The organism is Kribbella sp. NPDC050281, assembly GCF_040655855.1.
Lineage (GTDB): Bacteria > Actinomycetota > Actinomycetes > Propionibacteriales > Kribbellaceae > Kribbella.
Window position 1 is genome coordinate 56,156 of sequence record NZ_JBFAKS010000026.1, and the last position, 56,735, is coordinate 112,890.

General features: G+C 69.2%; 50 protein-coding genes and 1 pseudogene (2 of these 51 running past the window's edge). 27 read left to right on the top strand and 24 right to left on the bottom strand.

The window, feature by feature from the left end:
• Positions 1-712 carry the 3' portion of a hypothetical protein gene (locus AB0I34_RS26340; RefSeq protein ID WP_360449745.1) on the top strand. It extends 29 nt beyond the left edge of the window, so 712 of the gene's 741 nt are visible here — the last part of the coding sequence; its start codon lies off the left edge, out of view; it ends in the stop codon at positions 710-712.
• Here AB0I34_RS26340 and AB0I34_RS26345 read toward each other — a convergent pair.
• On the bottom strand, positions 705-1,655 hold the full coding sequence (locus AB0I34_RS26345) for an NAD(P)-dependent oxidoreductase (protein ID WP_360449747.1): 951 nt from the start codon (positions 1,653-1,655) through the stop codon (positions 705-707). The genes AB0I34_RS26340 and AB0I34_RS26345 overlap by 8 nt on opposite strands.
• 75 nt (positions 1,656-1,730) lie before the next feature.
• On the opposite strand from AB0I34_RS26345, the gene AB0I34_RS26350 reads away from it, so the two are divergent.
• From AB0I34_RS26350 to AB0I34_RS26360, 3 genes are read left to right on the top strand one after another with little or no spacing between them, the layout of a single operon-like run.
• Complete coding sequence (locus AB0I34_RS26350) at positions 1,731-2,363, top strand: VOC family protein (protein ID WP_360449749.1); 633 nt, start codon at positions 1,731-1,733, stop codon at positions 2,361-2,363.
• A gap of 58 nt (positions 2,364-2,421) precedes the next feature.
• The gene (locus AB0I34_RS26355) at positions 2,422-2,769 is read left to right on the top strand and encodes a metalloregulator ArsR/SmtB family transcription factor (RefSeq protein ID WP_360449751.1); all 348 of its coding nucleotides are present in this window, start codon (positions 2,422-2,424) and stop codon (positions 2,767-2,769) included.
• Complete coding sequence (locus tag AB0I34_RS26360) at positions 2,766-3,245, top strand: SRPBCC domain-containing protein (protein WP_360449753.1); 480 nt, start codon at positions 2,766-2,768, stop codon at positions 3,243-3,245. The genes AB0I34_RS26355 and AB0I34_RS26360 overlap by 4 nt, the downstream gene beginning before the upstream one ends.
• Here the strand turns inward: AB0I34_RS26360 and AB0I34_RS26365 are convergent.
• Entirely contained in the window at positions 3,242-4,648 is a 1,407-nt protein-coding gene (locus AB0I34_RS26365; protein ID WP_360449756.1) for a wax ester/triacylglycerol synthase family O-acyltransferase, read from the bottom strand. The two genes, AB0I34_RS26360 and AB0I34_RS26365, sit on opposite strands and share 4 nt — an antisense overlap.
• Before the next feature lie 135 nt (positions 4,649-4,783).
• Positions 4,784-6,208 carry a beta-N-acetylhexosaminidase gene (locus AB0I34_RS26370; RefSeq protein WP_360449758.1) on the bottom strand — a complete coding sequence of 475 codons (1,425 nt, stop codon included), beginning with the start codon at positions 6,206-6,208 and terminating at the stop codon, positions 4,784-4,786.
• Positions 6,209-6,306: 98 nt separating this feature from the next.
• On the opposite strand from AB0I34_RS26370, the gene AB0I34_RS26375 reads away from it, so the two are divergent.
• From AB0I34_RS26375 to AB0I34_RS26425, 11 genes are all read left to right on the top strand, one after another.
• Positions 6,307-7,536 (top strand): MFS transporter, encoded by a 1,230-nt coding sequence (locus tag AB0I34_RS26375; RefSeq protein WP_360449760.1) that lies wholly within the window; start codon positions 6,307-6,309, stop codon positions 7,534-7,536.
• Between the two features lie 4 nt (positions 7,537-7,540).
• Entirely contained in the window at positions 7,541-8,236 is a 696-nt protein-coding gene (locus AB0I34_RS26380) for a methyltransferase domain-containing protein (RefSeq protein WP_360449763.1), read from the top strand.
• Positions 8,237-8,339: 103 nt separating this feature from the next.
• Positions 8,340-8,903: a hypothetical protein gene (locus AB0I34_RS26385; protein WP_360449765.1), complete on the top strand. Its 564-nt coding sequence runs from the start codon at positions 8,340-8,342 to the stop codon at positions 8,901-8,903.
• Complete coding sequence (locus AB0I34_RS26390; protein ID WP_360449768.1) at positions 8,896-10,152, top strand: ABC transporter substrate-binding protein; 1,257 nt, start codon at positions 8,896-8,898, stop codon at positions 10,150-10,152. The genes AB0I34_RS26385 and AB0I34_RS26390 overlap by 8 nt, the downstream gene beginning before the upstream one ends.
• Positions 10,152-11,924, top strand: a complete 1,773-nt coding sequence (locus AB0I34_RS26395) for a sugar ABC transporter permease (RefSeq protein WP_360449771.1) — start codon at positions 10,152-10,154, stop codon at positions 11,922-11,924. Before AB0I34_RS26390 ends, AB0I34_RS26395 begins: the two co-directional genes overlap by 1 nt.
• Positions 11,921-13,267, top strand: coding sequence for a hypothetical protein (locus tag AB0I34_RS26400; RefSeq protein ID WP_360449773.1), 1,347 nt, complete (start codon positions 11,921-11,923; stop codon positions 13,265-13,267). Before AB0I34_RS26395 ends, AB0I34_RS26400 begins: the two co-directional genes overlap by 4 nt.
• Before the next feature lie 34 nt (positions 13,268-13,301).
• Positions 13,302-14,702: a DNA repair protein RadA gene (radA, locus tag AB0I34_RS26405; RefSeq protein WP_360449775.1), complete on the top strand. Its 1,401-nt coding sequence runs from the start codon at positions 13,302-13,304 to the stop codon at positions 14,700-14,702.
• A 470-nt stretch (positions 14,703-15,172) separates the two neighbouring features.
• Positions 15,173-16,111, top strand: a complete 939-nt coding sequence (locus tag AB0I34_RS26410; protein WP_360449778.1) for a beta-ketoacyl-ACP synthase III — start codon at positions 15,173-15,175, stop codon at positions 16,109-16,111.
• Positions 16,112-16,291: 180 nt separating this feature from the next.
• Positions 16,292-17,386, top strand: coding sequence for a DNA integrity scanning diadenylate cyclase DisA (gene disA / locus AB0I34_RS26415; RefSeq protein WP_360449781.1), 1,095 nt, complete (start codon positions 16,292-16,294; stop codon positions 17,384-17,386).
• A 119-nt stretch (positions 17,387-17,505) separates the two neighbouring features.
• Positions 17,506-18,078, top strand: coding sequence for a PadR family transcriptional regulator (locus tag AB0I34_RS26420; protein ID WP_360449783.1), 573 nt, complete (start codon positions 17,506-17,508; stop codon positions 18,076-18,078).
• Entirely contained in the window at positions 18,054-19,580 is a 1,527-nt protein-coding gene (locus tag AB0I34_RS26425; RefSeq protein ID WP_360449786.1) for a DHA2 family efflux MFS transporter permease subunit, read from the top strand. Before AB0I34_RS26420 ends, AB0I34_RS26425 begins: the two co-directional genes overlap by 25 nt.
• Here AB0I34_RS26425 and AB0I34_RS26430 read toward each other — a convergent pair.
• Complete coding sequence (locus AB0I34_RS26430; protein WP_360449788.1) at positions 19,551-20,198, bottom strand: hypothetical protein; 648 nt, start codon at positions 20,196-20,198, stop codon at positions 19,551-19,553. The genes AB0I34_RS26425 and AB0I34_RS26430 overlap by 30 nt on opposite strands.
• A gap of 23 nt (positions 20,199-20,221) precedes the next feature.
• Between AB0I34_RS26430 and AB0I34_RS26435 the strand changes: the two genes are divergently transcribed.
• Positions 20,222-21,127, top strand: coding sequence for an A/G-specific adenine glycosylase (locus tag AB0I34_RS26435; protein ID WP_360449791.1), 906 nt, complete (start codon positions 20,222-20,224; stop codon positions 21,125-21,127).
• Positions 21,128-21,184: 57 nt separating this feature from the next.
• Here the strand turns inward: AB0I34_RS26435 and AB0I34_RS26440 are convergent, their stop codons facing one another.
• Entirely contained in the window at positions 21,185-22,135 is a 951-nt protein-coding gene (locus tag AB0I34_RS26440) for a DivIVA domain-containing protein (protein ID WP_131360044.1), read from the bottom strand.
• Between the two features lie 72 nt (positions 22,136-22,207).
• Positions 22,208-24,190 (bottom strand): kinetoplast-associated-like protein, encoded by a 1,983-nt coding sequence (locus AB0I34_RS26445; protein WP_360449794.1) that lies wholly within the window; start codon positions 24,188-24,190, stop codon positions 22,208-22,210.
• Positions 24,191-24,421: 231 nt separating this feature from the next.
• On the opposite strand from AB0I34_RS26445, the gene AB0I34_RS26450 reads away from it, so the two are divergent.
• Both AB0I34_RS26450 and AB0I34_RS26455 read left to right on the top strand, forming a co-directional pair.
• Entirely contained in the window at positions 24,422-27,127 is a 2,706-nt protein-coding gene (locus AB0I34_RS26450; RefSeq protein WP_360449797.1) for a hypothetical protein, read from the top strand.
• Complete coding sequence (locus AB0I34_RS26455; protein WP_360449800.1) at positions 27,124-27,633, top strand: hypothetical protein; 510 nt, start codon at positions 27,124-27,126, stop codon at positions 27,631-27,633. Before AB0I34_RS26450 ends, AB0I34_RS26455 begins: the two co-directional genes overlap by 4 nt.
• A 6-nt stretch (positions 27,634-27,639) precedes the next feature.
• Here the strand turns inward: AB0I34_RS26455 and AB0I34_RS26460 are convergent, their stop codons facing one another.
• The 5 genes from AB0I34_RS26460 to AB0I34_RS26480 all read right to left on the bottom strand — a co-directional run bounded on the left by AB0I34_RS26460 (position 27,640) and on the right by AB0I34_RS26480 (position 35,285).
• A complete protein-coding gene (locus AB0I34_RS26460) occupies positions 27,640-28,890 on the bottom strand; it encodes an MFS transporter (protein WP_360449801.1) in 1,251 nt (416 codons plus the stop codon).
• A 115-nt stretch (positions 28,891-29,005) separates the two neighbouring features.
• A complete protein-coding gene (locus tag AB0I34_RS26465; RefSeq protein ID WP_360449803.1) occupies positions 29,006-31,546 on the bottom strand; it encodes an ATP-dependent Clp protease ATP-binding subunit in 2,541 nt (846 codons plus the stop codon).
• Positions 31,547-31,895: 349 nt separating this feature from the next.
• On the bottom strand, positions 31,896-32,225 hold the full coding sequence (locus AB0I34_RS26470; protein WP_360449805.1) for an Lsr2 family protein: 330 nt from the start codon (positions 32,223-32,225) through the stop codon (positions 31,896-31,898).
• 318 nt (positions 32,226-32,543) lie between these two features.
• Positions 32,544-34,064 carry a lysine--tRNA ligase gene (lysS, locus tag AB0I34_RS26475; protein ID WP_360449808.1) on the bottom strand — a complete coding sequence of 507 codons (1,521 nt, stop codon included), beginning with the start codon at positions 34,062-34,064 and terminating at the stop codon, positions 32,544-32,546.
• Between the two features lie 9 nt (positions 34,065-34,073).
• The gene (locus AB0I34_RS26480; protein WP_360449811.1) at positions 34,074-35,285 is read right to left on the bottom strand and encodes an MFS transporter; all 1,212 of its coding nucleotides are present in this window, start codon (positions 35,283-35,285) and stop codon (positions 34,074-34,076) included.
• A 58-nt stretch (positions 35,286-35,343) separates the two neighbouring features.
• Between AB0I34_RS26480 and AB0I34_RS26485 the strand changes: the two genes are divergently transcribed.
• From AB0I34_RS26485 to AB0I34_RS26500, 4 genes are all read left to right on the top strand, one after another.
• Positions 35,344-35,910 (top strand): helix-turn-helix domain-containing protein, encoded by a 567-nt coding sequence (locus tag AB0I34_RS26485; RefSeq protein ID WP_360449814.1) that lies wholly within the window; start codon positions 35,344-35,346, stop codon positions 35,908-35,910.
• A gap of 72 nt (positions 35,911-35,982) precedes the next feature.
• Positions 35,983-36,429, top strand: coding sequence for an NfeD family protein (locus AB0I34_RS26490; RefSeq protein ID WP_360449816.1), 447 nt, complete (start codon positions 35,983-35,985; stop codon positions 36,427-36,429).
• Complete coding sequence (locus AB0I34_RS26495; RefSeq protein WP_360449818.1) at positions 36,417-37,304, top strand: SPFH domain-containing protein; 888 nt, start codon at positions 36,417-36,419, stop codon at positions 37,302-37,304. The genes AB0I34_RS26490 and AB0I34_RS26495 overlap by 13 nt, the downstream gene beginning before the upstream one ends.
• Before the next feature lie 46 nt (positions 37,305-37,350).
• A complete protein-coding gene (locus AB0I34_RS26500; protein ID WP_360449820.1) occupies positions 37,351-38,004 on the top strand; it encodes a DedA family protein in 654 nt (217 codons plus the stop codon).
• Here the strand turns inward: AB0I34_RS26500 and AB0I34_RS26505 are convergent.
• Complete coding sequence (locus tag AB0I34_RS26505; protein ID WP_360449908.1) at positions 37,990-39,282, bottom strand: hypothetical protein; 1,293 nt, start codon at positions 39,280-39,282, stop codon at positions 37,990-37,992. The genes AB0I34_RS26500 and AB0I34_RS26505 overlap by 15 nt on opposite strands.
• 110 nt (positions 39,283-39,392) lie before the next feature.
• Positions 39,393-40,070 (bottom strand): hemerythrin domain-containing protein, encoded by a 678-nt coding sequence (locus tag AB0I34_RS26510; protein WP_360449822.1) that lies wholly within the window; start codon positions 40,068-40,070, stop codon positions 39,393-39,395.
• Between the two features lie 105 nt (positions 40,071-40,175).
• Here AB0I34_RS26510 and AB0I34_RS26515 point away from each other — a divergent pair, with 105 nt between their 5' ends.
• Together AB0I34_RS26515 and AB0I34_RS26520 are read left to right on the top strand one after the other, a co-directional pair.
• On the top strand, positions 40,176-43,442 hold the full coding sequence (locus tag AB0I34_RS26515; RefSeq protein WP_360449825.1) for a BTAD domain-containing putative transcriptional regulator: 3,267 nt from the start codon (positions 40,176-40,178) through the stop codon (positions 43,440-43,442).
• Between the two features lie 66 nt (positions 43,443-43,508).
• A complete protein-coding gene (locus AB0I34_RS26520; RefSeq protein ID WP_360449828.1) occupies positions 43,509-44,069 on the top strand; it encodes a carboxymuconolactone decarboxylase family protein in 561 nt (186 codons plus the stop codon).
• Here AB0I34_RS26520 and AB0I34_RS26525 read toward each other — a convergent pair.
• From AB0I34_RS26525 to AB0I34_RS26555, 7 genes are all read right to left on the bottom strand, one after another.
• Entirely contained in the window at positions 44,057-45,505 is a 1,449-nt protein-coding gene (locus AB0I34_RS26525) for a multicopper oxidase family protein (protein WP_360449831.1), read from the bottom strand. The two genes, AB0I34_RS26520 and AB0I34_RS26525, sit on opposite strands and share 13 nt — an antisense overlap.
• Positions 45,506-45,940 carry a hypothetical protein gene (locus tag AB0I34_RS26530; RefSeq protein WP_360449833.1) on the bottom strand — a complete coding sequence of 145 codons (435 nt, stop codon included), beginning with the start codon at positions 45,938-45,940 and terminating at the stop codon, positions 45,506-45,508.
• Between the two features lie 85 nt (positions 45,941-46,025).
• Complete coding sequence (locus tag AB0I34_RS26535; RefSeq protein WP_360449836.1) at positions 46,026-46,790, bottom strand: type III pantothenate kinase; 765 nt, start codon at positions 46,788-46,790, stop codon at positions 46,026-46,028.
• Complete coding sequence (gene nadC / locus AB0I34_RS26540) at positions 46,790-47,644, bottom strand: carboxylating nicotinate-nucleotide diphosphorylase (RefSeq protein WP_360449839.1); 855 nt, start codon at positions 47,642-47,644, stop codon at positions 46,790-46,792. Before nadC ends, AB0I34_RS26535 begins: the two co-directional genes overlap by 1 nt.
• Positions 47,637-49,304, bottom strand: coding sequence for an L-aspartate oxidase (locus AB0I34_RS26545; RefSeq protein WP_360449842.1), 1,668 nt, complete (start codon positions 49,302-49,304; stop codon positions 47,637-47,639). The genes nadC and AB0I34_RS26545 overlap by 8 nt, the downstream gene beginning before the upstream one ends.
• Before the next feature lie 22 nt (positions 49,305-49,326).
• A complete protein-coding gene (panC, locus tag AB0I34_RS26550; protein ID WP_360449845.1) occupies positions 49,327-50,154 on the bottom strand; it encodes a pantoate--beta-alanine ligase in 828 nt (275 codons plus the stop codon).
• Positions 50,151-51,032 carry a Rossmann-like and DUF2520 domain-containing protein gene (locus AB0I34_RS26555; protein ID WP_360449848.1) on the bottom strand — a complete coding sequence of 294 codons (882 nt, stop codon included), beginning with the start codon at positions 51,030-51,032 and terminating at the stop codon, positions 50,151-50,153. Before AB0I34_RS26555 ends, panC begins: the two co-directional genes overlap by 4 nt.
• Positions 51,033-51,272: 240 nt before the next feature.
• Here AB0I34_RS26555 and AB0I34_RS26560 point away from each other — a divergent pair, with 240 nt between their 5' ends.
• Complete coding sequence (locus AB0I34_RS26560; RefSeq protein ID WP_360449850.1) at positions 51,273-51,830, top strand: 2'-5' RNA ligase family protein; 558 nt, start codon at positions 51,273-51,275, stop codon at positions 51,828-51,830.
• The gene (locus AB0I34_RS26565) at positions 51,827-52,708 is read left to right on the top strand and encodes an SAM-dependent methyltransferase (RefSeq protein WP_360449853.1); all 882 of its coding nucleotides are present in this window, start codon (positions 51,827-51,829) and stop codon (positions 52,706-52,708) included. The genes AB0I34_RS26560 and AB0I34_RS26565 overlap by 4 nt, the downstream gene beginning before the upstream one ends.
• A gap of 20 nt (positions 52,709-52,728) precedes the next feature.
• Here the strand turns inward: AB0I34_RS26565 and AB0I34_RS26570 are convergent.
• A pseudogene (locus tag AB0I34_RS26570) lies at positions 52,729-54,021 on the bottom strand (PH domain-containing protein); the annotation flags it as partial.
• Positions 54,009-54,497 carry a PH domain-containing protein gene (locus tag AB0I34_RS26575; RefSeq protein ID WP_360449855.1) on the bottom strand — a complete coding sequence of 163 codons (489 nt, stop codon included), beginning with the start codon at positions 54,495-54,497 and terminating at the stop codon, positions 54,009-54,011. The gene AB0I34_RS26575 and the pseudogene AB0I34_RS26570, both read right to left, overlap by 13 nt.
• A gap of 26 nt (positions 54,498-54,523) precedes the next feature.
• Between AB0I34_RS26575 and AB0I34_RS26580 the strand changes: the two genes are divergently transcribed.
• A complete protein-coding gene (locus AB0I34_RS26580; protein WP_360449858.1) occupies positions 54,524-55,729 on the top strand; it encodes an NADH-quinone oxidoreductase subunit D in 1,206 nt (401 codons plus the stop codon).
• 1 nt (position 55,730) lies between these two features.
• Here AB0I34_RS26580 and AB0I34_RS26585 read toward each other — a convergent pair whose 3' ends face one another.
• Both AB0I34_RS26585 and AB0I34_RS26590 read right to left on the bottom strand, forming a co-directional pair.
• Positions 55,731-56,513, bottom strand: coding sequence for an inositol monophosphatase family protein (locus tag AB0I34_RS26585; protein WP_360449861.1), 783 nt, complete (start codon positions 56,511-56,513; stop codon positions 55,731-55,733).
• 59 nt (positions 56,514-56,572) lie between these two features.
• Positions 56,573-56,735 carry the 3' portion of a hypothetical protein gene (locus AB0I34_RS26590; RefSeq protein WP_360449863.1) on the bottom strand. Its footprint extends 233 nt past the window's final position, so 163 of the gene's 396 nt are visible here — the last part of the coding sequence; its start codon lies off the right edge, out of view; the stop codon is at positions 56,573-56,575.

Consider the following 56,735-nt stretch of genomic DNA (forward strand, 5'->3'; position numbering starts at 1 on the left):
TGCCTGGGTCGAGTTCATCGACCCCGACGACCCCGACCAGGTGTTCCGTTGCGACCTGACCTGGCTGACCTCCAACTGGACCTGCATCTTCGGCGGTGGCTGCCGCGGTATCTACAAGGGCCGGCCGAACGACGGCTGCTGCACCCTCGGCGCACACTTCTCCGACGATGACGACGAGAAGCGGGTCAAGCAGTACGCCAAGGAGCTGACCAAGGACGACTGGCAGTTCCGCAAGGAGGGCCGCAAGAACGGCTGGGTCGAGACCGACGACGACGGCGACCGCAAGACCCGCGTCTGGGAGGGTGCCTGCATCTTCCTGAACCGGCCGGGCTTCGCCGGTGGCGGCGGTTGTGCGCTGCACGGCCTGGCGCTGAAGAAGGGCGTGCACTTCGTCGAGACCAAGCCGGACGTCTGCTGGCAGTTGCCGATCCGCCGGACCTTCCGCGAGGTGGAGCGCCCGGACGGTACGACGTACACCGAGGTCGGCATCGGCGAGTACGACCGGCGTGGCTGGGGACCCGGTGGACACGACCTGGACTGGTACTGCACCGGCAACACCGAGGCGCACATCGCCGTCGAGGCGGTCTTCGAGTCCAGCCGGGTCGAGCTCCAGACTTTGATGGGCCACAAGGCCTACGACGTACTCGCGGAGCTGTGCCGGCAGCATCTGGAAGCAGCCCGGCCGTTGCTGCCCCACCCGGCGTCTAAGTGATCTTGCCGTTGTCGACGAGCCACTCGATGCCTGACAGGGCAGCCTCGATCGCCGAGTAGCGCGGGCGGAAGCCGAGCAGTCTGGCGGCCTTCGCCATCGAGCAGTTCGGGCTGTGCGCAACGTGGTCCCACATGGCTCCCGCGTCCCGCTCCGACAGTTGTTCGCGCAGTTGGCCGATCGGCAGGAAGCCGAGCCGGGGCTCCTGGCCGAACCAGTCGGCGACCGCGTGGGCGTAGCCGCGCAGCGTCACCGCATCGCTCGCGACCACGTGGAAGCTCTCGCCGATCGCGGTCGAGCGGCTGGCGATCGCGGCCAGGAAGATGCCGGCCACGTCGTCGGCGTGCACCGGGTTGATCGTCTCCAGGCCGAGATTCGGCAGCAGCAGGTCGTGGCCGTGGGCGAGCTTCTCGTACACTTCGAGGTTGAAGGTGGCGGCCGGTGTGATCGGAGTCCAGCCGGGACCGCAGATGTGGCCGGGGTGGATGATCGTGGCCGGCAGGCCGGTGCGGCGGGACTGGTCGAGCAGGTAGCGCTCGATCGCCGCCTTCTGGATGCCGTAGTCACCGAACGGCCGGCGCGGCGTGTCCTCCGTGGTCGGCACGGTCATGCTCGGCCCGTGCACCCAGATCGTGCCGCAGTGCAGGAGGTGCTGGATCTTCCCGTGTACGGCCTCGACGAGCTGCTTCGCACTGTCTTCGGTGAAGCAGATCAGGTCGATCACGATGTCCGGCTCGAGCCCGGCCACGCGCTCACCGAAGGTGCCTGCGGCATCTTCCGCGGCGCGGTCGACCTGGACCAACTCGACCTGTTTCCAGCGGCCATCGTTCTGGTACGGCGACCGCTCGCCACGACTGAGCACGGTCACCTGATGCCCGAGCCGCACGAGCTCCGGGACCAGGTAAGTACCGATGTGGCCAGTTCCTCCGATGACGACCGTACGCATGGTGCAGAGCTTAGAACGTGGCCCCGACACACCCCGGCGACCACGAGTGTCGGTGGGGGGGACACAATGACTGGCATGCGTCTGGATCATCTGTCGTACGCGTGCGGCCCTGACGGCTGCAAGGCCACGCTCGAGCGGTTGTCCGCGCAACTGGGGGCGGAGTTCGTGGACGGCGGTGTGCACCCGCGCTTCGGCACGGTGAACCACATCCTGCCGTTGGAGAACGATCGGTACATCGAGGTCGTCGACGTGCTCGACCACCCGGCCTCGGACAAGGCGCCGTTCGGCCAGGCGGTCCGTGCCCGCAAGGAGCTGGGCGGCGGCTGGCTCGGCTGGGTGGTGGCGGTCCGCGACATGGCCCGGATGGAGCAGCGCCTCGGCCGCGAGGCCGCGCCCGGCAACCGGCACCGCCCCGACGGCGTGAACCTGACCTGGCGGCAGATCGGCGTGAAGGGCCTGATCGCCGACCCGCAGCTGCCGTTCTTCGTGCACTGGGACGACCTCACCGAGCACCCGTCGGTCGGCGGCAAGGACGTCAGACTCACCGCGCTGGAAATCGCCGGCGACCCCCACCGAGTCACCGACTGGATCGGCCACCCCGCCGACCACCTCCTCGACGACCTGGACGTCGCCTGGGTCGGCCCCAACGGCCAGCCCGGCCTGGTGGCCGCCGTCTTCCAGACCCCCAACGGCGTCGTCCGCATCTAGCACCAGATCCGCGGCGTGTGGTTGACCGGGGTTTGTCGCCGGGCTAACGTACAACCAAATGGTTGTAGATGATGGTGTCGTCGACGGGTTGCTGGCGGCGTTGGCGGATTCGACGCGGCGCGACATCGTCCGGCGGTGTCTGGTGGAAGAGGCGTCCGTGTCGCGGTTGGCCGAGGCGTATCCGATGAGTTTTGCGGCGGTGCAGAAGCACGTCGCGGTACTGGAGCGGGCCGGGCTGGTGACCAAGGAACGCAGGGGGCGCGAGCAACTGGTGCGCAGTGAAATGGACGCCGTACGGCGGGCCCGGGACGCACTCGACCAACTCGAGGCGATCTGGCGTGGCCGCGTGGACCGGATGACGGACCTGCTGACCGAGAGCACACCGGAGCGAAGGGACAACACATGAGTGTCACGAGCGTTGACAAGGACTTCGACGCACTGACCCTGACCCTGATCGCGGACTTCGCCGCGACTGTGGAGCAGGTGTGGGAGCTGTGGGCGGACCCGCGGAAACTCGAGCGGTGGTGGGGCCCACCGACGTACCCGGCGACCGTGATCGAGCACGACCTGACGCCGGGTGGCGAGGTGTTCTACTACATGACCAGCCCGGAAGGCGAGAAGTTCCACGGCCGCTGGCAGATCGTCGCCGTCGACCCGCCCGCGGCGATGGAGTTCGTCGACTCGTTCGCCGACTCCGAGGGCAACCCGGCCGCCGGGATGCCGGCGACCACCACGCACCTGCACCTCGGCGCGTACGACGGCGGCACCCGGATGGAACTGCGGGCTGCCTTCGGCACCCGCGAGCAGATGGACCAACTCATCCAGATGGGGATGGACACCGGATTGGAACAGGGCGTCAGCCAGATGGACGCCCTGCTCTAATGAATGTTCTCGAGGTCGGCGAGTGAGACCTCGAGCTGCGTCAGCAGCCGTTGCAGGTGCGGGACTGTCCGGCGGCAGCCGGTCAGACCGAAGTGCAACTGGTGGTCGTAGCTGGTGACGCTGATGTTCAACGCCTGGCCGTTGAGCACGATGCTGACCGGATACATGCCGAGCAGGCGCGACCGGTTCCAGTACAGCGGGCTCTCGGCCGGGCCGGGCACGTTCGAGATGACGACGTTGTACGGCGGCGTCGTACGGCCGGCCACGCCGGGGAGAACCGCTGCGGGACCGGCGACGCCGAACCCGAGAGCGCCGACCAGCAGTCGCTGCAACGGACTGAGCTCGGACAGCACGCCTTTGGCATACCTGGTGGAGGCCATGATGCGGCGGATCCGCTGCTCGGGGTCCGCCTCGTCGGTGGCGAGGTCGGCAATCAAGGTGCTCAGCGCGTTACCGCCGCCGGGTGCTTCCGCCTCGCCGCGCAGGGAGACCGGGACCATCGCCGTCAGCGCCTTGTCCGGAAGGGCGTTCAGCTCGAGCAGATAGTTGCGCAAGGCACCTGAACACATCGCCAGCATCACGTCGTTCAGCGTCGCCCCGGTGATCGCGCGGACCTTCTCCAACCGTTCGATCGGCCACGACTGCGCCGCGAACCGCCGCGCTCCGGTGATCGGCTGATTGAGGATCGTCCGCGGCGCCTGGAACGCGACCGAGGAATGCTCCGTCTGCACAGTCCGGAGCAAACTCTTCAACCCGACAGGCGTGAGACCGGCAAGATCAGCCAACACCCTGACGGTGTTGCCTGGCAGGCGGCCGGCCGCCGTCAACAACCCGGTTGACGGGATCGGCCCCGGTGCAGACGCCGGGAGGGCGAAGGTGGCCGGCATGTCTGTTGTGTCGGGCTTGGTGGTGAGGGTGTCCTGCATCCAGCGGAGGGCGGTGACTCCGTCCAGGAGCGAGTGGTGGATCTTGCTGTAGAGAGCGAACCGCCGGCCCTCGACGCCCTCGATGAGGTGCATCTCCCACAGCGGCCTATGCCGGTCCAGCAGCGTCCCGTGCAGGCGGCTGGTCAGCTCGAACAGTTCGCGGAACCGCCCTGGTCGCGCCAGTGCGGACAGCCGCACGTGGTACTCGAGGTCGATGTCGTTGTCCTGCTCCCACGACCAGTAGCCGAGGTCGAGCGCCCGGTTCCGCACCCGCCGGGCGAACAACGGATTCACCGCCGGCGCCGCGACCATGTCGTGGTACAGCTGCGACAGATAGTCCCGGGAACCTTCCGGGAACACGTGGTCCCGTCCGGCGCCCTCAGGCAGCTCGAACACCATCAACCCGCCGACGTGCATGGGCTGCTCACGGCTCTCACCGAGCAGGAACATCGCGTCCAGCGGTCCCACCGCGGTCATGGTCCCTCCCGCTCCCGACCTGGGATCCCCGACGCCTCATCGTCGCCATCGGGGCCTGGTCCGTCTACCCCTGCCCACAGCGCTTACGGAGATTTTGTTCTCCCGTCAGCAACTGAAGCAGAAGCACCTGCGACCTCAGTCGAGAGGACGGTAGTTGACGCCGATGGCCTCGATCCGCGTCAGGTGGGGGCGGAGGCGGGTGAGGAATTCGTCGTACGACGTCCGCGGGGAGCCCCAGGCGCGTTCGGCGAAAGCGGACAGCCGCGGCAGGAGCATGTAGCCGACCTGCTGCTCGTCCGGCATGTACTCGGTCCAGATCTGGCACTGGGTGCCGACGATCAGGGCCGCCTCCTCCTCGGTGAGCGAGGCCGGGACGACCTCGAAGTCGTAGACCTTCTCCAGCGGGATGAAGTTGCCGATCGCGAGCGGCTCGGTCTCCGGGTCGCCCTGGTAGTAGTCGAAGTACACCGACTCGCACGGCGCCATCACGGTCTGGTGGCCGGCCTTCACCGCGACCTCGCCGCGCTGCGCGCTCCGCCACGCCATGATGACCGCGTCCTTCGGGCAGTCGGTCTCGACCATCTCGTCCCAGCCGACCAGCCGGCGGCCCTCCTCGGCCAGCACCGACGCGACCTGCTCGGTGAACCAGCCCTGCAACTGCCCCGGCTCGGTCAGCCCGAGCTCGGCCTGCCGCTTCTGCGCCTCCTCCGAGACGCCCCACTGCACCGACGGGCACTCGTCGCCGCCGAGATGGATGTACGGGCTGGGGAAGATCTCCAGCACCTCGCGCAGCACGGTCTTGACGAACTCGACGGTCGCGTCGTTCACGTTCAGCACGTCTTCGCTGATGCCCCAGTACTGACGGACGGTCAGCTGGGTGTCCGGGTTGTTGCCGAGCTCCGGGTACGCCGCGATCGCGGCCTGCATGTGGCCCGGCAGGTCGATCTCCGGGACCACGGTGATGCCGCGCTCGGCGGCGTACGCGACGATCTCGCGCAGGTCGTCCTTGGTGTAGAAGCCGCCGTGCCGCTGCCCGTCGTACTCGAAGTCCTTCTGGCCGCGCGACATCTTGCCGACCATGGTCTCGTCGCGCCACGCGCCGATCTCGGTCAGCCGCGGGTAGGCCTCGATCTCGACCCGCCAGCCCTGGTCGTCGGTGAGGTGGAAGTGCAGCGTGTTCAGCCGGTGCAGGGCGAGCACGTCGATCACCTTGAGCACGAACTCTTTCGGCATGAAGTGCCGGGCGACGTCCAGCATCATGCCCCGCCAGGCGAACCGTGGCGCGTCGGCGATGCGCACCGCCGGCACCGCGACCTTGCCGTCCTCGGCCGGCTCGGCGGCGTCCAGCAGTTGCGCGTACGTTGACTCCGCGTGCCGGAGTGCGTCCTCCGAGCCGGCCGACAGGCGGGCGCCGTCCGCGGTCACATCGATCCGGTACTCGGTCTCGCCGAGGTTCTCGACCACGTCCCGGATGGCTTCGCCGGCGGGATCCCCGCTCACCCACTGGCCTTCGTCGACGGTGAGTTCACGCGGGGCAGGGACGATCGCGATGTCGGGCATCCGGAACTCCAAGGCAGGGGGTGGAATTACGTCAGGACGATTCTATAAGCGAGCATATCGAGCTGCCTTACCGGTCAGCTTGATGAGAAGGTGAGCCCGTGACCGCCGACACCACACCCGCCGACCTGCAACGAACGACGCTGCGGGTGCTGGTGGTGAGCAACGTCGTGGGTGGCGTGGCGGTCGCGAGTGGGTTCGCGGTCGCGGGCTTGCTGGCCGAGAGCATCTCGGGGTCCACGTCGATGGCCGGACTGGCCGCGACGTCGACCACTCTGGGCGCCGCGATGCTCGCCGTACCGCTGGCCGGGCTGGCCAGGTCGCGCGGCCGGAGGGTGTCGTTGACGGTCGGCTACCTGATCGCTACAACCGGAGCACTGCTGAGCATCGTCGCTGCCCAGATCGACTCGCTCGCACTGCTCCTGCTGGCCGGTTGCCTGTTCGGCAGTGGGTCCGCGTCCAACCTGCAGTCCCGGTACGCCGCCACCGACGCGGCGGACCCGGCACACGTCGCCCGCTCACTGTCTATGGTCGTCTGGGCCACGACGATCGGCGTGGTCGTCGGGCCCAACCTCACCGGTGTCGGCGGAGCTGTGGGTACGTCGCTCGGAGTCATGGCACTCGCCGGCCCGTACATCTTTTCGGTCATCGCCTTCGCGATCAGTCTGGCCACGGTGTGGTTCGGGCTGCGGCGGCTGCACCAGAGCACCCCCAGAGCCAAGGTCGAACGGCAGCCACTCGCCGCCACGTTCCGGACCGTGATGTCGATCCCCCATGCCCGGCTGGGGTTGCTCTCCATCGCGGTCGCCCATGCGGTCATGGTCGGAGTCATGTCGATGACGTCGGTGCACCTGCGCCACCACGGCGCTTCACTCACCATCGTCGGCTTCGTCATCAGCGGTCATGTGGCCGGCATGTACGCCCTCTCCCCCGTGATGGGCTGGATGGCGGACCGCCTCGGCCGCATCCCGACCATCGGCATCGGCCTGGCTTTGCTTGCCTCAGCCATGACGGTGGCGGCGCTGGCTCCGGACGGCGCACACGGCCTGACCGCGGCCGCACTGGCCTTGCTGGGGCTCGGTTGGTCGGCCTGTCTGGTCGCAGGCTCCACATTGCTCACCCGCTCGGTGCCGGAGGACATCCGCACGTCGGCTCAGGGCCTGTCCGACCTGACCATGGGTGCGTTCGCCTCGATCGCCGGTACGGCCGCCGGCCCGATCCTCGCCGTACTCGGCTTCCACTGGCTCGCCATCCTCTGCGGGATGCTCCTGATCCCGGTAGCACTCCTGGCCGCCACGACCAGACCCGTGCCGGCAGCAACTAGTGTCTAGCGGTGTGAGCATCGCGGAAGGTGGGATTCCGAGTCCCAACATCTGGCAGCACCCGAAGGTGTACGAGGTCGAGAACCGGGCTGTCGATCCCGACGGGGTGATCGAGCCGGCCATGCGGGCGATCCGGGACTGGGCCGGCGCGACGCTGCTCGACATCGGATGCGGCACCGGGTTCCACCTGCCGACGTTCGCGGCGACCGCGGGCCGGGTCATCGGAGTCGAGCCGCATGGTGCACTCGCCGACGCGGCCAAGCGCCGTACCAAGGACCTGCCGAACGTCGAGGTCCGGCAGGGTACGGCGCAGCGGCTGCCGGTGCCGGACTCGTCGATCGACGTGATGCATGCGCGCTGGGCGTACTTTTTCGGGCCGGGCTGCGAACCGGGGCTGGCCGAACTGGACCGGGTGATGCGGCACGGCGGGACCGCGTTCGTGATCGACAACGACGGGAGCCGGTCGACATTCGGGCGCTGGTTCACCGAGTCGTACCCGAAGATCAAAGCGGCGGAGGTCGAGGCCTTCTGGACCGCGCGCGGCTGGCAGCGGACGCAACTCGACATGGGCTGGCGGTTCGAACGCCGGGAGGACCTCGAGGCAGTGATCCGGATCGAGTTCACGCCGGCCGACGCGGAGCGCATCATCGCATCGCATTCGGGGGTCGAGGTCGACTACGCGATCAACCTGTGGAGCCGGACCTTCTGAACCTCTTCTGAAACGACACCCGGACGACCCTGCGAACCGACCTCCACTCCCCATAGGGTTGACGAACCACTCGACGGGTCTTCTGGGGAGGCGCCAGCCAGGGATGGACGGTCTGCTGCTCGAACAGGTCCCCGGCTTGCCGGAGAAGGTCCGGATCGACGTAGGCGAGCAGCGAGCGCTGGTGATGCCGTCGGCCGCTGCGGCACGCCGGCTGGTCGATGTACTGACCGGTGCGGACGATCCACCGGCCGATGCAGTGGTGAAGATCGGCGATCCGGTCCGATTGGTGCCTGCCGAAGGCGGGCTGCTGCCACACCTGACGGTGCTCGGCAACGTCGTCCACGGCCACATCGTGAGGCATCGCGTGACCCGCAAGACCGCGGAGGAGGAGAGCCTCGTCACCGCAGGAGACTGCGGACTGGACGACGTACTGGATCGCTATCCGCACGAGATCACGCCAGGCCGTCGCCGGCTGGCCGGTGTGGCCCGTGCACTCCGCGCACACCCGAGGCTGATCGTGCTGGAGGACGCGGCCGGTCTGCCGACGTGGGGATCGTTGCTCCGGCTTCACCACCCGCCCGAGGAACCACCCCCTGAGCTGTACGGAGCCGCGGTGCTGCTGATCACCACCGACTCCGGCCGTACGACGGGCTTCCGCGATGCCTAGTAGCCGCAGAGCGTTCCTGGGAGCCGCCGCGACGCTCATGGTCGCGGGTTGTTCGAACGACGTGCTGGGACTCCGGCGCAGTGTGCGGGTGGCGGTGAGCTGGAGCGGTCAGGAGTTGCACGCGTTCCACGACGTACTCGACGGTCTGGGCAAGCTGGACTATCCGGTGGAGGTCGTGCCGCTGGGCGACGACATCTCCACTGCGTTCGGGGCCCGCTCCGGCCGGCGGCCGGACATCGTGATGCTGCCGCAGCCCGGACTGGTCCCGCGCGAACGCAACGAGCGCAACGACCTCCAGGCCATCCCGGACGAGGTGGCGGACCCCGGCCGGGCACGGCTCTGGAAAGACCTGCTCGTGTACGACGGCAAGACGTACGGCGTCCCGTTCAAGACGGCACACAAGTCAGCGGTCTGGTACCGGCCCTCGGTGTTCCGGGAGGTCGGTGTCGAGCCACCACAACTCTGGTCGGACTGGCTGACGCTGAACAAGACACTGTCGGATGCGGATGTCCGGCCACTCTCGCTGGCCGCGGGTGATGGGTGGGTGCTCACCGACTTTCTCGAGAACGTCCTGCTGGGCATAGCGCCTGCCGTCTATGCAGGGCTGGCGACAGCGACGGAGCCGCAGCCGTCACGACGACCCGAGTTCGCCGCAGCCCTTCGTTTGCTGGGATCCATGTGGTCCGCTCCGGGTGCGCTGGCCGGCGGTGTGAAGCGCTCACTCGTGCAGCAGTTCCCGGACGCGATCGTCGAGGTGTTCGGCCATCGCAGAGCCGCCATGGTGTTGGCGTCCGACTTCGCTGAGCCGGTAGTGCGTTCGTTCGCGGCCGATCCGGACGACATCGGAGTGTTCACGTTCCCGGCACTCGCGCCGGGCGCCGCCGCGCCGGTCGTGGTCGGAGGCGACGTGATGGTGCTGCCGAAGCCCTCCAGCGACGACGCGGTCGATCTGGTCCGCCGCCTGTCCGCACCGACCGCGGTGGACCCGTGGATCAGACAGGGCGGCTTCCTGGTCGACGGACGGGTGTCGGGCTACTCCCCCGAGCTGACCAGGCTGGCCGAACAACTGACCGCACCGAACGGACTTCTCCAGTTCGACCTGTCCGACCAACTGGGACCCGTTGGTGGCATCAACGGACTGTGGCGAGTGCTCACCGACTTCCTGATCAGGATCGGCGATCGCGGCAGTGCCGTCGTACCGCAGGCTGTCGATGACGCGGTGAACGAACTGCGTGAGGTGGAAAGCTGATGGGCTTGCAGACGAACGGCCTGTCACTGGAGATCGTCGGCCGCGAGGTGAGCGGCCGTCCCGTGGCCGGCAAGCCGCGGCGACCGGCCGGACCGTATCTGCTGGGGCTCCCCGCACTGTTGCTCAGCTGTCTGCTGCTGATCCCGATCGGGGTGACTGTGGTGGCGGCGTTCCGGACCACCAGCGGCTTCGGGTTCGGCAACTTCGCGGTGATGGGCGACCCTGGCGCATTGCGTGCCGTAGGCAACAGTCTGGCCTGGGTGCTGGTCGCGTTCGCGCTGGTCGTGGTCGGGTTCTTCCTTGCTCTGTTGAGTTATCGGCTGCCCGGCCTGACGTCGTTCCTGCAGCCTGCGCTGGTGATCCCGTTCGCGGTGTCCGTGCTGGTGTCGGGCGCGACGTTCCGGTTGATCTTCGACCCGGCACCCGAGCGCGGCACGGTGACCGCGGTCTGGACGCGGCTGTTCGGCACGAGCCCGGTGTGGCTCGGCCCCGGCCTGTTCTGGCTTGTACTGGTGTCCGCCTTCGGCTGGACCTGGCTCGGGTACGTCGTCTCGCTGTTCCGCGCCGGCCTGGACGCGATACCGGACGACGTCACCCGCACGATCGCCGCCGAGGGTGTCACCGGCTGGCGACGACTGTTCGCGTTGGAGATCCCACTGCTCCGGCCGATCACCGGTGTGGTGACGCTGACCCTCGTCATCGCGGCGGTTCGGGTCTTCGACCTGGTCCTGATCGTCGTACCCGGTTCCATGCAAGGCTCCGCGGACGTGCTCGGCCTGAACTGGTGGCGTGCGAACGCGAACGGTGCCGACTCGGGTCGCACGGCGGCGCTGGGTGTGGTGCTGTTCGCGATCGTGGCAGCTGTCGCCGTGATCGGCGTACGCGGCCTGCGCCGACGCCGCTGGGCGATGCCGGTCTCTGTGGTGACCCCGGATCCGACGCTGGGCCGTCCGAAACCCAGCAAGCTGGTACGCCGCTTCGGATGGATCGTCGGCTTCGCAGTCAGCTTGGTGTGGATCTTCCCTGCCGTGGTGCTCGTCGCCACTGCTCTCCACTCGCCGCGCGAGGCCGGTCTGCACGGCTGGTGGTCGCTGTCCGGTCTTGGCTTCTCGTCCTTCAGTGCTGCCGCGAACATCGGGCTGTTCCGGGCCTTGCTGTCCACAGTGCTCATCGCCGGCGCAGCCACAGCGGTGTTGTTGGTGATCGCCGTACCGACGGCCTATCTGGTGGCGTGGGGTGGTCTACCGCAGTGGCTGGGCCGCGTGGTGATGGCCATGTTCGTCGTACTCGCGGTGACCCCGGTTCAGATGTACGCCGCTCCGTTGCAGGATGCGATCGGTGCAGCGGGGTTGGCCGGATCGCGGATCGCGTTGGCATTGGTCCATGCGGCCGCCGGTCTGCCGTTCGCTGTCCTGCTCCTGCGGTCCGCGTTCGCCTCTGCGCCACCGGCCCTGGTTTCTGAGGCATTGCTGGGTCCTGCGCGACAGAGCGCCGTACTGGCAACGGTGCAGAGGACCTATCGGCCGGCGTTGATCGCTGTGGCGGTGCTGGAGTTCGCACTGGTGTGGAACGACTTCATCGTCGGATTCCTGATCAGTGGTCCTGGTACGACGCCGTTGTCACTGGTGTTGTGGGGCGAGGCGCGGCAGTTCTCCGCGTCCAGTGGGACCGTCGCTGCTGCCGCTGTGGTCGCGTCTGTTGTGCCCGCCGTACTGATGCTGACGTTCTGGCAGAAAGTGGTGCGTGGACTGACCGCAGGGAGTCGGCCATGACATCTGGGACATCTGCGACATCCGGGACATCTGGCGACCAGCAACCGAAGCTGGAGGACAAACCACGCCAAAGCCGCCGGCGGGGTGACTTCTTCGGGATCAGCGCGCTCGCCTCGGCATTGTTGTCCGGTCTTGCGGGCGAGCGGTTGTCGCAGAGCCTCGACAGCGGCGGCTGGGTCCGTGTGGTCGGCCTCTCGCTGACGTTCCTGTTCCTGCTCATCTGGGCGGCGTACTACGCGCCGACCGTGCTGGCGGCGTACAAGCGACGGCGGCAAGAGGCTGTAGCAGTCGTCGCGGCACCGGAGCTGCGCGCAGCGGCGGAGGAGGCCGAGCAGTGGATGATCGCGCTCGGCTCCGACACCGGCGGTATGGCGGCGGCCGAGTGGTACTCACTGAACGAGCCGCAACTGCGCGAACTCCTGCAGGCCGAGAAGCCACGCGAAGGCATCGCGGACGACTTCGCCCGGATCTGCGACGCGCTGGAGGTCTGGTACCTGCGCCGGTCCGAGCCTCTCCCGTTGCTGGAGCTCAGCGAACTCCTGTCGGCCGTTGCCGAAGCATGCGGCCGCCGCGACCTCGCGGAACTCGCTGCGGCTCGCGAGGCGACGGCGTACCGACTGCTGGGTGATCTGGAGAGCGCGACCACGCGGCTGGGCGTCTCGGACAACGTGGCGACCCACAGCCGGACCGCGGCGGCGCTGACGACTCGCCGGCAGGTCGAGCGGGCGCTGCTGCACCTGGCCCGGGCGGAACAGTCGCCGGCGGGCAACGACCGGGTCGAGGCGGTGCTGAACGCGCGGGACCGGTTGGACGACGCGCGCCTCAACCGGCCAGGCCCTGACCTGGCTGCCGAGGTGGCGATCCTCATCAACCGCGCGATCGTGAACCTGTACCAGCTGGAGCCGGAAGAGGCACTCGACCAGCTCCGGCCCGCCGTCGCACGTGCCCGCGCGGCCGGCGACATCAGCGGCCAGGCACACGCGTCCGAGCTCATGGGGGTAGCGGCCTGGATGCAACGCAGTCCGCACGAGGCCAAGCGGATGTGGCGCCATGCGGAACACCTCTACTCGGAGATCGACGAGAGCGAAGGCCGCGCCCGCTGCCTGCAGCACCTCGGATCGGCAGAGGTCGTGGCCGGCCGGAAGAAGCAGGCCCGGGCGTTGCTCGAACGGAGCGCCGACCTCCGGACGTCGGAGAGTGAACTGCTGACGAAGTACCTCGAAGCCGCGCAGGAGGACGGGCAGCCGCCCGAGGTCGACGACGACGGCGGGACCGGGGTCACGGTCAGCTGGATGCGCCGGCTGCTCGACCGGGTCCGGGATCACTTCACGCTCAGCCGCTGACGTTTTGTCGGCGGGTTCGCCTAGGTTGTTCTGCATGGCGAAGGCGACGGGGACGACGAAGGCGAAGCCGCAGTTCGCGTGCACCGAGTGCGGGTGGACATCGGCGCGCTGGATCGGACGCTGCGGCGAGTGCCAAGCCTGGGGCACGGTCGCCGAGGTCGGCGCGCCGAAGGCCTCCCGGATCAGCGCCGGCCCGGTGTCGTCGCCGGCCATGCCGATCGCGAAGGTCTCGGTCATCGAGGCCGAGTCCCGCCCGACAGGCATCGCCGAGCTCGATCGCGTTCTCGGTGGCGGCGTCGTGCCGGGCGCCGTCATCCTGCTCGCCGGCGAGCCCGGGGTCGGCAAGTCGACGCTGCTGCTCGAGGTCGCCGCGCAGTCGGCCCGCCGCGGGCAGCGCACGCTCTACGTGTCGGGTGAGGAGTCGGCCGCCCAGGTGCGGCTGCGAGCCGGCCGGACGGACGCGCTGGTCGACGAGCTGTACCTAGCGGCCGAGACGGACCTGTCCGCGGTGGTCGGCCAGGTGGACGCGGTCGAGCCGACGTTCCTGGTCATCGACTCGGTGCAGACGATGGCGCATCCCGAGGTGGACGGCGCTCCTGGCGGCGTGACCCAGGTGCGTGAGGTCACCGGTGCGCTGGTGCGGCTGGCCAAGGAGCGGCACATCGCCGTCGTGCTCGTCGGCCACGTGACCAAGGACGGCGCGATCGCAGGCCCGCGGATGCTCGAGCACCTGGTCGACGTCGTCCTCGCCTTCGACGGCGACCGGCACTCCGGGTTCCGGATGGTGCGCGCGACGAAGAACCGGTTCGGTCCGTCCGACGAGGTCGGCTGCTTCGACATGGTTGACACCGGGATCGTCGAGGTGAGCGATCCGACCGGCCTGTTCGTCTCCGAGCACGCCGAGCCCGTCGCCGGGACGTGCGTGACCGTGATGATGGAGGGCCGCCGGCCGCTGCTGGCCGAGGTCCAGGCGCTGGTCGGGCCGTCCGCCGCCCCACAGCCGCGGCGGACCACCTCCGGACTCGAGTCGTCCCGGGTCGCGATGGTTCTCGCCGTCCTCGGCAACCGGGTCGGCCTCAAGCTGACCGACCAGGAGGTGTACGTCGCCACCGTCGGAGGCGTGAAGATCACCGAACCGGTGGCCGACCTGGCCGTCGCGATCGCGGTCGCGTCCTCGGTGATGGACCGCCCGATCCACCCCGGCCTGATCGCGATCGGCGAGGTCGGGCTGGCCGGTGAGGTGCGCCGCGTCGGCGGTCTGGAGAAGCGCCTCGCCGAGGCCGCCCGCCTCGGCTTCACCAAGGCGATCGTCCCCGCCGACGTCCCCAACCGCGGCAAGGATCTCAAGCCGATGGACATCCAGGCCAAGTACGGCCTGCGCACCTTCGCCGCCCCCGACCTCCCCTCTGCCCTCCTGGCCGCCGGCCTGACCTGACACGAACCCCGCGCTCTCCCTCCCCTGTCGCCGGGCTTCCCTGCGGCCCGCGGACCGCGCCACCCCGCGTGTCCCCAGACGGGTCCGCGTGTTCCCGGGCGCGCGGCTTCGCGCCTCTCTGGCGGGCACCGCCGCGTTCCGCTGGCGGGCACCTCGGCGTACAGCTCGACAGGAGGTGTGTACTCCGCGGGCGCGTCCCCCAGCGTGCCGTGTCCTCATCAGCCGGGATTCGTCGGACACCTCCTGTCGAGCTGTACGCCGCGCGCTGCCAGCCACTGCGTGGACGGTGATGGGGGTTGTGGTGCGGGACGAGCCGGGGGTGTGTCCCTGCCCACAAGATCCGGTAAGGGATGAGACGCGGGCTGCCGGGCCGCGGTGGACGGAACGTAGTCTTGAGGCGCCCCCGCCGGGTTCAGTGCTGAACCTGGGATACCGCCCGGCGTTGCCGGATGACCTCAGGAGCACTCGAGATGACCGGATCCAGAGTTGTCGCGCTCGGCCACTATCAACCGGAGCGGGTGCTCACCAACGACGAGCTCGCCACCATGGTCGAGACCAGTGACGAATGGATCCAGAGCCGGGTCGGCATCCGCGAACGCCGGATCGCCGCGGCCGACGAGAGTGTCGACGAAATGGCCTGGCGAGCGGCCGACAAGGCCGTGGCCAACGCGGGCCTCGACAAGGACGAGATCGACTACGTCGTGGTCGCCACCTGTACGGCGATCGACCGGTCACCGAACATCGCCGCCAGGGTCGCGGCCCGCCTCGGCCTCGGCAATCCGGCCGCGATCGACGTGAACACCGCATGCTCCGGCTTCGCCTACGCACTGGCGATCGCCGACCAGGCCATCCGGGCCGGCGACGCGACGAAGGCGCTGGTGATCGGCGTGGAGAAGCTGAGCGACTGGACCGACTGGACCGACCGCACGACGTGCGTGCTGATCGGCGACGGTGCCGGCGCGGCCGTGGTGGTCGCGAGCGACGAGCGCGAGGTCGGTCCGGTGGTCTGGGGCTCGGTGCCGGAGATGTCGGACGCGGTCCGGATCGAGGGCCGCGAAGGCCCGTTCCAGCAGGAAGGCCTGAGCGTCTTCCGCTGGGCCACCACCCAGCTGCCCGAGATCGCCCAGCAGGTCTGCGCGAAGGCCGGGCTCAAGCCTGAGGATCTCGGCGGCGTGGTGCTGCACCAGGCCAACCTGCGCATCATCGAGCCGCTCGCGAAGCGACTCGGCGCGACCAACGCGGTGGTCGCCAAGGACGTCGTCGAGTCCGGCAACACGTCCGCGGCGAGCATCCCGATCGCCCTGTCCAAGCTGGTCGAGAAGCGCGAGATCCCGTCCGGCGCGCCCGTGCTGCTGTTCGGTTTCGGCGGTGGTCTGTCGTACGCCGGCCAGGTCATCCGCTGCCCCTGACGCGGCAGACGCCGTACCCGGACAGTCAGGTTTCACGCGGGGAACCGGAACTGCACGGTCCGGATGCACGGGCGGCTGCACGCGCACGGGCGAACACCGTCGCGACCTGAGCTGCCGAGCGACCGGTCGCCGGGTACTTCGGCGCGAACGCAACGGCGTGACCGCATAGACTCAGGTTCCGTGGCTCCGAACTCCGACAAGAACAGCACCGGCGCCCGGATGCGCGCGACCCTCGCGGCGGTGGCACCGGGTACCGAACTGCGCGAAGGCCTGGAACGGATCCTGCGCGGGCGTACCGGCGCCCTGCTCGTCCTGGGTCACGACAAAACCGTCGACTCGATCTCGACCGGCGGCTTCGAGATCGAGGTCGAGTTCACCGCGACCGGGCTGCGTGAGCTGAGCAAGATGGACGGCGCGATCATCCTCGACCGCGACGCCACCCAGCTGATCCGCGCCGCCGTGCACCTGATGCCCGACCCGTCGATCCACACCGACGAGACCGGCACCCGGCACCGCACCGCCGACCGGGTCGCGCGGCAGACCGGGTTCCCGGTGATCTCGGTGTCGCAGTCGATGCACATCATCGCGCTGTACGTCGACGACCAGCGCTACGTGCTCGAGGACTCCGGCGCGATCCTGTCCCGCGCCAACCAGGCCCTGGCCACTCTGGAGCGATACAAGCTGCGCCTCGACGAGGTGTCCGGCACCCTGTCCGCACTGGAGATCGAGGACCTCGTCACGGTCCGGGATGTGGCCGCTGTTGCGCAGCGGCTGGAGATGGTCCGCCGGATCGCCACCGAGATCGACGGGTACGTCGTCGAGCTCGGGACCGACGGCCGGTTGCTCACCCTGCAGCTGAACGAGCTGGTCGCCGGTGTCGCCGGCGAACGTGAGCTCGTGGTTCGCGACTACCTGCCGCCGGCCGCGGGCCGCCGGCCCAAGACGGCCGACGACGTACTGCTCGAGCTGGATGCGGTCAGCCCCACGGATCTGCTCGACATCGGCCAGGTCGCGCGCGCCCTGCAACTGGGTGGCGCCGAGCAGCTCGACGCCGCCGTCACCCCGCGCGGCTACCGCCTGCTGGCCAAGGTGCCACGGCTACCGGGCGCCGTCATCGACCGGCTGATCGATCACTTCGGCCACCTGCAGAAGTTGCTGGCGGCAAGTATCGACGACCTGCAGACGGTCGAGGGCGTCGGCGAGAACCGCGCCCGCACGGTCCGTGAGGGCCTGTCCCGGCTGGCCGAATCCAGCATCCTCGAACGCTACGTCTGACCCTTTGCCACCCAGCGCCCCCGGCTCGTGACCGAGCCCGGGGGCGCTTGCGTTTCCGGAGTACGACGAGTAATACTCCACATGGAACATTTCGCACGGAACACTCCGGGTGGAGGACGATGGCCGACCTGACCCCGCTGGCGATCTCGGTGCTGGCGCTGCTCGAGGAGCGGCCGATGCACGCCTACGAGATGTACCAACTGCTGATCAGCCGGCACAACGACCGGATCGTCAAGGTCCGCCCCGGCTCGCTGTACCACACGGTCGAGCGGCTGGCCGGACAGAGCCTCGTCCGCGCGATCGGCACCGAACGCGCCGGCAACCGCCCCGAACGCACGACGTACGAGATCACTCCGGAGGGCAGCGAGGCGCTGACCCGGCGGGTGGAAAGTGGCATCGAGAAGTACGTCTACGAGTACCCGCTCTTCCCGGTGGTGCTGAGCGAGGCACACAACCTGGACGCCGAGGACGCGGTGCTGCGGTTCCGCCGCCGGGTCGAGGACCTGGACCGCTGGCTGGCCGATCTGGACGACGTGGTCGGCGCCGCCCGGGCGGCGAAGGTGTACGAGCCGTACTGGATCGGCGGCGCCTACGTCCGCAGTCAGATCGCCGCGGAACGCGACTGGCTCGCCACCGTCATCGAACGTATCGAGAGCAAGGACTTGGAATGGCAACCCCGCAAGAAACTGTGAGGCCGGAGGTTCGGCCCTGGCCGGCGCTGTGGGCGCTGGTGCTCGGCTTCTTCATGATCCTGGTCGACTCGACCATCGTGTCGGTCGCGACCCCGGCGATCCTGGACGATCTCGGCACCGACGTCGGCAGCGTCCTCTGGGTGACCAGCGCCTACCTGCTGGCGTACGCCGTACCGCTGCTGGTGACCGGGCGGCTCGGCGACCGGGTCGGGCCGAAGAAGGTCTACCTGACCGGTCTGGCCCTGTTCACGCTGGCCTCGGTCTGGTGCGGTTTCACCACCACGATCGGGATGCTGATCGTGGCCCGGGTCTTCCAGGGTCTCGGCGCGTCGATGATGACGCCGCAGACGATGGCGGTGATCACCCGGATCTTCCCGCCGAACCAGCGCGGCCGGGCGATGAGTCTGTGGGGCGCGACGGCCGGCGTGGCGACCCTGGTCGGCCCGATCCTGGGCGGTGTCCTGGTCGACGGTCTCGGCTGGCAGTGGATCTTCTTCGTGAACGCGCCGGTCGGGGTGGTCGGCTTCGTGCTGGCCATGCGGCTGGTGCCGAACCTGGAGACCCACCCGCACAAGTTCGACCTGATCGGCGTCGCGTTGAGCACGGCCGGCCTGTTCTGCCTGGTGTTCGGGATCCAGGAGGGCCAGAAGTACGACTGGGGCCAGATCAAGGGACCGATCTCGGTCTGGTCGCTGATCATCACCGGGCTGGTGCTGCTGGCGGCCTTCGTCATCTGGCAGTCCCGCAACCGCGGTGAGCCGTTGCTGCCACTGGGCCTGTTCAAGGATCGCAACTTCTCGCTGGCCAATATCGCGATCACCACGGTCGGCTTCGCGATCACCGCGATGGCGTTCCCACTGATGCTGTACGCGCAGGCGGTCCGTGGCCTGAGCCCGACGAAGGCCGCGCTGCTGCTGGTCCCGATGGCGGTCATCTCCGGCGCACTGGCGCCGTTCGTCGGCCGGCTGGTCGACCGGACGCCGCCACGGTTCATCGCGGGCTTCGGGCTGCTCTGCTGCTCGGTGTCGATGTTCTGGCTGAGCCTGGTGATCGAGCCGGACCTGCCGATCTGGGAGCTGCTGCTGCCGATCGCACTGCTGGGTGTCGCGAACGGCTTCATGTGGGCCCCGATCGGCAGCACCGCGACGCGGAACCTGCCGATGAACCAGGCCGGAGCCGGCGCGGGTGTCTACAACACGACGCGCCAGGTCGGTGCCGTCCTCGGCAGCGCGGGCATCGCCGTACTGATCGAGTCGCGGCTGGCCCACAACCTTCCGGCCATGCCAGGTGGTGCGCCTGCCGGCGAGGGTGCTGTTGCCGGAGGCAAGTTGCCGCCGGCGCTGGTGCAGGGATTCAGTGACTCGATGGCTCAGTCGCTGATCCTGCCGGGCGCCGTCCTGCTGATCGGTCTGGTCGCGGCGCTGCTGTTCGTCAAGCCGTCGCACATGGTGCGGCCTGCCGACGTACCGGGATCAAATGACCTGGAAGGCCTGCGCGGATGACGGACTGCCGTCGAAGACGGCGTTGACCACATACGTACCGGGCTTGGCCACCGGCTGCCCCGGCAGGCAGCCGGGGCCGGACCGGTGGCCGTTCCACGCCACAGTACTGGTCGCTTGCTTGCCCTTAGCAACCACCAGGGTGGCGCGCTTGATCGCTTGCGCACAATGGGTCGTGGTCCAGATCAGGTCGTTGCCCGATGTCACCGTCACGGTCAGCCGACCGGGATCGACACTCGCCTTGCACCCGTCCGAAACCGCGTCCAGCCGGACCACGAAGTTCAGCACGGATCCGGAGACGATCCGTCGGGTCGCGGGCAGTACGTCGACGCGGACGTCGGATCCTTCGCAGTTGGTGTCGCGCGGCGTCGGCGGCGGCGTGCTCTTGGCCGGCGTGTCGGTCGGTGTCGCCGTCGGCGTGGTGACCGGCGTCGGCGGCGGGGCGCTGCTGGGGTTCTGCTGCGGGCCGGACGCGGCCGAGTTCTGCGGATCGTCACCGCCACCGGAGAACAGCCGGAAGACCAGGATGAACAGCAGCACCAGAACGACGAGTACCAGTCCCCGGCGGAACCAGTACACGCTGGCGGGCAGATGCCCGACCGGACGGAGCAGGCTGCTCATGCTCGCACCCTAATATCGGCTCTGTGCTCGACCAGTCAGGCTCGCCGCTCACCGCCGCAGCTACCGCTCTGCACGAGCCGGTGCTGCGCTGGTACGACGCCAATGCCCGGGTGCTGCCGTGGCGGCAGCCCGACGCCGGTCCGTGGGCGGTGATGGTCAGTGAGTTCATGCTGCAGCAGACACCGGTCAATCGGGTGCTGCCGGCGTACCAGGCCTGGCTGGAGCGGTGGCCGAAGCCGGTGGACCTGGCTGTAGAGCCGCCAGGCGAGGCTGTGCGGGCCTGGGACCGGCTCGGGTACCCACGGCGTGCGCTGCGGCTCCACGCGGCGGCACAGGCGATTGTGGAGCGCCACGGCGGCGAAGTACCGGACGACCACGACGCACTGCTCGCCCTGCCCGGTGTGGGCACCTACACGGCCGCAGCGATCGCGTCCTTCGCGTTCGGCCAGCGGCACGCGGTTGTCGACACCAACGTGCGCCGGGTGCTCGCCAGAACTCTCACCGGCGTCGCACAGCCGACCACCTCCCCCACTGCGGCCGACCATCGGTTGGCAGTGACCGCACTGCCCGCAGACGAACCGACAGCGGCCCGCTGGGCAGTTGCCTCGATGGAGCTCGGCGCTCTGGTCTGCACAGCACGTACGCCGAAGTGCGGCGACTGCCCGATCCGCGACCGCTGCGCGTGGGTCCTCGCCGGCAGCCCGCCGTACGACGGTCCGCCGCGCAGAGGGCAGACCTACGAAGGCACTGACCGCCAGGTCCGCGGCCGGCTGCTGGCTGTCCTGCGGGCCGAGTCAGGCGCCGTACCGAAGAAGGCTCTGGACGTCTGCTGGCATGACGAGGTCCAACGTGAGCGCGCGCTGGACGGCCTCGTGGCCGACGGCCTGGTCGAGCCGCTCCCGCGCGCTCGCTACCGGTTGCCGAACTGAGCGACCGGTCACTCGAACTGAAAGGCCGGCCCGAGGTTCTCGGGCCGGCCTGGTGTTTCAGTTCTTCTTGCTGCCGGTGGTGGCCTGCTCGTCGTCGTCGGCCAGCAGGTCGAGCGGCATCGCCGGGCTGCCGGACAGCGTCGCCAGCATCTGGCGGACGTTGGTCAGCTGCGCGTTGATGCTGTCCCGGCGCTGGGTCGCGGCGGCGAGCTCGCGCTCGGACTCGGCCCGGATCCGCTCCGCCTTGTCCTTGGCAGCGGCAACGATCTCCTGAGCCTGCCGGTTCGCGTCGGCCAGCTGCTGCTGAGCCAGCCGCTCCGCCTCGGAGCGGGAGCGGTCGGCTTCGCGCTGCACCTGGGCGGCGCGGTCGGTGACGGCGGCCAGCTGCTGCTCGGCCAGCGCGGTCCGGGCGGCGAACTCCTGCTCGACCTTGCCCCGGCGCTCGGCCAGGGTGGTCTCGAAGGCGGCCGCGGCCTGAGCGGACTTGGCCCGCTCCTGCTCGTACAGCGCCTGGGCCTCGCTGCGGCGCGCGGTCGCGTCGCGCTCGGCCTCGTCACGCATGTCGTCGGCCTGGGTGCGCGCCTCCTCCAGGATGCGGGCAGCCTCGGCGTCGACCTCGCTCTTCCAGTCCAGGGAGTACTGCTCGGCCTCCTTGCGGACCTTCTTGGCGTGCGCCTCGGCGTCGGCGACGATCGCCTCGGCGTCGGTGCGGGCCCGGGTGACCAGGTCGCGGGCCTCGTCGTCGGCCAGCGACAGGATCTTCGCCACCCGCTCACCGAACTCGGTGAAGGTGGGCGTCCGGTCCTTGTTGTCCTCCTGCGCGGAGATGACCGCCGACTCCGCGGCGTCCGTGCGCTGCTGCAACTCCTGGACGTGCCGCTGCAGCTGCTCGGACTGCTGCTGCAGCGCGGTCAGCGAGGTGGTCAGCTCACGGATGTGCTGGTCCACCTGGGCAGGCTCGTAGCCACGCAGAACGGTCCGGAACGGGGTTGGGCTTTCACTGCTCATGTCTTCTGATGCTCACTTCGGTGGGTGGGTGGATCACACATTGTCACTGACAAGGATCTGACTGTCACGTCCTCATCCTGATTCCCCCGTGGAACCCTCGCTGGATGACATTCCACCACCTGGACGGAACCCCGGTACAGCGAGTGCCTCGATCACACCCGAAAGCTGGGTGAGCTCCTTGGTGATCTCATCACGGCGCTGGTTCAGTGCCGCGACCCTCGCCTCGGCGTCGGCGAGAAGTTTTCGGGCCTGGGCACGCAGGTCGTCGGCATGCTCGCGGGCCTGCGCCTCGAGCTGCTGCGCCTCGGCGCGGGCCTTGCGGATCAGGTCGTGCGACTGGCGCTGCGCATCGGCCAGATCGTTGGCGGCCCGCTCCCGCAGTACCTGCGTGCTCGCCTGGGCCTCGGCCTCGCGGCGGGTCGCCCGCTCGACGATCTCGCGGGCCTCGGTCTGTGCGTTGCCCTTCAGCTTGTCCGCCCGGTTCTGCGCCTGGGCCGTGAGCTTCTCCGCCTCGTGCTGGGCGCTCGCCAGCGTCGCCTCCGCCTGCTGGCTGGCCGTCGACAGCGTGGTCTCGGCCAGCGTGGTCAGCTCGGCGTTCTCCCTGGCGATGGCGTCCTGGGTCTGCTTCAGCCGGCTGGTCGTGCGACCGACCACGCGGCGCATGTGCGCCCGCTTCTGACGCAGTACGTCGGTCGCCTCGGCCTGGGCCTGCGCCCGGATCGACTCGGCCTCGGACTCGGCCGCACCGATCAGGTCGTCGACTGTCCGCTTGCTCCAGATGGTCTGCCGCTCGGCCTCCGCGAGCGCCGCCTCGGCCGCCTTGTTGGCGTCCTCGACGATCCGCTGCGCCTCGGCCGTCGCCGTCCGGCGATCAGCTTCGATTGAGTCGACGACCAGCTTGGCCTGCGCGCGGGCGTCGGCCATCAGCCGCTCGTTGCCGGCCTCGGCCGCGGCCTTGTGCTCGGCGATCTCGGCGACCGCCTCGGCCCGCAGCTTGTCGATCTCGAGCGAGATCGAGGCCAGCTTGGCCCGCTCGGTCTCCTCGAGCTCGGCGGTCCGCCGCTCCAGCTCGGCCCGGTTCTCACCGCGCAGCCGCTCGATCTCCGCGTGCGCCGCGGCGATCTCGACCCGGGCCTTCTCCCGGGCGCCCTCGACCGCGTGCTCCACCGAGGCTCGCAGCTCGCCCGCCTCGGTCTCGGCGCGGGCTATCAGCTCGGCCTCGTTGCGCACCGCTGCCTTCGAGACCAGCGCGGCCTGCTCGCCGGCGTCGGCCACCAGCTGCTGGGCCTCGCGACCGGCCCGCTCGATCGTCTGCTGTGCCGACTCCCGCGCCATCCGGGCGTCCTCGAGCAGTTCGTCGGCCTCTTCCTTCAGCCGCGCCGCCTCGCCCTCGGCGGCCGCGATCCGCCGGTCCGCCGCCGCTTGCGACTCGGACCGCAACCGGTCGGCCGCCGCCTGGCTCTCGGTCCGCAGTTGCTCGGCCGCGGCCTCGGACTCGGCCCGCCGCCTGGCCACTTCGTCTGCCACGGCGGCCCGGAGTTGTTCGGCCGCGCTCTCCGACTCCGCCTTCAGCCGCTGTGCGATCGAGTTCGCCTCGGCCCGGACCCGCTGCGCTTCACCGGTCGACTCGGCGTGCAGCTTCTGCGCTGCGGCCGCGGCATCCCGGCGTACTCGCTCCGCCTCGGCGGTCGACTCGGCGCGGAGTCGCTCGGCGGTGGCCTCGGCCTCGGCGCGGACCCGGTCAGCCTCGGCCTCGGACTCGTTCCGCAGCTGTTCGGCGGCCCGATCGGCGTCGTTCAGCAGGCGCTGCGCGGAGGCGTTCGCGTCGGTCCGCAGCTTCTGCGCCGCTGCCTCGGCGTCGGCCCGCAGCCGCTCGCTCTGGGCCCGGATCCGTCCGGCTTCCTCGCGGACGACGTCGTTCTCGTGCTCGGCCTGCTCGCGCAGGGTGTCCGCGATCCGCTGGGCTCGTTCGAGCACGCCACCCGCTTGCCGCACGCCAAAGGAACCGGTGTCGGCGACCGGTTCCTGGGTCAGTGGCAGACGCGGCGCGTCCATGCGACGAGATGATTCCATCCCCGGCCCCCTTTCCGACAGTCCGGGTCCATCAGCGTGGTCACAGGGTTACAACGCGGTACATGGGTGGCAGGTAACTTCTTTTTCATGCCGCTGCGCGATCTTCCCACCGAATCGAAGGCCGCGGCGGCCCTTCTTCGTACCGATGAGATCACGCACCGCAGGACCATACGACGAACGGGGTGGCAGGGTGTAACGCTGGCGTGTCTCAGTGTGGCCACAGTGCTCTCGGTGCTCGTCCCGGCGCCGGTGGGCACAGGCTGTTACCTCTGGCGGGCGACCACCCAGCCGGTGAACGGCCGCGGTGCGGCCCTGGTGCTGCCGGTCGCGATGATCCTGCTGGTGCTCGCGGATCGCTTGTCCGCGGACCGATTCCAGCTTCGCCGGCAGATCAGATGGACCGGAACGACGGCGATCGCGCTGGTCACCGTGGCGACCTGGACCGGCCTGGTCGCGCAGGGCCGCTCAGGGTGCACGACCTCACCGGCAGTGATCGGCACCATCGCCTGCGGGACCATCGCGACCGCGGTCGCGGCGCACTGGGTGATGCGCTCGCCCGCCCCGCCCGCATCCGTCGATGACGAGCCCGGCGAGGACGCCGAAGAACCTCTCAATCAGTCCGAATTGCGGGCAGTCTTTGTCCGACTGATGACCACTGTCGACAACTGGCCCTCGCTCCGGCTCCAGCTGATGCCAGTGCTCACCGGCGTCCTCGCCGTACTGCTGGTGGCCTCCACGGTCCTGTCCTGGCGTGAACTGCTCGACCCGGTGGCACTCGGTCCGACGGCCGCCGAGGCTGGTCTAGCCCGGTCTCAACTCTGGGAGATCCCGTCGGCCCGGACGTGGACTGTCGCCATCTGTCTGCTCGCGGTCGCGACGTTGCTGTCGTCCGGCTTGGTACGTCGTGCCTTGGCCGTTGGCACTGGGACAGCGGTGGTTGCCGGGGTCCTGTCGCACATGGTGTGGCTGCCACCGAAGCTGCCCAATGGTGTGGGCTACCGGCCCGGTCTGGGTGTTTGGACCGCGCTTGGACTCGGCTTGCTACTCGTTGCCACAGGCATGGTGGGTGTGCGCGGCCTGCGAGTCGTTGCCGGTGCGGCAGTGGTCGGGCTGCTCGGCGGACTGCTGCTTCCGTCGGCGATAGGAGCTGGGTACGCGCCCGAAGCGGCCGCCGGGAAGCCGCACCGGTTGCTGGATCTGCACGGTGGCCAACTGGTCGACCGCCTTGGCATGCGGGTGTCCATCGGTACGTCGGATGTCTTGGATTCGTTGGCCGGGACGCTCGACGGGTCGCCAGGGCAATGGCTGCTGGGGCGGACGGGATCCGAGAGCTCGACGGTGTTCGCGTACCGGGACGGGGTCGCGCTGCCACAGGTGACCCTGAACCATGGCGCCACTCCGCCGGCACTGTGGGGCGTCGCCGACAGCCGCATGGTCATGCTGGCCGGCGGAGCACTCGGTAAGCCGTGGGCGATCCTGGCCGTGCCGCTGGACCTGGCACAGGCCGACGTGAGCCTCAGCCACAAGAACCAGAACGGTACGTACTACGTGACGCCGGGCGTGCAGATCCTTGCGACCGGCATCGGTCCCGCACTCAGCCACCGCAACTCGGACCGGTCGATCGTGGTGTCGGGTTCGGCGACCACCTGGCAGATCCCCGCGAACCAGCTGCGACCGGGCATGGTGCTGAAGGACTTCGTGATCGATCCGGGTATCGGTGCACCAGGCAACGAGGTCTCCAGCGGCCCGGACGGTACGACGGCCTGGCGTACGAGCGAGACCGGACTGGCGATCATCCGGCCGGGCGGGAAACCGCAGCAGCTGACCGGGATCGCCCCGGCCGGCTGCGTGGTCAGCAGTGATGCGGCCAGCTCGTCCATGACCGTGGACGCGTTCGCGGTCGATGTGCGGGGCAACCTTTGGCTGGGTGGTGGTGCCCCGACGTCGGTGATCACTCCGGACGGCGTACTGCGGAAGCTGCCGGGTGGAGCGGATGGTGTCGAGAGCATCGAGGCCAAGCCAGACGGATCGGTGGTGCTCGGGGCGTCACCGGGTGGGGGCGACCAGGTGCTGGTGATTCCTGATGCGGCGACGGCGGCCGCGGCGTACCCGGCTGCACCGCCGCCTGATCGCCGGTGTGATCGGCGTACGCCGGTTGCCGGGACGACGACGTACACGGCGACCGATCTGCCGGCGGTGCCGGTGGTGGATGGCCAGCCGGGCGCGGCCGGCGTGAGCTCTCAGCTGGCCCTGGACGCCGCTGGGAGGCTGGTTCGGGTTCGAGTGCCGTTGGCAGCGCGCGCGTGGGCTCCGGACGGTCAGGGCGGCGTGTGGTGGACCCTGCTCGATCGCCCAGGCGCGGAGACCGCCGTACACCTGGTGGATGGCCGGACGACGCGTGTGCACGATCCGCAGCCGGTGCAGGGTGATCAGAAGGCCGAGTTCGCCGGGGCCGCCGGGGATCGGCTGGTGACTGCGATCACTGCGAGCGTCTACAACCTCTACGGGCCGGGGAGCTCGGTACGTCGCGTCCAGGTGAAGGGCGCGCTGCGGCCGGACGGGTTGGTGCAGTTGCCGTCTGGTGCGGTGGCGATGGTTCTGGGCGAGCGACTCGTACTCGTCGGGCCGGACGGGCGGTCGGTCACGCTGCTCGGTGGTTCGACGACCGGGTGGCCGGTCTCGGCGACCGGCGTACCTGCGTTGCAGCGGACCGCCGACGGGACGTGGTTCGCCGGGCCCGACGGCAAGCTCTGGGGGTACGACGGCAGCTACCTCGTCCGCGTGGACGCGCCGGGACGCATCACGGTCGTCGCGGGGCCGACCCAAGGTGTCCCGCAGGCCGCCGATCACCTCACGGTCATCGGGTCGGCGCTCTACTTCCAGCTGGGCAACGACCTGATCCGCTTGGACGCCCCATGACCGGACTACCGGACGAGGAACTCCCCGGCCGTCTCGACGCGGCAGAAGGCGAGCTGGCTACTGCTGAGCATCGGTGGTTCGCCCGTGCCACGCTGTTCGCCGCACTGGCTACCGGAATGGCCCTGCTGCTCCCGTGGACCTACAGCCGGCGCCTTGGCTTGTCCGTCTGGCAACTCGGCATCGAGACCGAACCGACTCTGGCCTTCACCTGGCTGGCCGGTCTGGTCACCACAGTCGTCGGACTGCTCCTGAAGCCCGGCCCCAAGTCCCAGGCAACCGCAGCCGTCACCACGATCATCACTCTGCTGTTCCTGGCGGCCACTTGGCAGGCCACCAACCCCGCCACGCCCACCGACACCTGGACAGCCCCCGGCCCTGCCGTGGCCCTCGCCACCTCGCTGACCTGGCTCCTCACCACGCTCCCCCAGTTCTTCACCCCACGCTCCCGTCCGGCGCCCCCATCCGCTCTTGCCCGAACGATCACCCGTCTCCGTCGTACCCGCTGATCCCACCTACCGCGGATGCCCCTCGGCGCCCGCCACGTCGCCGCGGATCAGCGGGAGCACAGAAATCGCCATCACGGCGGCCGCGACAAGCAGCATCGACCGGCTGCCCAGCCGAGCTCCACCGAGCCCGCCGACCAGACCGCCCACCGGGAACAGCGCATAGACCAGGAACCGTCGTACGGCGTTCACGCGCCCGAGCAGGTCCGGCGGGGTGACCAACTGGCGCATGGTCAGCTGGCCGATCGTGTACACAGCACCAGACACCCCGCCGACGAACTGTCCGATCCCGACGAGCACGGCGGGGACCACGCCGAACGGCGCCATCAGCAGCACGATCGCCGCCGCCGTCGTGAGGATCGCGACCATGACCGAGCGGCCGAATCCGAAGCGGGTGGCCGCCCAGTTCGCCAGCAGCCCTCCGACCACCCCGCCCACGCCGGCGAGCATCGCAAGCAGGCCGACAAGTCCCGCTGAGAAGTGCAGCTCACGCACGAGGGCCAGCACCAGCGACGAGTCCCGGATCGCCACCGCGAAGGCCCCGATGCCGGACGACAGGCACAGCGCGACCAGGACCCGATCCTTCAGCACGTACGCCAGGCCGCTCCGGATGTCGCCGATGATCCCCCTCCGCCCACTCATCCTCGCCGCCACGAGCTCGGGCGACCGCAGGAACAGCAGCAGAACTCCGGAACAGACGTACGACACGGCATCGACGGCGACCGCAACCGTGGCGCCAACGAGCTGGACCAGGCCACCGCCCAGCCCGTTCCCCGCGATGCCGGCGACCGAACCGTTGACCGAGATGGCACTGTTCCCCGCGCCCAGCATCGCGGACGGAAGCACCCGCGGCACCATCGACGCCGATGCCAGGTCGTTCACCACCATCTGCGCCTGCACGAGGAAGACGACGCCGTACAGCACGGGCATCGACAACAGGTCGAACAGGCCGAGGACCGGTACGGCGCCCAGACAGATCGCGCGGCCCAAGTCGGTGAGAACCAGCACGGGCCGCTGCGGCCACCGATCGATCAGTGCGCCGGCCACCAAGCTGAACAGCACATGCGGTACGGCGTTCAGCGCCGTAAGGATGCCGACCTCCACCGGCGACGCGTGCAGCACAACAGCCGCCAGTAACGGGACGGCCAGCACGGTCACCCCCGTGCCGAGCGCAGAGACCAGGTGCGCGCCCCAGAGCCGCCGGAAGTCCGGATACCCACGCAGCGCCGCCAACCATCGGGGCCCAGTCAGCTCACTCATGTCCCGTACGACGACGCGGCGCCGCGAATCGTCACCAGATCTGCTGCAAGAAAATGCCGAGCGCGGCGAGCAAAGTGCTCGCCGCGCTCGGCTTGCTGGAAGGCAGTCCCTCAGATCACGTGTCCTGCAGACCTGAACTCCCACCGGCGGCCAGGTCGGTCAGCTCCAGGTCGGGGCTGCTCGCCTTCGGCGTACCGGTGAAGGTGAAGTACTCCGCCAGGCCGTCGGAGTTGACCGTGCCCTCGGGGGCCGCGTCGACCAGAACGATCTGGCCAGGGCGCACCTCCCCGAACAGGATCTTCTCCGCCAGGACGTCCTCGACGTCACGCTGGAGTGCGCGGCGCAGCGGACGGGCGCCCAGGACCGGGTCGAAGCCACGCTTGGCGACCAGTTCCTTCGCCGCCGGGGTGAGCTCGATGCCCATGTCCTTGTCCTTGAGCCGCTCCTCCACCTGCCCGACCATCAGGTCGACGATCTTGATGATCTCGTCCGGGCCGTGCTGGTGGAACACCACGATCTCGTCGACGCGGTTCAGGAACTCGGGCCGGAAGTGCTGCTTGAGCTCCTCGGTGACCTTCGCCTTCATCTTCTCGTACGAACCCGAGGTGTCGCTGGCCTGCGAGAAGCCGAGGCTGACGGCCTTCGCGATGTCCTTCGTCCCGAGGTTCGTGGTCATGATGATGATGGTGTTCTTGAAGTCGACCACGCGGCCCTGGGCGTCGGTCAGACGACCCTCGTCCAGGATCTGCAGCAGCGAGTTGAAGATGTCCGGGTGGGCCTTCTCCACCTCGTCGAACAGCACCACGCTGAACGGCTTGCGGCGCACCTTCTCGGTCAGCTGACCGCCCTCTTCGTACCCGACGTAGCCAGGCGGGGACCCGAACAACCGGGACGCCGTGTGCTTCTCGGAGTACTCCGACATGTCCAGGCTGATCAGTGCCGACTGGTCACCGAACAGGAACTCGGTCAGTGCCTTCGACAGCTCGGTCTTACCGACGCCGGACGGGCCGGCGAAGATGAACGAGCCGCTCGGCCGGCGCGGGTCCTTCAGGCCTGCACGAGTACGCCGGATGGAGCGCGACACCGCCTTCACGGCGTCCTCCTGGCCGATGTACTTCTTGTGCAGCTCCTTCTCCATGTCGAGCAGCCGGGTCGACTCCTCCTCGGTCAGCTTGAAGACCGGGATGCCGGTGGCCGTGCTGAGCACCTCGGCGATCAGCTCCTCGTCCACCTCGGCGACGACGTCCATGTCGCCGGCCTTCCACTGCTTCTCCCGCTCGGACTTGGCGTTGATCAGCTTCTTCTCGTCGTCGCGAAGGCTCGCGGCGCGCTCGAAGTCCTGCGCGTCGATCGCCGACTCCTTCTCCCGGCGCACGTTCGCGATCTTCTCGTCGAACTCGCGCAGGTCCGGCGGAGCCGTCATCCGGCGGATCCGCAGCCGGGCCCCGGCCTCGTCGATCAGGTCGATCGCCTTGTCCGGCAGGAACCGGTCGGAGATGTACCTGTCCGCCATCTGCGCGGCGTTCACCAGCGCGGCGTCGGTGATGGTCACCCGGTGGTGAGCCTCGTAGCGGTCCCGCAGGCCCTTGAGGATCTCGATCGTGTGTGCGATCGAGGGCTCGGCCACCTGGATCGGCTGGAACCGGCGCTCCAGCGCGGCGTCCTTCTCGACGTACTTGCGGTACTCGTCGAGAGTGGTGGCACCGATGGTCTGCAGTTCGCCGCGGGCCAGCATCGGCTTCAGGATGCTCGCCGCGTCGATCGCGCCCTCGGCCGCGCCGGCCCCGACGAGGGTGTGGATCTCGTCGATGAACAGCACGATGTCGCCGCGGGTGCGGATCTCCTTGAGCACCTTCTTCAGGCGTTCCTCGAAATCACCCCGGTAGCGGGATCCCGCTACCAGTGCGCCCAGGTCGAGGGAGTAGATCTGCTTGTCCTTCAGCGTCTCCGGGACGTCACCACGGACGATCTGCTGGGCCAGACCCTCCACGATGGCGGTCTTGCCGACGCCCGGCTCACCGATCAGGACAGGGTTGTTCTTGGTCCGCCGGGACAGCACCTGCATGACCCGCTCGATCTCCATCTCGCGCCCGATCACCGGGTCGAGTTTCGATTCGCGGGCGGACTGGGTGTAGTTCCGGCCGAACTGGTCGAGCACCAGCGAGCTGCTGGGCGCGCCCTCGGCGGCTGGGCCACCGGCGGACGCCGTCTCCTTGCCCTGGTACCCGCTCAGCAGCTGGATGACCTGCTGCCGGACCTTGTTGAGGTCCGCTCCGAGCTTGACCAGGACCTGCGCGGCGACACCCTCACCCTCGCGGATGAGGCCGAGCAGGATGTGCTCGGTGCCGATGTAGTTGTGGCCCAGTTGCAGGGCCTCGCGCAGGGAGAGCTCCAGCACCTTCTTGGCGCGGGGGGTGAACGGGATGTGCCCGCTCGGTGCCTGCTGCCCCTGGCCGATGATCTCTTCGACCTGGGAGCGGACAGCCTCGAGCGAGATACCCAGGCTCTCGAGAGCCTTGGCGGCGACACCCTCACCCTCGTGGATCAGGCCGAGCAGGATGTGCTCGGTCCCGATGTAGTTGTGGCTGAGCATCCTGGCCTCTTCCTGAGCCAGGACGACTACCCGACGGGCGCGGTCCGTAAATCGTTCAAACATCGCCAAAGCGCTCCTTGCCTCAGAGGAGTCGGACGTACCGTGTGGCCCGACCCCCGTACATGCATGCTAGTCCCCGGTGCCGACAGGCTCGCTCTGGGCGAACAAAAGAACACTGCTCGATCGGCCACCCGGGAGGCATCACAAGGGAAGAACCCCGCGGCTCTCCAGCGTGTTCCCGTCCGGCCCCGATCGGACAGCGTGTTCGCCACCAGCGAATTCACCGAACTACCTGCCGGAGCAACCATCCGCTCCCGATCCCCGGCCACCGGGGCGTCCACACTGTGAAACAACCGGAATGCGGACGGTCCCGGCACCCTGGTGGGCGCCGGGACCGGCAGGTCCGTGGGAATTACTTGGCTTCGTTGTACGCCGCGCGTACCTCGGCGGAGATCCGGCCCCGCTCGCTCACCTCGTAGCCGTTCTCCTTGGCCCAGGCCCTGATGTCGGCGGAGTCCGACGCCGACCGGCCGCGGCCCCGCGCCCGGCCCGCGGCACCGCGGCGACCGGACACCCGGCGCGCCGAGCCGACGTACCCGGCCATGGCGTCGCGCAGCTTGGCGGCATTCTTCTTCGACAGGTCGATCTCGTACGTCGTGCCGTCCAGCCCGAAGATCACGGTCTCGTCGGCCTTACCTCCGTCGAGATCGTCCTCGAGAACTACCTGCACCCTTTGCGCCATCGATGACAGTCCTTTCCGCGCCCGCCACCGGGCACAATCCCCCTGCCGAATTGTTCGCACCTGATTTGTACCGCACAAACCGCCTTCGTGTCATTCACCACCCGGAATGTTCCGGAAAGATGTGACCAAAACCTTCGGTTCGGTGAGGGACGGGCGACACTGTGCTCCGACGGTGACCTTCAGTATTCAGCCGGGCCGGTGGATCGTAACTCGGGCTGGACCGGAATCAATTGGACCCCGGGAATTGCATGACCCGGAGGTTGTGCTATGCAACGAACCTCCGGGCCGGTTTCCTGAATCACTCGGGTGCGGGCGGAATCACTCCGGGCGCAGCAACGGGAACAGAATCGTCTCCCGGATACCGGCACCGGTGAACAGCATCACCAGCCGGTCCAGGCCCATCCCCATGCCGCCGGCCGGCGGCATCCCGAACTCCATCGCGCGCAGGAAGTCCTCGTCCAGCTCCATCGCCTCCGGGTCGCCGGCTGCGGCCAGCAACGACTGTGCCACCAGGCGTTCCCGCTGGATCACCGGATCGTTCAGTTCCGAGTAGGCGGTGCCCAGCTCGACGCCGTTCACGATCAGGTCCCAGGCCTCGACCAGTCCGGGAATTTCGCGGTGCGGCTTCGCCAGCGGCCGCGCCGACTCCGGATAGTCACGGACAAAGGTGGGCTGGATCAGCGTGTGCTCGACCAGCTTCTCGAACAACTCCACCGCGATCTCACCGGCATTCCAGCCCGGCTGCAGCTCGACGTCGTGCTGCTCGGCCAGCTTGGTCAGCGCGGCCACGTCGGTGGTCACGTCGACGGTCTCACCGACCGCTTCGGAGACGAGTCCGAAAAGCGTCGCATGCCGGAACGGCTGCTCCAGATCGATGTCCGAACCGTCGCGCGCGGTGATCGTGGTCCGGCCGATCGCACGACCGGCGTTCCGCATCAGCTCGGCGAAGAGTTCGGCCATCGTGTCGTAATCGCCGTACGCCTCATACGCCTCGATCATCGAGAATTCCGCCGCATGGGTGGAGTCGAGTCCCTCGTTGCGGAACGTCCGGCCGATCTCGAAGACCCGGTCAACGCCGCCGATCATCGCCCGCTTGAGATCCAGCTCGAGCGCGATCCGCAGCTTCATCTCCTGGTCGAACGCGTTCAGGTGGGTCGAGAACGGCCGCGCCGCGGCGCCGCCGTTGGTCAGCTGCAGCACCGGCGTCTCGACCTCGATGAAGTCGTGGGCGTCGAAGGTCGCCCGCAGCGACTTCAGTACGGCGGCCTTGTTCCGGACCATCTCGCGCGCCTCCGGGCGGACGATCAGGTCGACGTAGCGCAGCCGGACCCGGGCCTCTTCGTTCAGCGGCTTGTGCTCGTTCGGGAGCGGGCGCAGCGTCTTGGCGGCCATCTGCCAGCCGGTCGCCTGCACGGACAGCTCACCGCGACGGCTGGTGATCACCTCGCCCTGGACGGACAGCAGGTCGCCGATGTCGACGAGTTGCTTGAACCGGGCCAGCCCCTCGTCGCCGAGGTCGGCCACCGACAGCATCACCTGGAGCTCGGTCCCGTCGCCCTCGCGCAGCCGGACGAAGCACAGCTTGCCGGTGTTGCGGAGGAAGATGACCCGGCCGGCCACCGAGACCTGCTCGCCGGTCCGGGTGTCCGGCTCCAGCTCCTGTCCGTCGTACTTCGCCCGCAGGTCCTTCAGCAGGTGCGTCCGCGGCACCGAGATCGGGTACGGCTGCACTCCCTCCGCCAGCAGGCGGTCACGCTTCTCCCGGCGAACCCGCATCTGCTCGGGCAGGTCGTCCTGCCCGCTGTCGGGGTTCACCGGGTTCACGTGTGCGTCTGTCATGCCTAAAGGCTAGTGACTGACCGCCTCCACAACCGAATCCTTTGTTCGCACCAGGAGGACGGCGGCGATCGCGGCGGTCACCACACCGGTGATCCCGCAGGTCACGAAGGTCATCCGGGTCCCGAGTACCGCGCCGAGGAGACCACCCAGAGGAAGCGCGATCAGACTGCAGCCCCGCACCGTGCCGCCCAGCGCCGCGACGACCCGCCCGCGGACGTGTTCGGCCGTCCGGGTGACGATGAGGGTGCTGCAGGCGGCGTTGAGCATGCCGCTGCCGGCTCCGACCGCCAAGCAGCCGATGGCCAGCGTGACCACGTCGTGCGACAGGCCCATGAGCACGCACGAACCGCCGATGGCGGCCATGCCGGCCAGCAAGGCCCGGGAGCGGGACGCAGCTGTCACCAAGCGGCCACTGCCCCACGCGCCGAGGATCGCTCCGGCTCCCTGGGCGGCCATCAGCCAGCCATAGCCCGACGCGCCGAGTCCGACCTCGTCGGTGACCAGGAACACCTCGACGACGTTGACCGCCTCACCCGTGAGCACGAAGACCCACAGACACGTCACCAGGATCCGGAGCAGCGAGTCGCCGTACAGACTGCGCAGACCGGCCATCAGCGCGCCGGGCTCCCGGACAGCGCCCGGCTCGGGGCGGCGGCGGGTGGTGACCAGCCGGGCGACCAGGCCCAGGACGAGGAAGGTCAGGGCGTCGATCAGGAGGGCGCCGCGGTCGCCGGACCAGCCCACGAGCACGCCACCGGCGGCGGAGCCGGCCAGAGTGGCGACGCCGATCAGCGCCTGGCTGGTGCCGGTGGTCTTGCCGACCAGCTCGTCGCCGACGATGCGCGGGATGAGTGCACCCCAGGCAGGTCCGGCCACGGCTTGACCGACCTGGAGGACGCAGACCAGCGCCAGGGTCTCGGCCAGGCCGTGGCTGAACGCCAAACCGATACCGGCGGCCGCCTGCAGCAGAGAAGCCCAGACCAGGACGGTCCGCGAGTCGTGCCCGTCCACGATCCGGCCGGCGAACGGGATCATCGCGACGGTCGGTACGGCGAACGCCAGCAGCAGGGCCGTGATCGCGCCGGGTCCGCCGTCGTGGGACACGCGCAGCATCAGCGCGACCAGCGCCACCGAGTCACCCGCGTAGGACAGCGCGCGGGCGGGCAGCACCAGCCGGATGTCGGGGAAGGACCAGATCGAGGTCTGAAGTGATTGCTTCATAGTTGTGAAGTTACTGCTTCATATTCCGGATCGTCAAGGGATTGGCTACGCTGACCTCGTGGCCAAGAAGAAACGCGTGGTGATCACCGATCCGCGGGCGATCCGCGCCCTGGCGCACCCGGCCCGGCAGCGGGTCATCGACGAGCTCTACAACGGCAGGGTGTTGACCGCGACCGAGTGTGCGGAGCTGGCCGGGCTGACCCCGTCGGCGATGAGCTACCACCTACGGGCCCTGGAACGCTGGGGCATCATCGAGCGCGCCGAAGAGTCGGGCGACGGGCGGGAACGGCCCTGGCGGGCGCTGGCCGGCAGCCTGATGATCTCCTCGCAGGCGTCCAACGCCGGCCGCCTGGCCAGCCAGACGATCATGCGGACGACGGCGGATCGGGTGCTCGAGCAGTTCGAGGAGATGGCCTCCGACGACCCCTGGGACGACGTCAGTTCGCTCAGCCGGTCCCGGTTGTGGCTCACCCACGACGAGGCCAAGCGGTTCGGCCAGGAGCTGAGCGAGCTGGTCGACCGCTACAAGAAGGGCCGTACGTCGACCACCCATCCGGCCGCTGCCCGTCAGATCAGCACCCTGCTGGCCGTCGTACCGACCGGGAAGCCGCCACAAGATAGCTGAACCGTTAGCTGCCTTCCCGCGTATCCAGGGGTACCTTCGAAAGAGAGGTCCTCTCCGCCGGCGGGTGGTCATATGGAGTCCTGGCTTTTGTGGTTGATCATCGCCGCCGTCCTCGGCACCGCCGAGTTGATGACGGCAACCCTCGATCTGCTCCTGCTCGCCCTCGCCGCGCTGGCCGCGGCCGGAGTCGCCGGTCTCGGCCTGGGGATCGGCCTGCAACTGCTCGCGTTCGCCGTCACGGCCGCCGCGATGATCACCCTGGTCCGGCCGGTCGCACGCCGCCACCTGAGATCGCACCCGCAGCTGCGGACCGGCGTGGCGGCGCTGATCGGGCGCGAGGCCGTGGTGCTGACCCCGTGTGGCCGCGATCCCGGCCGGGTCAAGATCGGCGGCGAGGAGTGGAGTGCCCGCTCGTACGACCCGGACCTGCTCATCCCCGCGGGCACCCGGGTCGACGTCTTCGCCATCGAGGGGGCCACCGCCCTCGTCCATCCTCAGGAGGATCCATGGCCGAACTGATCATCGGGCTGGTCGTCGCCCTGCTCGCCGTCGTCCTGGTCCTTCGGACCGTCCGGATCGTGCCGCAGGCGCGAGCCACCAACGTCGAGCGGCTCGGCCGCTACCTGCGCACTCTCGAGCCCGGGCTGAACATCGTCATCCCCTTCATCGACCGGCCCCGACAGCTGATCGACCTGCGCGAGCAGGTGATCTCGTTCGAGCCGCGCTCGGTGATCACCGAGGACAACCTGGTCGTCGACATCGACACGGTGCTGTACGTCCAGGTCACCGATCCCCGGGCGGCGGCGTACGAGATCGCCAACTTCGAGCAGGCGATCGAGCAGCTCACCGTCACCACACTGCGCAACGTGATCGGCAGCCTGGACCTGGAGAAGGTGCTGACCTCCCGCGAGCACATCAACTCCCAGCTCCGCGGCGTACTGGACGAGGCGTCGGGCAAGTGGGGCATCCGGGTGAACCGGGTCGAGCTGAAGGCGATCGACCCGCCGCCGTCGATCAAGGAGTCGATGGAGAAGCAGATGCGGGCGGACCGGGAGAAGCGGGCCGCGATTCTGACAGCCGAGGGCCAGCGGCAGTCCCGGATCCTGACCGCTGAGGGCGACCGGCAGGCCGCGATCCTGCGGGCCGAGGGTCAGGCGAAGGCGATCGACACGGTGTTCGAGGCGATCCACCGCAACGACCCGGACCCGAAGCTGCTGGCGTACCAGTACCTGCAGATGCTGCCCGAACTGGCCAAGGGCCCGGGCAACACGTTCTGGGTGATCCCGTCCGAGGTCACCGCCGCGCTACAGAACGTCACCAAGGCGTTCAACGGCTATCTCCCGGAAATTCCTCCTGACACCAACGGCCACAGCCCTGAGAATCCCCTGAAATAGTTGCCTCGTCCCGTAATCGGTTGACCCCGGATGTCACTATGGGTGCATGGGGGAACCGTTGCACGCGCTCGCGATCATGGTCCCGACCGGCGGGGTGGCGATCGTCGCGTACCTGGTGGTCGGCCTTGTCATCGGCGTCGAGAGCATGGGGGTTCCGTTACCCGGTGAGACGACTCTGATCGCGGCCGCGCTGCTGGCGTCGCAGGGCAACCTGCACCTCGAGTTCGTCATCGCCGCGGCGGCCACCGGCGCCATCGTCGGCGACTCGGTCGGGTACTACATCGGCCGGAAGGCGGGCCGGAACCTGTTCGAGCGGCTCGGCCGCCGGTTCCACCACTTCTCCGAGGACCGCATCGTCAAGGCCGAGAAGTACTTCCACCGGTACGGCGTCTGGACGGTCTTCTTCGGCCGGTTCGTGGCACTGCTGCGCATCTTCGCCGGCCCGATGGCGGGCATGCTGCGGATGCCGTACCCCAAGTTCCTGGCCGCCAACGCGGCCGGCGGGATCGCCTGGTCGACCACGATCGGCATCGTCGCGTACAACATCGGCGACAACGCGGACAAGATCTTCGGCCAGTTGTCGGTCTGGGCCCTGGTCGTGCTCGCACTCGCCGCGGTCGCGGCGTACACCTACTACCGGATCCGCCGCCGGCATCGGGAGACCGCCGCGGTACGGGAGCCGGAGTCAGCGGACGTATAGCGGGAGGTGATGCGTGATCGTCCCGCTCATCGACCGGCCGTACATCGTGGCGGCCGGCAGCACGAACCGGTAGACGAAGTTCCCCGCCGAGCCCGCCCGGAACGTCCATGACGTACGGCCGTTGCGGATCGGCGTCTCCTTGACGCCGACCCACCGGCGCAGCACGCGGTTCCACACCTGCAGCGTCGCGGTCGAGCTCATGGCCGGCTTGATGATCGCGAACGCGGTGACGTTCGACCCGCGCTTCTTGACCGTCAGCCCGCCGCCGAACCCGGCCGAGACGACCCGGACCACGTTGCGGACGTACGTCGGCCGGCTGGTCGACGTACTCGTGATCAGACCGGGCTTGGTGTAGTTCGGGACCGTGACGGCGTACGGGCGGCTGCCACCGGTGGGAACCCCGATGTCGTAGTGCCCGCCGGCTGTCGTCCTACCCCGAGCCACCGGAGTCCAGTGACCACCGGGAATCACCTGGGTGAGTACGACGATCGGCACCCCGGCCGGCGTGGCCCGCCGCTGGGTGCACGGCGTCTCCGGCTCGCACGCCACCTGTTGCAGAACGACCCGGCCGCGGGCACGGATCGGCAGGCTGAACTGGGCCAGCCCTGGCATCGCCGCGCTGATCGAACTGGTCAGGCCGAGCACCTGTCCACCGAGCCGGGCGCTCCACTCGTTCTGCGTCCGGACCTGGAACACGTACGGCGGTTTGATGCTGTTGATGACCTGGCGCGTCGACGTCGTCGCCGGGCCGACCGGTCGCAACTGCTCACCGGGCTTGCCGACCATCGGCACGTACTTCTGGGTGCGCGGTCCCTCCACGTCGAGCGGGTCGTTCGGGGTGAAGTCCTGCGGCGCCACCGGCACCGTCCACTGCATCAGCGCGCCCGATCGGCCCGCCGGTGCCGCCGTCGCCGCGCTGGGACCGACCGGCCCGTCGGTGTCGAAGACGGGCGAACGCGCGAGTTTGCTGGTCACACCACCCTGCGAGGTCCCGATGGCGACCGCCACCCGGTAGTTCCCGTCCGGTGGGAAGGCCGAGGTCGGGATGTCCCAGCTGTTCGCATCGCCGGCGCCGACGTACTTCACGTACGACGGACTCTCGCTGAGCACGCCCTCGATCGTGATCCGGTTCGGGGCGTTGTCGTCCTTCCAGCTGACCTGGACCGCGGTCCGGCCGTCACCGGACCAGCCGACCGCCACGTCGGTGGGAACCGGATCCGAGGAGCAGGCGGTCAGCACTGCTGTGCCACACACCACCGCCAGCGCCGCGGCGAGCATCCGCCGCACTCCGACCACCTCGTCTCAGCTGCCTCACAACCGACCGCTGAACCATACCCAGATCAGCCCGCCGAGTCCGTAGGGTCGTTGCCGGATCGGTATGCCGGCGGTCAGGGCGTGGCAGTGCCGTGGACGGCGAGTGCATGCTTGCGGAAGGCCCGGCGGGACAGCATCGGGACGAAGGACCGGACCAGCCACGGGGTGTGACTGACGATCTCGGCCACCACCTCCGGGTTGCCCTCGTACTGCATCATCCCCAGCACCAGCGGGAGGTCGGGCTTCCGGAGTTCCTTGACACCTTCCTCGCCGAGCGCCAGCCACTCCTCCTCAGTGACGTTGCGTGCCGCGATCGGCAGCAGGCGCTCCTCCTCCGCGTCCAGATGCTCGCAGAGACTGACGTAGAGCTCGTCCAGCAGCCGAGCGAGCTCGTCCCGCTCCGCCGGCCGCGCGGTGGAGCGCCACTCCGCACGCACTCGCTCGACGTCTTCCAGCACCGTCGCGACCCGCTCGTGCTGTGCCTCCATCAGGTGCACGATCGGCGCCAGCTCCTCCGGCACCCGCTCGAGCAGCTTCGGCCACAGCAGCCGGTCCTCGCCGGTGTGGTGGAGGTGGAGGAAGCTGGTCAGGAACTCCAGGTGCGCGCAGATCGTGCCGGCCCGGCGGGTGTCACCAGCTTCGACCGCGCGGACCAGGCCGGGCGCGAGACGGAACTCGCGCCGCAGGAACGTGTGGACCACGATCATGTCGCGGGTGTCGATGACTTCGGTCGATCGTTCGGTTGCGGTCACGGCTGCTCTCCTTCGCGCGGATGCGGTGCGAGTCCACTCTGCGCGCGGCGTCTTGCAGGCGAATTGCACATGGCTTGCACCGCTGTGCGCCCTATTCTGCGAATCATGCAGGTCCGGGTGCTCGGCCGCATCGAGCTGGCGGTCGAGGGGGCGGTCGTCGACCTCGGCGGCCTGAAGCAGCGCGCGCTCCTGGCGATCCTGGTGACAGCCGACGGGCACGCCGTACCGGTGGAGCGGCTGGTCGACCTGCTCTGGGGAGAGGACCCACCGGCGAAGGCGATGGCCTCTCTGCATGCCTACATCGCAAGGTTGCGACGGCTGCTCGAACCTGTGCGCGAGCCGCGTGCGCCCGCCCGGGTGCTGGTGTCGCGGCCACCGGGGTACGCCTTGCTGCTCGACGGCATCGACGTCGATGCGCGGCAGTTCACCACTCTGCTGGCCGAGGCGTCGCCCTTGATCACCGCCGACCCGGCCCAGGCGGAGACACTCCTCCGGACCGCACTCGACCTCTGGCGGGGTGACGCCTTCGCCGACGTGGCCAGTACGACGCCCGCCATCCAAGCCGAGGCGGCTCGCCTGGAGGAGCTGCGGCTGGGCGCAGTGGAGGATCTCTGGGCAACCCGGCTCGCGCTCGGCGGGCACCGGCACGCCGCACCCGAGCTCGAGCATCTCGTCGACTCACATCCGTTGCGCGAACGGATGTGGGCACTGCTCGCGTTGGCCCTCTACCGGTCCGGACGCCAGGCCGATGCGCTGGACGCGTTGCGTCGGGCCCGCCGCCGGCTGGTCGACGAGGCAGGCCTCGACCCGGGCGTCGAACTGCGCACCCTCGAGGAGGCGATCCTCCGGCAATCCCCCAGCCTCGACCTTCCGGCATCCGCCGACTCCGTCGCATTGCCAGGCCGCGAGGAGCAACTGCTCGAGGTACGGCGGGCGTTGGACGAGGCCACCGCTGGACGCGGCCGCGTCGTCCTCGTCAGCGGAGAGCCAGGCATCGGGAAGACGTCGCTGGCACAAGCGGTGGCAGCGAACGCGAAGGCAGCCGGCTTCCGGTGCGGATGGGGCGGCTGGGAGCCCGACGCGACTGCTCCGCTCTGGGGCTGGCAGCAGGCTGCGGACCAGCTGTTCGGCGACATCGGCGTACTCCAGCTGACCGGTCCGGCGCCGATCGACGCGGCATCGTCGACCTTCCGGCTGGCCGGCACTGTCGTCGAGGCCTTGCGATCCGGTCCCGCATCGCTGCTCGTGCTGGACGACATGCACTGGGCCGATGCCGACAGCCTGCGCCTGCTGCGCCGGATCGCCGCCACGCTGGCCGACGTACCGGTCCTGCTGGTGGTCACCTGCCGGGACGCGGACGCGGACATCAGTACGGCGGTCGCCGAGGTCCTTGCTGCGCTGGCCCGGCTCGATCCGGTGCGGATCGGACTCGCCGGCCTGGACGAGGACGCGATCAGAGCACATGTGTCGCTCAACACCGGTGTCGAGGTCGACCGCCAGGTCGCCGCGGCGATCCGGGCTCGGACGGATGGAAACCCCTTCTACATCAATGAATTCGTCCGCTTGCTGACCAGCGCCGGTGACCTCTCCGACCCGGCGGCGCCGTCCTGGCGAGAGGTGCCCGGTGGGGTCCGCGACGTGGTTCGGCAGCGACTGGCCCAGCTGCCGGACGACGCGGGCGAGATCCTGGCGGCTGCGGCGGTCCTCGGTCGATCGTTCGACCTCGACGTGGTCGTGGCCGCTGCCGGCGTGACAGCGAACGCAGTCGATGACTCTGTCGAGGCCGCGTTGCGGTGCGGCCTGCTCGAGGAGGAGACACCGAGCCGCTACCGGTTCACCCACGCGCTCGTGCGTGACGCGATCTATCGATCGCTGCCCGCGCCCGCTCGCGCCCGAGCGCACGCGCGAGCCGCTCAGGCCTTGGAGCGGCAGCGCATCGGCCACCTCGAACCCCACACGGCGCAACTGGCCGAGCACTACCGGCTCGCTGGAGCCGTGCATGCGCGATCGGCCTGGACGTTCGCGAACCGGGCCGCGCGCCGGGCCGCTGAGCGCTCCGCGCACGACGAGGCACTGCGGCTGTTCCGGATGGCTGCCGAGCTCCAGGCTCAGGACCCGATGGCCACCGCCGAAGAGCGGGAGGCGGTGCTGACCGGCCTTGGCCGGGCCCAGCACTGGATGGCGCGTCCGGTCGAGGCCTGGGTCTCGCTCGCTGACGCGGCGCGCTCCGCACTCGCCCGCGGCGACGCCGTTGCGGCCGCTCACGCGCTGCTCGTGATCAGCGAGCGCAGCATCTGGACGTGGCGTGACTACGCCACGCCTGACGAGGTGGCGATCAAGCTGTGGGACCAGGTCCTGGCCGCGCTGCCGACCTCCGAGACGCTGCTCCGGGCACACGTCCAGGCCGCTCTGGCCGTCGAACTCCTGTACCAGCCGGACTCCGCGGATCGCGCGACGTCACTCGCGACCGATGCCCTGCTGACGACCAGGCAGCGCGGCTCCCCACAACAGTTGCTCCCGGTCCTCCAACTGACCCACTTGGCCATGGAACGGCCCGACCTGCTCGACCGCAGGGCTGCGATCGCCGACGAACTGGTGATCCTGGCCGGCCGGCACGACGACGTCACCGGACTCGCCGCCGCGCTCTGCATGCGGGCCGTCGACCGGGCTGAGCGTGGCACCTGGGAGCAGGCGATCGCCGACATGCACCGTGCCGAGCGGATCGCCGCGCAGCACCAGTTCGTCCCGGTTCTGCTGATCGCCGGCTCGGCACTCGCACTCGAACGGCAGGCGGTCGGCGACTTCGCCGCCGCGGAGACGGCGCTCGAGCGCATCGTGATGTTGCAGTCGACGGTCTCGATGGCCCCGTCCGCTCTCGGCATCGGCCAGCTCGCCACCATGCGCATGGTCCAAGGCCGGCTGGCCGAGCTGGAACCGGCGCTGCGCGAGGCAGCGTCGCACCAGCCGGTCCTGCGCGACCTGCACGCGCTGGCCTTGATCGGCTGCTCCCGCAGCGACGAGGCGAGGATGATGCTCGGCGACTGGGCGGAGCAGCGCCCACTGCTCCGGGACTTCGCCTGGACCGGCCTCACGGCCATCCGGGCCCGGGTCTGGATCGCGCTTGACGACGCCACGGCGATCGCCGACCTGCGCGACCAGTTGACGCCGTACGCCGATCGCCTGGCGGTCGGGGGCATGGGCGCGTTCTTCCTGGGCAGCGTCAGCCACATTCTCGGACACCTCGCCCTCGCGGCCGGCGACCGCACCGCCGCGCGACACCACCTGCGGGCCGCGCTGGAGATTCATCAGCGCCTGGGGCTGAAGCCTCACGCCGCTGCCACTGAGGCATTGCTGCGGCAAGTCGGGCAATAGCCGCGACCTCGTTGCCGGATCGGTACGCCGGCCCTACCGTGAAGGAGCCACAAGGGGGAAACGAGCATGGCGTTCATCGACACACCGTCCAACCGCGACTTCTTCGAGAGCAACCGGGCTCCGGCGGGTCACGTCCCGAATTTCGTCACCACGTTCGCGGCCCGGCCGGCCGTGTACGACGCGTGGAAACAGCTCAACGGCGCGATCAAGGAATCCATGGACCTGCGCCGCTACGAGTTGGCGACGCTGGCCGCCGCGACCGCGCTCAAGTCGAGCTACTGCAGCCTCGCGCACGGTCAGGTGCTGGCCGACAAGTTCTACACGTCCGAGGAGGTCGCGGCGCTGGTGGACGAGCCGCCCGCCGACCCGGTCGACCGCGCCGTGATGGCCTTCGCGCGGAAGGTAGCGCTGGCCGCCGACACGATCACCCAGGCGGACGTCGACGAACTGAAGGCCGTCGGACTGACCGACACCGACGTTCTCGACGTCGTCCTGGCCGCGGCTGCCCGAGCCTTCTTCTCCAAGACCCTGGCAGCGACCGGCACCCCACCCGACGCCGCCTTCAACACCCTTCCCGAGACCCTCCGCAAGGCCCTGACCGTCGGAGGGCCGATTCACTCGGGCTGATTGCCCGGGGAACCGCCGAGGTGGAAGTTGCTGGTGACGCCGGCGTACATGAGGTGGGTCACCAGGCCCTGCGCAGCGTGCGGAAGGTTGTGGCAGTGGTCCATCCAGATGCCCGGGTTGTCGGCGACGAACGCTACCTCGTAGGTCTCGTCGTCCTCGACGTTCAACGAGTCCGTCCACCACGGGCTGCCGGTCGCGGCCGTGCCGTTGCGACTGAGTACGACGACGTGGTGGCCGTGCAGGTGCATCGGGTGGACCTGCCCGGACGTGTTCTTGATCGTCATCCGGACCACGTCGCCCTCGGCCACCACGAACATCGGCACATCCGGGAACTGGTGCCCGTTGATCGTCCACCACAGCCCCGGCTTCCCGTCGAAGAACCCGGGCCGCCGGCCGATGGTGTACTGGAAGTTCCGGTCGGTCTTCGCCGGATCGAACTCGAGCCTCTTCGGCGAGCCGTAACTCAACAGGTCGACCCGGTCACGCGGCTCGGTGCCGGTCGGCGCGTTGCCATCGCCGATCACCAGCGTGGTCGGTCCACCACCCAGGCCGATCCGCACGGCTGATCCCTGCGGCATCGTCAGTTGCAGATCGATCCGGCCACCCGCGGTGACGAGCACGGTCTTGTTGCTCACTTCGGTCGGCGCGTTCACGTCGGTCCCGTCGACCGCCACCACCCGGTACGGCGCTCCGTCGACCCAGGCAGCCATCGGCCCGTTGTCGGTGTTGATGAGACGCACCCGGACCGTCGATCCCGGTGCCGCCACGCGGCGCTCGCCGTACCCGCCGTTGACGGTCCGGATCTTGTCGTACGTATGCACAGCCGCGATCACGTCGGTCGTACTCGGTTGCACGATCAGTACGCCGTACAGGCCCTTCTTCACCTGTTCGTGGGAGACCTGGTGCGAGTGGTACCAGTACGTGCCGGCGTCCTTGGCGACGAAGCGATAGACGAACGACTGGCCAGGGGCGACAGCGTCCTGGGTGACGCCGGCGACGCCGTCCTCGGCAGCCGGTACGTCGACTCCGTGCCAGTGCAGGGTGATCCCCTGCGGCACAGACTCGTTGTGCAGGGTCACCTGGATCAGATCGCCTTGTTTTGCGACGATCTGCGGTCCGGGAGACGTGTGATTCAACGTGTAGCCGTCCACCGGGCCGCGCCCGGGGATCTCGAACTTCTCCTTCCGGGCGGTCAGATCCACCGCCACGTCAGGCGTCCCGTCGGCCGGACCTTTGAGCGTGCTGACGTCCTGTCCGTGATGGGCGTTGACCACGGGGCCGCCGCCATAGTCGGCGTACCCCATGGTCATCGGGGAGAGGTCGTTCGGGACCAGGCTCCGCTGCCAGAAGAAGACCAGTGGTGCCAGCACGGCCAAGGTCGCGGCGACAGCGATCAGCAGCCGGCGCCGCTCGGCCATCTTTGTTGCCAAAGGCATCTAGACGGCGGTGGTCGGCTCGGCGGCCGGCGCCGGTGCGGCGGCGGCTCGCCGGGCCGCCACACTGGCGACGGCGAGCAGCGCGAACGCGTTCAGAGCATGCAGTGTCCCGATCACGGGCGCCACGCCGAACGACAGGAACGCGAGCACGATCTGCAGCGCGACCAGGCCGACCACGTAGAGCGCCCACCTGACTCCACCCTGGACCTTGGCGAAGAACGACACGATCAGCAGCAACAGCGCGATGATCGGGATCACCAGCATCCCGAACTGGCCGTGCAGCACGTGCCCGGCGTTGCCCTCGTAGTTCTTGTCGATGACCAGGCCGTCGTCCATGTCCTTGATCGCCGTGAACCAGCCGAGTGCGACGAACATTGCCTGCAGCACCACACCGATCGCAACGAGACCAGCCAGTACCCGATATACGGACCTCATAGCTCTCCCCCAACCCCGATTTTCCCCTGAGCACATGGTGATCCCGGTCACCACAGCGCACAAGGGCTCTCGCCCGATCGGGCAACTATTGGTTGTTGCGGGCAAACGCGTGCTGCAGGCCGTGCAGGGTGAGCAACGGTTCGTGACGAACCGGGGTGGTCAGCTCGCCGGCAAGTAGGGGGGCGAGGGCACCGGTCAGCACCACCGGGGTCGACGAATCAAGCGACTGCTCGGCACGGATCCGTCCCACCAAACCGTCGACCAGTGCCGCGAAGCCGTGAATCGCCCCCGACTGAAGGGCTTCGACGGTGTTCTTCGCGACGACTGCGCGTGGCCGGACGAGTTCAACCCGGCGCAGTTGCGCGGCGGCTTGGCCGAGCGCGTCGGTCGCGGTTTCGATGCCTGGGGCAATTACTCCGCCGATGAACGCGCCGGCCGGGTTGACCACGTCGATGGTGGTCGCCGTACCGACGTCGACGACCAGGCAGGGCGCGCCGTACTGGTTGACCGCGGCAAGCGCGTTCGCGATCCGGTCGGTGCCGACCTCGCGCGGGTTGTCCACCAGCACAGGCAGCCCGGTCTTCACGCCCGGCTCGACCACGACGCCCGGCACGTTCGGGTAGTAGCGCGCGACCACATCGCGGAGCTCGTGCAGCACATGCGGTACGGCGGAACACACGGCGATGCCGGACACCGGAGACTCCCCGGTCAGCAGTCCCTGCAGCAGGACCGCCCACTCGTCGGCCGTACGCCGGGGATCGGTGCCGACCCACCAGTGCCGCTTGACCGTGCCGTCGAGCACCAGGCCGACCAGCGTCCTGGTGTTTTCGACGGCGACGGCGAGGAGCATCAGGATTCCCGCAGGTCCAGCCCGATGTCGAGCACCGGCGCCGAGTGGGTCAGGGCGCCGACCGCGAAGTAGTCGACCCCGGTCTCCGCCACGGCCCGGGCCTGATCCAGCGTCAGTCCGCCGGAGGCCTCCAGCCGGGCCCGGCCGGCCACCTTCTCAACCGCCTCCCGCAACTGCGGGACCTCCATGTTGTCGAGCAGGATCAGCTCGGCACCGGACTCGACCGCGATCAGCGCATCGTCGACCGAGTCCACCTCGACCTCGACCGCGAGGTCCGGGTAGGCCTTGCGGACCAGACGGAACGCCTCCGCCACCCCGCCGGCGGCGACCACGTGGTTGTCCTTGATCAGCGCCGCGTCGGACAGGCCCATCCGGTGGTTCTTGCCGCCACCGCAGCGAACGGCGTACTTCTCCAGCGACCGCAGCAGCGGCATGGTCTTGCGGGTGTCGCGGATGACCACACCGGTCCCCTCGACCGCGTCGACCCACCGGCGGGTGAGGGTCGCGACACCAGACAGATGGCACAGCAGGTTGAGCGTCGTCCGCTCGGCGGTCAGCAACTGGCGCGTCTTGCCGCGGATCGTCATCAGTACGTCGCCCTTGCGCACCGACGCACCGTCACGGACCGAGTACTCGAGCTCGACCTCGTCCGGAGCGGCGACCTGCCGGATCACCAGCTCGGCGACCTCCAGCCCGGCCACCACTCCATCGGTACGCGCGACGAGTTCGGCGACCGAGATCTGGTCCGGGTCGACGGTCGCGACAGTGGTGACGTCGGCGCCACCGGCCAGGTCTTCCTCGATGGTGGCCCGCACCAGGTCACCGACCCACTGCCGGTCGACGGCTTCATCCATGGTGAGCATTCTCCTTGGTGTCATGCGGGACGAACGTCGTACGTGGTCTCGCGGTCTCGCCCTCGGGCGGGAGGGTCAGGTCCAGACTGCCTGACCAGTTCCGGTCGTCGCGATCCGGGTGGTCCTCACGCCAGTGAGAGCCGCGACTCTCCTCGCGCACGGTGGCCGCGGCGATCAGTGCGGACGCCACCGTGACCAGGTTGGTCGCCTCCCATCCCGGCGTACCCGGCTCGCCGGGCGGCTGCTCGATCAGCTTGGCGAGGGTCGCATCGGCCTCCGACAATCCGCGTGCACTGCGGATGACGCCGGCACCGACGGTCATCACCCGCTGCACCTCGTCGACAACGTCCGCGTCGACCAGACCGGGGACACGGATGTCGGCGACCGGCTCACGCAGCGGCGGGAGGCCGTCGGCGAGGTGGGCAGCGATCCGGCGAGCGAAGACAAGCCCTTCGAGCAGGGAGTTCGAGGCCAGCCGGTTGGCGCCGTGGACACCGGTGCATGCGACCTCACCGCAGGCATACAGCCCCGGCATCGAGGTCTGGCCGTCCAGGTCGGTCCAGACACCGCCGGACGAGTAATGGCAGGCGGGCGCGACCGGGATCAGCTCACGCACCGGGTCGATGCCGTGCGAGCGGCAGGACGCCAGGATGGTCGGGAATCGGACCCGCCACTGCTCGTCGCCGAAGTGGCGTGCGTCCAGGTAGACATGATCCTTGCCGGTGGCAAACATCTGCCGCATGATCGCCTTCGCCACGATGTCGCGCGGGGCGAGGTCGGCCAGCTCGTGCTGACCCTGCATGAACCGCTGGCCCTCGTGGTCGACCAGGAACGCACCCTCGCCACGGACCGCCTCGGACACCAGCGGCTGCTGGCCTTTCGCGCTCTTGCCCAACCACAGCACGGTCGGGTGGAACTGCACGAACTCGAGATCACGCACCTCGGCGCCGGCCCGCAACGCCAGCGCCATGCCGTCGCCCGTGGACACGCTCGGGTTGGTCGTGGCGGCGTACAACTGGCCGATACCGCCCGACGCCAGGATCACGACTCGGCTGCGGATCGCACCGACGCCGTCCAGTTGGCCCTCACCCATGACGTGCAGGGTGACTCCGGCGACGCCACCGTCCGCAGCGGTCAGCAAGTCGATGACGAGGGCGTGCTCGATCAGCCGGATGTCGTCGGCCCGCTTCACCGCGGCGACCAGCGCCCGCTCGATCTCCGCGCCGGTCGCGTCTCCACCGGCGTGCGCGATGCGGTTGCGATGATGCCCGCCCTCCCGCGTCAGCGACAGATCTCCATCGGCCAGGGTGTCGAACCGCGCGCCCAGCTCGATCAGGTCTCGCACCGCGTCCGGTCCCTCGGTCACCAGCGCCCGTACGGCGTCCGGATCGCACAGTCCGGCGCCCGCGACCAGGGTGTCCTGCAGATGATCCTCGGGCGAATCCTCCGGGCTGAGCGCGGCGGCGATACCGCCCTGGGCCCACTGGGTCGAGCCGGAGGCGACGACGTCCTTCGTCACCACCAGGACAGTGCCGAGCTCACGGGCCTTCAGTGCGGCGGTCAGTCCGGCGATGCCGGAGCCGATCACCACCACGTCGACGGTGTCGGTCCACCCGGGTTCGGGCGCAGACAACCGTTGTGGGACAGCAGGAGCGGTCATCCAGCGACCGTATCAATCGATTTCACCTGAGCGTGATGGAAATGTTGTCAATGAGACGGGTCAGACCGACGCGGGCGGCGATCAGCATGCGGGCCTCGCCGGGGCCGATGACCGGGCCGAGATCCGGTGCGCGCAAGGCGAGATAGTCGATCTTCACCGACGGCACCGCCTCCAGTTCGGCCTGAGCGGCGGCCATCACGGCGTCCGGACCGTTCATGCCGGCCTTCGCACCCGCGGTCAGCGCGCGGTACAGGACCAGCGCTTCGTCACGCTCAGTCTCGTCCAGGTAGCGGTTGCGTGAAGACAACGCGAGACCGTCAGGCTCGCGCACGGTCGGCACCGGCACGATGTCGACGTCCCAGTCGAGGTCGCACACCATCTCGCGGATCAGCGTGAGCTGCTGGTAGTCCTTCTCGCCGAACAGCGCCAGGTCGGGCGCGGTCAGGTGCAGCATCTTCGCCACCACCGTCAGTACGCCGGCGAAGTGGCCCGGCCGGACCATGCCCTCGAGTTCGTCGGCCAGCGGGCCGGGATGCACGGTGATGGACGGCTCGTTCGGATACAGCTCGTCGCGGGACGGATTGAAGACCAGGTCGACGCCTTCGTTCTTGGCGACCGCCAGATCGCTGGCCAGCGTGCGCGGATAGCGGTCGAAGTCCTCCGCCGGCCCGAACTGCAACGGGTTCACGAAGATCGTCAGCACCACACTGCCTTCGGGCCCGACCCGCTCGCGTGCCTCGGCCAGGAGCGCCGCATGCCCCTCGTGCAGGGCGCCCATCGTCATCACCACCGCCCGAGGCCGGACCGCCGCTGCCGCCCGCAGTTCGGCCTTCGTCTGGGTGAGTCTCATCGCGGTGCCTCCCCTGTCCGATACCGCTCCAGCACCTCGTCCGGGTCGCTGACCCGGTGCCCCTTCAGCACCTCGTAGAACGCCTCCGCCGTCGCCGGGGACAACCGTCCGTCCGCTGCCGCCAACTCCACCGTCGCCCTGGCCAGTTCGGCGTACGTGCCTGCCGTCCGGTCCGGGAGTACGGCCAGATGAGCTGCCACCGTGTCGACATCGCCCCGGGCAATCGGCCCGGTGAGCGCATGATGACCGGATCGCAGCGTGTTGTCGAGGGTTGCGGTCACCAATGGCCGAAGCGTTGCGGCCGGATCCGCCACGCCTGCTTCCCGCAGTACGGCGAGGGCCTGGGTAAGCAACGTTGTCAGGTGGTTCGCGCCGTGCACGAGACCCGCGTGGTACAGAGCACGGTTCTCCTCCGCCACCCACTGCACCTGCGCACCGAGCAGCTTCACCAACCGCTCGACCATCGGCCGGGCCGCGTCCGGAGCGGTCGCCGTGAACAGCACGTCGTCCAGGCTGACCGGGTCGTCCCCGGTGAACGTCATCGGCGGATGGAGCGAGACCGGAGTCGCCGGCAGACCCTGCAGTGGCGTGAGCCCGTGCGTGCCGGACAGGTGGACGACGTACTGATCGCTGGTCAAGGGCAATCCGGCGGCGACCTCGCGGATCAGGTCGTCGGGTACGGCGACCAGAATCACGTCGGCGCGTTCGCTGACCTCACCGGGAGTCAGCACCGGTACATGCGGAAGGAGCCGGGCGGCGCGTTCGCGTGACGCGCGCGACCGTGCGGTGACTCCGACCAGGGGATGTCCGGCGGCCGCCAAGGCTGCTCCCACGGCGGTCCCGGCCCGGCCGGCTCCGATCAAGCCGATCCGTTCCATCTTCACTCTTTTCGTTCCAGTCCCGCGGCGGGGTACCAGACGATCCACTCGCCAGCCTAGTGCCTCGTCGAGGGACGTTGGTGCGACTGGCGGTGGTCCAGTCGTTCGCTGGCAAGGCGGAGGAGGAGAGCGATGCGGAGCATCTCGCGACGACGACAACGCCGCCAGCGGGCGTCTGGGGCGCCGCCAGGCGTGCCGAACGTTCCTCGACGAGGCACAGAGTGATGAGAGCATGGCGTGGTGAGCGATGACTGGGCCGCGCGGCGCGGATTGACGGCGATTCTGATCACAGTTCCCGAGTTGGCGGCGTACACGGACCGCTGGCGTTCGGTGTCCCGCTCGAGGCTTCGGCCGCAGGTCTCGCTGACCGAGCTCATCCCACCGCACGTCAGTGTGCTGGTGCCGTGGGTCGCCGAGCCCGCAGACGCCGATGTGGAGCGGCTGAGCTCTGTGCTCGCGAAAGCCGAGCCCTTCGAGCTGAGCTTCCCGACGGCGGGACAGTTCCCGAACGGAACGGCGTGGCTGCGGCCGGAGCCGTTCGACACTGTGCGTTCCCTGGTGCTGACGGTCTACGAGGCGTTCCCCGAGTGCCCGCCGTACGGCGGTGAGTTCCTGGACCCGCAGCCGCACCTCACCATCGCGTCGTCCACCGAGGGCGGCCCGAGTGTCGTTGCCGAAGCTCAGGCCGCGCTGGCTGAGGAGGCGGCGCCTGTCGTGCAGCTCACCGAGGTCGGACTGTGGCGGGAGGGCGCGGACAGCGTCTGGCGCCAGTTCGGTGCGGTCCCGCTGGGTGCATGACGACATTCCGGGAAGGCTGGCACACGGCGCTCTACGGACCGGACGGGTTCTACCGGCGCGAACGGCCGGCTGCGCACTTCCGCACGTCGGTGCACGCGTCAGAGCTCTTCGGACAGGCCATCGCCCGGCTCGCTCGCGCGGTCGGCGCTGACGAGGTCGTCGACATCGGAGCGGGCTCCGGCGAACTGGGCAAGGTGCTCCGCGCCGAAGGGCTCTCCGTTCTGGACATCGAACTCGACGACGAATTGCCGGCGTCCCTGACCGGTCTGGTCATCGCCAACGAATGGCTGGACAACATCCCCTGCGACGTCGCCGAACTCGACGAAAACGGCGTACCGCGATACCTCCTCGACGACCTGTCCCTCGGCAATGTTGTCGACGGCAACGATCTCGCCTGGCTGCACACCTGGTGGCCCCTCCACGAACCAGGCGACCGCGCCGAGATCGGCACCACTCGCGACCAAGCCTGGGCAGACGTCCTGCACCGCCTCACCGACGGCGCAGTCGCCGTGGCCATCGACTACGGCCATCTCCGTGCCAGCCGTCCGCCGTACGGCACGGTGACCGGCTTCCGCGACGGCCGCGAGTGCGACCCGTTGCTGGACGGCTCCCGCGACGTGACAGCCCATGTGGCCCTGGACTCGCTCGGAGGCTCCCTGCTGCTCCAGAGAGACGCTCTCAGAGCCCTCGGAGTGAGTGCGACCCGTCCGAGCCTGGAGCTGGCTCAGACGGACCCGCTGCGCTACCTGTCCGAGCTGTCGTCAGCCGGCGAGGCCGCTGAGCTGCTGGACCCGTCCGGGCTCGGTGGCTTCGGCTGGGTCTGGACGGCGAACGGCGACGACACCGTTCGGCGCGCTTCACGAGCCCTGTCCGCCTGATTCTGAAGCAGTGATGCCGCCTCGGACTGGTCGCGGTGGAGGGCTACGGCGTCGGTTGGGCCGAGGGGTGTGTCTACGTGGACGTTGGCGAGGCCCAGGCGGCGCTGGAGCGGGCCCTGTTGCAGTCGCACGGACTGGGTCTTGTGGTGCAGCACGATTGACGTACGGCGGCTGACCCAGCCGCGGACCGTGACGAGTACCTGGTCGTCGGCGCCGTACGCGAGGTAGCGCCAGCCGATGGGGCGCAGCCACTTGGCGCGTTCCGGGGCGCGCTGCATGTCGATGCGAGACAAGTCGAAGCCGGGCAGGACCCGTGCGAGTACGCCGGCCACCTCGACCCGCTCGCCGACCGGCAGCAGCTGCGCGCCCTCGCGGTCGTTGTCGCCCTCGTCCTTGTTGCCCGCCACACCGGCGATGTCCAGCTCCACGCGAGACCAGCCGAGCAGACGCCAGATGAGCGGCTCGGTGATCAGCAGACCCTGCACCCGGCCGGGCGGCACGGTCTGCCGCTGGACGTCGAACAGGCCGCGCTTGGTGCGCAGACCGTGGTCGCTCTCCGAGAGGGTGAAGCCGTGGTTGCCGACGACCTGCTTCCAGATCGGCTGCACCACACCGAGTAGGAGCGGCACAGCGGCGAACAGACCGATGTGGAAGTTCAGCACGGTCGCTGCGGCGATCAACCAGACCAGACCACCCGCGCTGGCAAGGACTGTGGACGACAGCAGGGTCGCACCGAGCAGACGGCCGGTCGGGACGACCAGCAACGGCTCCAACTCGACCGGGGCGGTCTGCTGTTCGGCGACCTGCTGGCCCTTGGCCCTCACCAGCAGCGTGGTGCGCAGCCTGCCGGCCTCCTCGTACGCGAAGTAGCTGAGCTTGCCGTCGCTCTTGCCGCCACCCGCGACGTCCATCCGCAGCTCGGCCATCCCGAACAGGCGGGCGACGAACGGCTGCGCCACATCGATCGCCTGGATCCGGTCGAACCGGATGATCCGGGTACGCCGGAACAGGAACCCGCTGTCGACCCGGATCGCATCGTCGGTCAGCTGCCACTTGGTGAACCACCAGGACAGTGCCCCCAGCAGAATGCCGCCGACCAGTACCGCGGCCAGTCCGATGCCTGCGATGGTCAGATTGCTCCGCAGTCCCTCGTTGTTGACCAGCGCGAACGCCGCGACGACGAAGTACCCCCAGCCCTTCACGAACGGCGTGAGGGGGTGGAGGCGGGCGCCGGTCTGCTCAGTCACCGGCGGTCGTAATCCCGCGGTCTGCTGCCCGGGCGGGCCGGGCGCCGGCTCGGTCACAGGCCCCACGCCTGGGCCTGGCCGAGCGCGGAGAGGCGGTCACGGAGCCGACCGGCCTCGTCCGGATGCAGACCGGGGATCTTGGCGTCCGTCGCCGGCGTGGCCGTGTGCAGCTCCACCGTGGCGATCCCGTACGCCCGCTCCAGCGGCCCGGCGGCCACGTCGACGAACTGCATCCGCCCGTACGGGACCACCACCAGCTCGCGGAACATGATCCCGTGGCTGACCAGCAGCTCGTCCTCACGCTCGGCGTACCTCCAGGACCGCTGGTTGCGCCCGATCAGGACCCACGCCCAGACGAACCCGGCCGCCGCCACCAGCAGCGCGAGGACGCCGTACAGCCAGCCCACGGTCATCCCGAGCACGATCAGCAGCACGACTCCGGCCACGCCGGCGGTGATCCCCGCGTTCAGCCGGCGGACCGCGGCGAGCTTCGGCGAGACCGGCGTCCAGCTGACATCCGAGGGTGCGAAGAGGTCATCCACACACCCAGCCTGTCACGATAGGGGGCATGAGTACGGAACGAGTCGTGGGAATCGGCGCTGGAGCGGCTGGATTCGACCCTGCGTACGAGCGGGGTGGGACCGGGAGCGGCTCGGAGCTGGCGACCACCGACATGGTGCTCAACATCGGACCGCAGCACCCCGCGACGCACGGCGTACTGCGGCTGCGGCTGACCCTCGACGGCGAGCGGATCGTCGGCTGCGAGCCGATCATCGGCTACATGCACCGCGGCGCGGAGAAGCTGTTCGAGGTGCGCGACTACCGGCAGATCATCGTGCTGGCGAACCGGCACGACTGGCTGTCCGCGTTCGCCAACGAACTCGGCGTCGTATTCGCAGTCGAGCGGATGATGGGTCTCGAGGTGCCGGTCCGCGCGGTCTGGCTGCGCACCCTGCTGGCCGAGCTGAACCGGATCCTGAACCACCTGATGTTCCTCGGCTCGTACCCGCTCGAGCTCGGCGCGATCACCCCGGTCTTCTACGCGTTCCGCGAGCGGGAGACGCTGCAGGCGGTGATGGAGGAGCTGTCCGGCGGCCGGATGCACTACATGTTCAACCGCGTCGGCGGCCTGAAGGAGGACCTCCCGTACGGCTGGCTCGGCCGCGCGTCGGCTGCCTCGGTCGCGGTCCGCAAGCGGCTGCCCGACATCGAGGACATCATCCTCGGCAACGAGATCTTCCGCGCCCGCACCGTGGGCGTCGGCAAGCTCGCGCCCGAGCTGATCGCGCAGTACGGCGTCTCCGGCCCGATCGCCCGCGCCTCCGGCGTCGACGCCGACCTCCGCCGCGACGAGCCCTACCTCGGGTACGACGAACTCCTGCGGGACGGCGTACTCCGGGTCGTCACCCGGCCGGAGGGCGACTGCTTCGCGCGGTTCTCGGTCCTGCTGGAACAGGTGAAGGTGTCGCTGGACCTCGTCGACGCGTGCGTCGACAAGCTGTCGTCTCTGCCGGCCGGCCCGGTCAACGTGCGGCTGCCGAAGATCCTGAAGGTGCCGGAGGGCCAGACGTACGCCTGGACCGAGAGCCCGCTCGGCATCAACGGCTACTACCTGGTGTCCCGCGGCGACAAGACACCGTGGCGGCTCAAGCTGCGCTCGGCCAGCTTCAACAACATCTCCGCCCTGCCCGCGCTGCTCCCGGGCACCGTGATCCCGGACATGATCGCCATCCTCGGCAGCATGTTCTTCGTGGTCGGCGACATCGACAAGTAGGTCAGCCGACGGACTGAGCGATCAGGTCGAGCAGCGGGTCGGCGAGGGCTGCGGAGACGGCGAAGGTGCCGCGGGATTCGGGGGCGTGGTGCGAGCCGTCGAGGTCGAGTACGACGACGCCCGCCTCGCGGCAGATGGCGACTCCGGCCATGGTGTCCCAGGGTTTGTTGGAGAACATGATCGTCGCGTCGAAGTGGCCGGCCGCGGTCCAGGTCAGCGCGGTGGCCGCCGTACCGATCATCCGGATCCGCTGGGCTCGCGGATACAGGAGCTGTGTCAGCGCGAGCCGCTCGGCGTTCACCCGATCGGCGTCCGGCCCGACCGCATAGTCGCCCACGGCAACCAACGCGTCACTCAGGTCCGCGCACTCGCTGCCCCGGATGGGCTTTCCGTTGCAGGTCGCACCGTGGCCCTCGGCCGCGGCGTACCGGGTCCCGAGCGCGGGATGGTCGATCACGCCCGCCACCGCCCGTCCCTCGTGGATCAGCCCGAGCGAGATCCCCCACAGCGGTACGCCGTGGATGAAGTTCACCGTCCCGTCGATCGGATCGAGCACCCATCGGGTCCCGTCCGTCGCGCCACCCTCCTCCTCGCCGAGTACGCCGATCTCCGGCGTCTCCCGCTCGAGGAACGCACGCACCTCCCGCTCCACCGCGAAGTCCACCTCGGACGCCATGTCCCGATCACCCTTGGACGTGAGCACCCCAGGCGCCCGGGAGTCGGTCACCGCCCGCCCGCGATCAACAGCAGCTTCGGCAACCTTCAGCAGTTCAGCGAGATCCACACCCAGAACCTACGCGGGATCACCGACTCCCGGCTCCTCCCGGTCCACCACCCGGTCGGTCAGGCGATCCCCGGCGCCCTCCGCCGACGCCGCCAGGCCGCCGCGGCGGCGACCGCACCGATCGCCAACGCCCCAGCACCCGCCGCCTGCCCGATCTTGATCGGGCAACCCGACGCGCACTGCGGGATCGGATAGGGCTGCCCGGGATTCAGCTCGTGCGTC

Coding starts and splice junctions, on each gene's coding strand:
- AB0I34_RS26345 (WP_360449747.1), bottom strand. CDS start 1,655: ATGCGTACGGTCGTCATCGGAGGAACTGGCCACATCGGTACTTACCTG.
- AB0I34_RS26350 (WP_360449749.1), top strand. CDS start 1,731: ATGCGTCTGGATCATCTGTCGTACGCGTGCGGCCCTGACGGCTGCAAG.
- AB0I34_RS26355 (WP_360449751.1), top strand. CDS start 2,422: ATGGTTGTAGATGATGGTGTCGTCGACGGGTTGCTGGCGGCGTTGGCG.
- AB0I34_RS26360 (WP_360449753.1), top strand. CDS start 2,766: ATGAGTGTCACGAGCGTTGACAAGGACTTCGACGCACTGACCCTGACC.
- AB0I34_RS26365 (WP_360449756.1), bottom strand. CDS start 4,648: ATGACCGCGGTGGGACCGCTGGACGCGATGTTCCTGCTCGGTGAGAGC.
- AB0I34_RS26370 (WP_360449758.1), bottom strand. CDS start 6,208: ATGCCCGACATCGCGATCGTCCCTGCCCCGCGTGAACTCACCGTCGAC.
- AB0I34_RS26385 (WP_360449765.1), top strand. CDS start 8,340: ATGGACGGTCTGCTGCTCGAACAGGTCCCCGGCTTGCCGGAGAAGGTC.
- AB0I34_RS26390 (WP_360449768.1), top strand. CDS start 8,896: ATGCCTAGTAGCCGCAGAGCGTTCCTGGGAGCCGCCGCGACGCTCATG.
- AB0I34_RS26395 (WP_360449771.1), top strand. CDS start 10,152: ATGGGCTTGCAGACGAACGGCCTGTCACTGGAGATCGTCGGCCGCGAG.
- AB0I34_RS26400 (WP_360449773.1), top strand. CDS start 11,921: ATGACATCTGGGACATCTGCGACATCCGGGACATCTGGCGACCAGCAA.
- radA (WP_360449775.1), top strand. CDS start 13,302: ATGGCGAAGGCGACGGGGACGACGAAGGCGAAGCCGCAGTTCGCGTGC.
- AB0I34_RS26410 (WP_360449778.1), top strand. CDS start 15,173: ATGACCGGATCCAGAGTTGTCGCGCTCGGCCACTATCAACCGGAGCGG.
- AB0I34_RS26420 (WP_360449783.1), top strand. CDS start 17,506: ATGGCCGACCTGACCCCGCTGGCGATCTCGGTGCTGGCGCTGCTCGAG.
- AB0I34_RS26425 (WP_360449786.1), top strand. CDS start 18,054: ATGGCAACCCCGCAAGAAACTGTGAGGCCGGAGGTTCGGCCCTGGCCG.
- AB0I34_RS26430 (WP_360449788.1), bottom strand. CDS start 20,198: ATGAGCAGCCTGCTCCGTCCGGTCGGGCATCTGCCCGCCAGCGTGTAC.
- AB0I34_RS26440 (WP_131360044.1), bottom strand. CDS start 22,135: ATGAGCAGTGAAAGCCCAACCCCGTTCCGGACCGTTCTGCGTGGCTAC.
- AB0I34_RS26445 (WP_360449794.1), bottom strand. CDS start 24,190: ATGGACGCGCCGCGTCTGCCACTGACCCAGGAACCGGTCGCCGACACC.
- AB0I34_RS26455 (WP_360449800.1), top strand. CDS start 27,124: ATGACCGGACTACCGGACGAGGAACTCCCCGGCCGTCTCGACGCGGCA.
- AB0I34_RS26460 (WP_360449801.1), bottom strand. CDS start 28,890: ATGAGTGAGCTGACTGGGCCCCGATGGTTGGCGGCGCTGCGTGGGTAT.
- AB0I34_RS26465 (WP_360449803.1), bottom strand. CDS start 31,546: ATGTTTGAACGATTTACGGACCGCGCCCGTCGGGTAGTCGTCCTGGCT.
- AB0I34_RS26470 (WP_360449805.1), bottom strand. CDS start 32,225: ATGGCGCAAAGGGTGCAGGTAGTTCTCGAGGACGATCTCGACGGAGGT.
- lysS (WP_360449808.1), bottom strand. CDS start 34,064: ATGACAGACGCACACGTGAACCCGGTGAACCCCGACAGCGGGCAGGAC.
- AB0I34_RS26480 (WP_360449811.1), bottom strand. CDS start 35,285: ATGAAGCAATCACTTCAGACCTCGATCTGGTCCTTCCCCGACATCCGG.
- AB0I34_RS26490 (WP_360449816.1), top strand. CDS start 35,983: ATGGAGTCCTGGCTTTTGTGGTTGATCATCGCCGCCGTCCTCGGCACC.
- AB0I34_RS26495 (WP_360449818.1), top strand. CDS start 36,417: ATGGCCGAACTGATCATCGGGCTGGTCGTCGCCCTGCTCGCCGTCGTC.
- AB0I34_RS26500 (WP_360449820.1), top strand. CDS start 37,351: ATGGGGGAACCGTTGCACGCGCTCGCGATCATGGTCCCGACCGGCGGG.
- AB0I34_RS26505 (WP_360449908.1), bottom strand. CDS start 39,282: ATGCTCGCCGCGGCGCTGGCGGTGGTGTGTGGCACAGCAGTGCTGACC.
- AB0I34_RS26515 (WP_360449825.1), top strand. CDS start 40,176: ATGCAGGTCCGGGTGCTCGGCCGCATCGAGCTGGCGGTCGAGGGGGCG.
- AB0I34_RS26520 (WP_360449828.1), top strand. CDS start 43,509: ATGGCGTTCATCGACACACCGTCCAACCGCGACTTCTTCGAGAGCAAC.
- AB0I34_RS26525 (WP_360449831.1), bottom strand. CDS start 45,505: ATGCCTTTGGCAACAAAGATGGCCGAGCGGCGCCGGCTGCTGATCGCT.
- AB0I34_RS26530 (WP_360449833.1), bottom strand. CDS start 45,940: ATGAGGTCCGTATATCGGGTACTGGCTGGTCTCGTTGCGATCGGTGTG.
- AB0I34_RS26535 (WP_360449836.1), bottom strand. CDS start 46,790: ATGCTCCTCGCCGTCGCCGTCGAAAACACCAGGACGCTGGTCGGCCTG.
- nadC (WP_360449839.1), bottom strand. CDS start 47,644: ATGGATGAAGCCGTCGACCGGCAGTGGGTCGGTGACCTGGTGCGGGCC.
- AB0I34_RS26545 (WP_360449842.1), bottom strand. CDS start 49,304: ATGACCGCTCCTGCTGTCCCACAACGGTTGTCTGCGCCCGAACCCGGG.
- panC (WP_360449845.1), bottom strand. CDS start 50,154: ATGAGACTCACCCAGACGAAGGCCGAACTGCGGGCGGCAGCGGCGGTC.
- AB0I34_RS26555 (WP_360449848.1), bottom strand. CDS start 51,032: ATGGAACGGATCGGCTTGATCGGAGCCGGCCGGGCCGGGACCGCCGTG.
- AB0I34_RS26565 (WP_360449853.1), top strand. CDS start 51,827: ATGACGACATTCCGGGAAGGCTGGCACACGGCGCTCTACGGACCGGAC.
- AB0I34_RS26580 (WP_360449858.1), top strand. CDS start 54,524: ATGAGTACGGAACGAGTCGTGGGAATCGGCGCTGGAGCGGCTGGATTC.